Raw genomic sequence first — 56741 nt, 5'->3', positions numbered from 1 at the left:
ATCCCAGCGCCGACCTGAACCAGTCTAATGACGGCTGCGATGCCATCGCAGTGTATGCCGACCGCGTTAACGCGCAGCTGATCTGGGCTAACGCCCGAATGCACGCCTTTATGCTGGGAGCAGAGGATGAAGAGGTCAGCGTACTTGAGGCTGACAGAAAAGGCCTCGGCTATACCGATACGCCTGCCGACCAGCAGTGGCGTCGCTATCAGCGCCCGTTACAGGCGGGCGACCAGGTGATGGTGGTTACCGACGGCGTAACGGATCAGATTGGCGGCGAGCGCAGCATTATGTTTGGTAAGAAACGCATTCAGTCCCTGTTATTACAAAATCGTACTTTGCCGATGAGCGCTCTCTCTGGCGCGCTGCTGGAGGGCCTTCAGGCCTGGCAAGGTCAGGAAGCGTCGCGTGATGACATGACGTGGTTTGGTTTTCGCTGGTGAAAAAAAATATGAAATTAAGTGACCTGCAGGTCAAAGACGCGGTGCTGCTGCCGTTGATCACATTACAAAGGCAAAGCGCGGTAGAGCTGTTTTATACCGGCTATTTTTCGCAACAGCATATTGTGGCGATGGGTGACGTGGTGCGGGCATGGCTGGATAAGCACGAGTCTTCGCTACCGCTGCGCCGTCGGCTCTTCTCGGTCTTTATTGAGATGGGCCAGAATATTGTGCGCTACTCCAGCGACGAGCGCTACATCGGCACAGATAACGAGGAGCTGCGCTTTGGTTCACTCTGTCTGCACACCGATCACGCTAACTACTATCTCGAAACCGCTAATCTGGTGGGGTATGAGGCCTCCTCGCTGCTGCAAAACAACCTCGACGTGTTGCGCACGATGACCCAGGCCGAAATCAAGCAGGCCTGGAAACAGAACTTACGCAGTGAAGCACCCGCGACCAGTAAAGGGGCCAACATTGGCCTGTTGACCATGGCGCGAGATACCAGCGAACCGCTGGAGTACCGCATTCATCCTCTGGCGGCGAGTTCGCTGTCCGCATTCCACTTAAAGGCCACCTTTTGCCATGACTGATACCACACTGCCTACCGTGATTGTGCTTGCAGCAACCTCTGCCACACCGGAAGTGAATTTTGATTTTCCGGCGCATCGTCTGGTGCTAAAAGGTGAAGCCTACCCGGAAAATGCCGCCGCCTTCTTCCGCCCGCTGTTGCAGGCCGTTGAGAGCTGGCTAGAGGAGATCCCTGCTGAATCGGCTCCGCTACAGCTGCACGTTGCGCTGAGCTACTTTAACAGCTCCAGCACCAAGCTGCTCTTCGAGTTCTTTGAGTCCCTGAACGGTTTTGCAAAACGCGGCAAAGCCTGCGAGCTGCACTGGTATTACGATGCCGATGACGATATTTCCGAAGAGTTTGGCCAGGAAGTCAGTCTTGATTTCCCGGCGCTTGCCGTCTTTTTAACGCCGGACCTTAACGCATGTTAGATATCAACGAGCTATTCCAGGAAGAGTATGCCGTTCTGGAGGACGCCCGGGTCGCCGCCGCCGATGCGCAGTTGCCCGCCGAAGAGTGCCGCGAAAAGCTGTGGACGGTGGCAAAGCACTATCAGCGGCTCATCCGCCAGTCTTACCGTCTGATCTCCCGCAGCGATCGCGCCGAACGTGAACTTACGCGCATGAACGATGAGCTACAAAAGCTGGCGGCTCGTCTGGAATATGAAGCGACCCACGATCCCCTCACCGCCGTTTATAACCGCAGCGCGATCATTAACCATATCAATCACGCCCTGACGCAGGGCAACGTGGCGCTGATCCTGCTGGATATCGATCACTTCAAGCGCATTAACGACGAATATGGCCACCCGATGGGTGATAAAGTGATCTGCTCGCTGGTGTCGCGCATACGTCATGCCCTGCCCGCGCAGGCCTCCATTGGCCGCGTAGGTGGTGAAGAGTTTACTATTCTGTTACCCCATGCCCGGCTGGAAGAGGCGATAATTATTGCGCGTTATATTCACGCGTCGCTAAGTGCCTCCCCGCTGGACTGTCTGCCCCAGCAATATGTTACGGCCAGCTTTGGCGTAAGCCTTGGCGTGCGCCAAAGCGATTTTGAAGCCCTATATAGCGCAGCCGACGTCGCGCTCTATACCGCAAAAAAACGTGGCCGTAATCAGGTTGCGCTACATGAGTCACTATTTCGTCCGGAACGTAAACCGGCTGTTTTTGTATCAGTAAATGAAAGCCTGCGTGCGGGATAACCCCGCAGGCAAAATATATTATATTTTAAAAGCGTTGCGTGTGTTACTCAGCAGGTAATGTCCCGGCGATTACGATAAACTAATTTTATCGGGCGAATAATCGAATAATCACGCGCAATAAATTCATTGGTGGTGAGATAACGCTCCTCATCATTCTCGTCAACCAACCGCCAGAGCGCGGTAAGCGCGTCATAGCCAAGCACCTTCTCGCCGGCAGGGGTCTCTACCCGGTATTCACCAGACTGCAGATAGCCTGAAGAAAACTGTAGATGCTTTCCAGGCTCGCCTTTAATAACATGTTCAATTTTTCTGAACCCAACAGGTACTAAATGAAAGCTATAAAAGGGCAAGTTATTAATTTTCAAGTTAGAAAAAGTTGATATAACTTCGTTCTCTCTTGTTAATACTACCTCTTTAAGAGTAACTGTCGACGAGGGTAAAAGTTCCGGGAACAGGCATTCCACTTTGAAATAGATTATTTGCATACATGCCTCTGGCTATCATACTTTGTTATGAATACTTATATATCACATACCTTTTATAGCGTATCCGGCAGCAAAGAACATTACTTTCAGAATATATCGATCCCAAGCGAGTGATAATTACACAGATTTACGTTTGTAAAGCGTTAATTATTAAATATGCAGATAAATTTTGTGATTTTATTAGCAAAAACAACCTGACGTCGCCCCGGCATTTTTCAGTAGACGAAATATGTCATTACTAATATGTTAGCGCTGCTTAAATATATACCCAGTTTTTAATAAGCGGCCCTTTTTCACCGTATACCGGATCGCAATGTGGAAAAGGCGCATTGGCAATAGCCGCCAGCATTTCTGCAGTGGGTGCCCCGCGACACAGATCAAACTGTTGCTCGGGTGGATAGCCCCCTACTACGGTGAAATCGTCGCTGCTGTGAAGATTGCAGTGGCCCGTCCCGGCGGGCAGCAGCACAATATCGCCGCCGCGTACAACCACCTGCTCTCCTTCCGGGCCGCCAAGCATAAGCCGGGCCTCGCCGCGCGCAATGGCCAGCACCTCATGGGCATTGCTGTGGTAGTGGTGGTAAGGATAAATGCCATCAACCCACTGTGCGGGCCAGCCGTTTGTTTCAAACAGCGTCTGCGCCGTTGCAACGGCATTTTCGTCAGCTGTAAAAATTTGGCGGTAAATAAGCACAGGTAAACGCGGGTTATTTGGCACCCAGTCATTAGCAGCCAATAGCAGAACAGAGGTTGAGTCGTTTACATCCGGCATAGTCTCTCTTCCAGAAAAAGAGGAGGGTTATTTTAGCGTAGCCACTTCTGTTATCCCTTGCCAGAAATGCGCCATTAATGCCAGCGATGGACATAACGGCCTCTGTTGCAGAGCCGAAAATGGTAATCTGTCCAGTACCTTCTATATTTCGAGAAGTGCATCACATACCGGAGAAGTAGATATGAGATTTAAGGGATTAACTAAAGGCTTTTTCATCCTGATATTGCTGGTGGTTACGCTGGCGTTTTTTGACATTATCACCCCCTACTACTCGGCCATCTTATGGGCGGCCATACTGGCGGTCATCTTCCAACCGCTCAAAAACCGACTGCGGGACAGGATCGCCGGGCGCAACGGGATTGCCTCCCTGCTGACGGTACTGATTATCTGCCTTATTGTCTTTACGCCATTAGCGATCATCCTCTCCTCGCTGGCGTTTGAGGCCAATACGGTTTACACCAAGCTCCAGGACAACAATACCCAGTTCCCGGTCGTGGTTGCCGATCTCATCGCCCATCTTCCCGGCTGGGCCCAGCAGTTCCTGGCCGATCACGACCTGAATAACGCCACGCAGATCCAGCAGCAGCTGTCGCAGGTCGCGTTAAAAAGCGGACAGTACCTTGCCGGCAGCGCGTTTCTGATCGGTAAGAGCACCTTCAGCTTTACCATTAACTTTGGTGTTATGCTCTACCTGCTCTTTTTCCTGCTGAAAGATGGACCGTATATTGTCAACCAGGCGCTGGAGTCGCTGCCTCTGTCGCGTTATGTAAAGCATCACCTGTTTGCTAAGTTTGCCGCCGTCTCCCGCGCGACGGTAAAGGGTACGGTGGTGATTGGCGTGATACAGGGCATCCTTGGCGGTATCGGCTTCTGGATTGCCGGCATCGACGGCAGCGTACTGTGGGGCGCGCTCATGGCCTTCCTGTCGCTGGTTCCTGCGGTGGGCTCAGCGATTATTTGGGTGCCTGCGGCCATCTTCCTGTTTGCTACCAGCCAGATCTGGCAGGGCTTCTTCCTGGTTGGCTTCTTTGTGATTATCGTTGGGCTGGTAGATAACCTGCTGCGCCCGGTGCTGGTCGGTAAAGATACAAAAATGCCCGACTATCTGGTGCTTATCTCTACCCTGGGTGGCCTTGAGATCTACGGTATTAACGGTTTTGTGATCGGGCCGTTGATTGCAGCCCTGTTCCTGGCCTGCTGGAATTTGCTCTCCGGGAAAGATCATCAGGGCAACGCCGACGAGCTGGACGATGAGTTTATTGAGGAGGGGCGACAGCCGCCTGAATCTTAATCCTTTCCTGCGGCCAGACAGTGTCTGGCCGTAACAAAATTTGCCGCCTTTACGCATAAATTGACCTGGAACAAAAAACGTCCTATCTTGGAATTCCCTGCCTTTTGATGTGGTCTTATATTTATGAAAATAGCTCTAACTTTAGTTGCCTCTGCCCTTCTGGCCTGCACGCTTAACGCGCAGGCGTCGGATACCGCTACGCTCTCTATTTCAGGTATGGTTCTCCCGTCTGCCTTTACCATGAATACCGTTAAGCCTGACGGCCAGTCTGCCGTACAACGTGGCACCTCTACCCGGGTTGTCACGTTGCCCGGCGATGAACACCGAAAAGTGGTGATTACCGCCTGGGATTAACCTCTTCAGCAATATATTTCTCCTGACGGGCTGTTTTCCTCCAGCCCGACTTAATATATCCATCAGTTAATTACAGTTATTTATTATGTGAATGAATAAATCCACACTAATATAATCACGCCAAATATATTAAGTCTTATAAATTGTTTTGCATCAAAAAAAACCCTCATTTACGTTGCTGATGGTAATTATGTGTGTAACTGTAACGCCAGCAGAAACAACTGCCTTTTATCCAGGATTAATAAATTAAGGGAAATAAAATGAAAAGAACGCTTATTACCGCTGCCATTTTAGCTGCCTCGTGCGCTGCTCCCGCTGCATTTGCGGCAGATACCGATGCAGGTACACTAACTATTAATGGCGTTATCAAAGGCACCACCTGCCACTTTGAGTCAGGAGCGCAAACGGCGCACATTAATATGCAGCAGATAGGCACAGACTCGCTGGAAGCGTTGACTCAGGGTGGGGCTTATGATGGCTATCAAAATAAAACCGCCACCTCTTTCAAAGTTAAATGCGCTGCCGGCACTGAGGCACCCAAGCTTAAATTTCTTGCCGACCAGTTTGATGTTACCGGTGCAAATAGCGTAACGAAAAACCAGGGTGATGCAGCTGGCGTCGGCTATGCGCTGTTAATCAACGGTCAACGCATTGACAGCGACGGTAGCACTGCTATTGCCAACGCTAAAAATGATAACGGCGAATATACTTTTGATATCGCAGCCCAGTATGCTCGAGCGTCCGGCGAACAGGTGACGGCCGGTAGCGTCAACTCTACCGTTACCCTTACCGTCGTGGTGGACTAACGCTTTTCCCCGGCAGCCTCTGCCGGGTTTTTCGCTGCGGAGAGAGAATAATGAAAAGGATTTTTGCCGCCCTGCTGGCCGTGACGGCGCTGCCTGCATGGAGCGGGGTCTATATTTATGGGACACGGGTTATCTACCCGGCAGCGCAGAAGGAGGTCACCGTTCAGCTAATGAACCAGGGCGATCGCGGCGCGCTGGTACAGGCCTGGGTTGATGATGGCGATACGCAAACGCCGCCGGAGAAGCTGCAGGTCCCCTTCCTTGTGACGCCCCCTGTGGTTAAGGTTAACGCCAATACCGGGCAGCAGCTAAAGATTAAGCTGACAAAAGCTCACTTACCCCAGGATCGCGAGTCGCTATACTATCTCAACGTTCTTGATATTCCACCCAACGATGCCAACGGCGATCGGGCAAATACGTTAAAATTCGCTCTACAGAACCGAATAAAGCTTATCTACCGCCCAACGGGCCTGCCCGGCGTAAATAAAGAGACATTCTCCCGGATCCATATAAAAAAGGACGGGAACGGGCTGCGCATTGAAAACAACTCAGCCAACTGGTTAACGCTTGCCAATATTAGCGGCACGACCAAAATAAATAAAGAGACGTTGGTATTGGCACCCCATGCAAATTTAAATATACCCGCTGCGCCTGCCGCCGATAAGTATACTGTTACGCTAATTGATGATTACGGCAACTATCTTAGCGAAAATATTAAAAGCAATTAACAGCCCGGGAAGCCGCCATGCATAAACTTAACCTCATTACGCTGGGGATCGTCTCCTCATTGCTTTTGCATATCCTTTCTGCCCGGGCTGAAACCTTTGATACTCATTTTTTACATGGGGGATTAAAGGGTGAGAAAACCGCTGATTTACAGCTTGATGGCGATCGTCCCCTGCCCGGAACGTACGATCTGGATATATATCTTAATGATGAGTGGCGGGGTCGCTACAGCGTAGTGGTCGCAGACGATCCCGATCAAACCTGTTTATCCGTTGCCGAGCTGCAGCAGATAGGTATTAAAACAGAGGCCTTTAAACATCGTCACTCAGAAGAGTGCCTGACGCTTAATGAGGCCGTGCAGGGCGGCAGCGTCAATTACGATATCAGTCAGCTTGCGCTCAAGCTCACCGTTCCCCATGCCTGGGTTAGCTCTCACGAGCGTGGCTATATGCCGCCGGAAACCTGGGATCGTGGGATTAATGCCCTCTACACCTCCTACTACGCCAGCCAGTACTATAGCGACTACAAACAGAACGGCAGCAGTAAGAGCCGATATATTAATTTTAACAGCGGCCTGAACCTCGTGGGTTTCCAGCTGCACTCCAGCGCAAACTACACCAAAGCCGACGATGCGCAGGGCAAGTGGAAAAGCAATACGCTCTATCTGGAGCGCGCTATTCCCGGGATGCTCAGCACCGCCCGCGCAGGGGACATGTACACCGATGGCGAGCTGTTTGACTCAGTGCGTTTTAACGGCGTCAGGCTCTGGCGCGATATGCAGATGCTGCCCAACTCAAAGCAAAACTTCACGCCAGTGGTAAGAGGGATAGCCCAGAGTAACGCCCTTGTTACCGTCGAGCAGAACGGTTTTGTGGTCTACCAGAGCGACGTTCCTCCCGGCCCGTTTGCTATTGATGACTTACAGCTGGCGGGCGGTGGCGCTGATTTAGACGTTACCGTGAAAGAGGCAGATGGCAGCTCGACGCACTATCTTGTGCCCTACTCCAGCGTGCCCAAAATGCTCCAGCCAGGCGTGGTAAAATATGACGTTGCCGCCGGGCGTAGCCATATTGAGGGGGCCAGCGATCAGGCCGACTTTATGCAGGGAAGCTGGCAGTATGGCGTTAATAATTTGCTGACGCTCTACACCGGCACGATGTTATCGAACGATTACAACGCCTTTCTGCTGGGCACCGGCTGGAATACCCGTCTTGGCGCCGTCTCCCTGGACGTCACCCGCTCCCACAGCAGCCAGGATGACGGTGCAACCTATGACGGCCAGAGCTACCAGTTAACCTGGAGTAAATATCTCTCTCCCACCGGCACACAGCTATCGATGGCCGCCTGGCGGTTCTCCTCTAAGGACTACCGCACCTTTAACGATCACGTCTGGGCAAACAATAAAAATAGCTACCACCGTGACGATGACGATGTGTATGACATTGCCGACTACTACCAAAACGACTTTGGCCGTAAAAATAGCGTTTCGCTGGCCGTTAACCAGGCGCTGCCCGCGGGCTGGGGCTCGCTTTCCGGCAGCGCCTTGTGGCGTGACTACTGGCAGCGAGGAGGAACGCGAAATGACGTCCAGCTAAGCTATTCGAACAGCTGGTCACGTGTAACTTATACCCTCTCTGCTAGCCAGTCCTATGATGAGGATGACCGGGAGGATAAACGGTTTAATATCTACTTCTCGATTCCCTTCTCGTGGGGGGATGGTATCACCACGCCACGGCGTGACCTGTACGTCTCTAACAGCACCACCTTTGATAATGATGGCTACCAGTCGAACAACACCAATATTAACGGCATTGCGGGCGACAGGGATCAGTTTAACTACGGCGTGAACCTGAGCCACCAGCGGCAGGATAATGAAACCGCTGCCGGGGCGAACCTCACCTGGCACGCGCCGTTTGCCACTCTGGACGGTAGCTATAGTCACTCTAACCGTTACAGCCAGGCCAGCGGCAGCATTCAGGGCGGCGTAGTTGCCTGGGGCGGCGGGGTTGACCTGACCCACTCCCTTACCGAGACCTTCGCCATCATTGATGCGCCGGGACTGGAAGGGGCTGCCGTACAGGGAAATCGGCACCACACCACTAGCGGCCAGGGCAGAGCGATCTACAGCGGCTTAACCCCCTACCGTGAAAACACGCTGCAGCTTGATACCAGCCATTCCGGGAGTGACGTGGCGTTAAACGGCAACCGCAAAGGCGTGGTGCCTTACCGCGGCGCGGTGGTGCTGGCTAAGTTTGAGACCGACAGCCGTAAGCCGTGGTTTTTCCAGGCCAGACGCCCGGATGGTTCCCCGCTGACCTTTGGTTATGAAGTCGAGGATGAGTCCGGCCAGAACGTGGGCATGGTTGCCCAAGGGAGCCAGCTGTTCATTCGCACCGATAGCGTGCCGCGCTCTGTGCATGTGGCGACTAATAAGCAGCAGGGCCTCTCTTGCACCATCACATTCGATAAAACAATCGACGAAAGCAAAGTTTATACTTGCCGCTAGAAGGGATCACTATGCGTATTTTACTGGCACTTATTACGGTGTTTGCTGTTTTTCAGGCTCAGGCGTATTGTTATATAGAAGGAAATGAAAAGAAGCCGAGCGTTACTTCAGAAACCATCATTCTTGATCTGAATGCAGGCTCTGCTTCAAAAGAAAGCTATATAAATCTGGCTGGTAGCAGTCCGAATTTTAAATGCATGGCTGGCAGCTGGACATCAAATACTTTTAATTTATCCACAGCAAATAACACCGCCTATTTATACAGAATAAAAGATTCTATCCATAACATTGTAGTGAAAATAACATTAAAAGCTGGCACACCAATTAAATCCAATGAGTTTAAAGGTGAAACCTATCCTCACACTCCCTATAGTGCTACAGAGCTTAACGCCGTATTTAAATATATACTAACATACAGCATACTCAGTAATTACACAGGAGCCGTTACAGGTTCAATTGATATTAACACGCCATTTGAATTAATTGACTATATGATTGTAAAGCCAACACCTTGTGATTTAATATCCTGCCTGGGTGGAAATAACAATACTTCACATGAGTACCACAACCGAATTAAGGTGCTCGCTAAATTCACTCCTACCACCTGTAAATTAAAAAGCAAGGAGATCTCCGCGCCGAGTATTAGCTACCATGAAATTGCCAGCAATGTGTTTGTCCCCCCCACAACGCAGCAGCCGGAAATAGAGTGCAGCAATAAAACCACTGTGGCGACCAGTAATATTCACTATCACTTTGAAGCCATCAGCTCGCTCAGCGGGAAAACGTTGCAGAACGAGCTAGGAGCAGAACCTGGAAGCGCAGGAGAGATCGGTTTTGAGTTAAAGAATAATGGTCAGGATATTACTTTTCAGCCCACACAAAAATTCACTCTTGCGAGCCGGGGGAGCACGTTACGGAACAACTCAACTTTTCCACTCAATCTCCAACTCCGCTATGCGCGCTACGGTAACAAGGTATTCGCTGGCAAGGTGCAGAGCAAAGCCAAAGTCGTGGTGGATTACGATTAAGAGCAAGCGATAACAAACTCACCTGTGGTTCTTGAACCATAATGAGGTAAAAGACCACAGGAGAAAACGATGTCCGAACAAGCCTATACCATCCCTGACACCATGACCGCGATTGACATTACCCAGCCCGGCGGCCCGGAAGTTCTGCAGGCGACAACGCGCCCTGTGCCACGGCCGCAGGCAAACGAGGTGCTGATCCGCACCGTTGCCGCAGGGGTAAACGGTCCGGACGTGTTGCAGCGTAAGGGCCAGTATGCGCCACCGCCGGGGGCGTCTGATATCCCAGGCCTGGAGGTGTCGGGCGTAGTGGTTGCCGTTGGCGCTGAAGTGCAAAGTTTCACGCCAGGGGACCGCGTTGCGGCGCTGATTACCGGCGGCGGCTATGCCGAATATTGTACTGCCCATGAGAGTAACACCCTGCCGCTGCCGTCCGGGCTGAACTTTGTCGAAGCGGCAGCGCTGCCTGAGACCTTTATGACGGTCTGGCTGAATATGTTCCAGCGCGGCCAGTTTAAAGCCGGCGACATCATTCTGATCCACGGCGGTGCGTCCGGCATTGGCACCACGGCAACCATGCTGGCGAAGGCCTTTGGCGCCGCGAAAATCATCACTACCGTAGGCTCTGACGAGCACCGCCAGGCCAGCCTGAAGCTGGGCGCGGACGTCGCCGTACTCTACAAAGAGGAGGACTTTGTCGAGATTGTTAAAGAGGTGACTGACGGACATGGGGCAGACATTATCCTCGACATCATTGCGGGAGACTATGTCGCGCGAAACTATGAGGCAGCGGCGATGCACGGGCGCATCGTGCAGATTAGCGTGCTCGCGGGCCCGGCGAAAGAGCTAAACCTGTTCCCGATGCTGACCAAGCAGCTGATGCATATTGGCTCTACCCTGCGCTCACGTTCGCCTGCTGCAAAGGCGGAGATCATTGAAGCGCTTAACGACAACGTCTGGCCGCTGATCGAAGCCGGGAAGCTGAAACCGCAAATCTACAAAACCTTCCCGCTAGCGGAAGCAGCCGATGCCCATCGCCTCCTCGATGAGGGGACGCACATCGGCAAAGTGGTGTTAATTGCGGATGAGGATGAAGCAGCGGACCGTATATAATCAGCCGTAATATGACAAACGGGGATTATAGATGGATCAGCTGGTGGCGATACGGGCCTTTGCCCGGGTAGTAGAGGCAGGTAACTTTACCCGGGCAGCGGATTCGCTGGAGATGCCCAATGCTACGGTCAGCAAGCTGATTCAGGATCTGGAGGCGCACCTTGGCGTGCGCCTCCTACAGCGCACGACCCGCCGCGTGACGGTCACCCCCGAGGGGCGCGACTACTACGAAAAGAGCGCCCGCATTTTGCGCGATCTGGAAGATATCGACACCTCCTTTAGCGCCGCCCGTGGTAAGCCACATGGCCTGCTGCGTATCGACATCGGCGGGTCTACCGCCCGTGACGTGCTCATTCCTATCCTTCCTGAGTTTATGACCTGCTATCCGGATATTCGCATCGATCTGGGGGTATCCGATCGCTCGGTGGATCTGATCAGCGATAACGTGGACTGCGTGATCCGCGGTGGCCCGCTGGAGAGTTCATCCCTCGTTGCGCGGCATATTGGCTCAGCAACGCTGATTACCTGCGCGACGCCAGCGTATTTGAAGACCTTCGGCACGCCCGCCTACCCGGATGAACTCAAAAACGGCCACCGGCTGGTGAGCTATCTCTCCCCACAAAACGGCAGGGCCTTCCCTTTTCGCTTCGAGCATAACGGCGAGAAAACGGACATTAAGGTCGATTATCGTATCGGCGTTAACGAGAGTAACGCGCATCTGGCCGCAGGCCTGGCGGGACTGGGCGTTATCCAGACCTTTAGCTATTCAATAGCTAACGCGCTGGCCAACGGCACGCTGGTGGAGATCCTCCAGCCGTGGCGGCCTGCACCCTATCCTTTTCACGTGGTCTATCCGCAGAGCCGTCACGTCACGCATCGGCTACGGGTGTTTATCGACTGGCTGTTAGAGCGCTTTCCCCAGCGGGTAGCAGGAGCGTGATGCAGCCTCCAGCAGCGATTACAAAATAGACAATTCATTGCGCACGCAGCCAGTGCCCAGGTTATAAATAGGGAAAGTCTATTGCGGATGTGCGCCTATGATGCGGCTAACCCTGATCCTGCTTGGCATTGATTTTCTGCGCTCGCACTGGCGTGGACTGCGTCGTTTCGGCTGGGTGACGCTGATCGCGGGCGTAGTGCTGTTTATCGACGCGCTGGACGGCGCACTCTTCTTCCCTATTGAGCTTTTTGCCTCGCTGCTGCTGTTTGAAGGCGGCGCGACGCTGATGGTGGCTCACAGCGGCATGGGAGGCCAGCGGATCCTGCGCTACGTCAAGGGCGCGGCGTTCTCACTTGCTGCGGTACTGATCCTCGCCGGGAACCACGACGGCAATTTCCTGCTGTCGATAATCTTTGGCCTGCTCTTCCTGTTTGACGGTGCGCTGCAGATCGCCTCTGCGGTTGTCGTCCGCTACCAACGCTGGCGGCCTGCGCTGTGGGGTGGGATCGTCGAGATCGTGCTGGCCCTGTTTTTCTTCCAGCCCTGGCCCTCCAACTATGCCGGTACCGTTCCCTACTGTCTTGGCCTGGTGCTGGCCTTTGCTGGCTGGAACATGTTTATCCTCGCGAATCGCGTCAAGCGGGCCGCCGCTAACCCGGGTCTCAAGGGCGAAGAGTTTATGGCGGAGACGGATACGCCTCCCCCTGCCGTGGTGGAGTGGAGTGGCCCGCCGGACGACGATGAAAAAGCCTTGACCGTCCATGTCTGGACGCCGGTAGGCTCCGCCGCGAGCGAGGCCGTTCCGCGCCCGCTCATCAGCCGCTATATTGCCGCCGTGGATCGCAACGGCGTTATCTCTACCGGCCACGCCGCGTTGGAGTCTCCCGGTGGCATCTATATCAGCCTCTATCCGGCCGTACAGATTGACCGCTCGCCGGATGCCTTTGCCCGTACTCTGCGCGCCACGCCGGAGAACGACGTGCCGGGGCAGTTTCAGCCGGACTATGCCACGGAGTCTGTGCAATGGTGCCCCTCGACACGCAAGGTGCGCATTCGCAACTACAGCGAGGCGCGGTTGGCTGCGTTCTGGGCACACTATCGCAAGGATGAGTCCTACAATTTGACGCACCGAAACTGCTCCAGCACCGTGGCCCGGGCGCTGGAAGCGGCGCTGGAGGGTTCGGTCGGCAGGCTGTGGCAGGCGCGCGGATTCTGGATGGCGATGGGTAAGCTCATGTCCACCCCGGAGCTGTGGGTAGCGCTCCAGCTACGCAAGCGCGCAGAGACGATGGCATGGACGCCAGGGCTGGTGCTGGACTATGCCCGCGCCCTGAGCATGCTCGCCGACCCGCGCCCCACCGGCTGGTTCAATACGCTGGGCCGCGCCCTAAAAAGAATGTTCCATCGTCGGGTTGCCTGGGAGAAAGGCGAAAGCGGCGAAGGGATGGAGGGGGAGTAATCGTATCCTGTAAGCACGCTTAAATCTCAAATGAAACACCATCCAAGGAAAGCATTGCACTTGCACTACCAAAGCCGAGATGTACTGTGCCGTCTGGCTCAATATCAAGCATACATAGCTTCCAGACGTCAGATTCAATAGAGGCAGTAGAGACTATTTTTTGCGCTGATGGTCGATATTCCGCAGGGAGAGTAAACAGAACGCCGGAATTTTTGGAACATGACAAGCGCCCCACCAGCGACACTATATTTCCCTTTCTTGTCACTAAAACGGGTGACTGTGCTGCAACTCCAACGCTGAATCCATTTATCGGCGTTGAGATTTCGACACTTTTAGGCCGCCAATCAAAAGCTTCAACCACAGGCTCAACAATAAGGGCGAGTCCCTTTGAACTGTAATGGTTTATGCCATTTCCGCCTTCCGGTAGCTTAGTGTTGGCAGTGCCGTCATCATGCCCCCAGATATCGCTATCGCGTGCTGTATACACACATTGTAAAAAGTTTCCAGCACACACAATAATTGATGCAAAAGGCCCGCTATTAGGTACGTCTGTGTACTCTACCGAAATAGGCATTTCGCCCCCGGTGCGAATCAGATTAAATGATATAACCTTATTTTTCCCAGCGAAAAGAGTAAACACATTATCTTGAACACTAATGTCCATCATAGTTCCTGGCGCAATTAATGCTGATGTTTGAACGGTATAGTATGCATTGATATGATCGCCCTCACAGAAGGCGGTTATCTTGAGCTTCCCTTCACTATTAGTAAGATAGACGATATCCAGCTCCCCTATACCAACTTTCACAGCAAGTGTTTTATTGATAGGCCATGATGCAATGTCCCCTTTAAGGGAAAAATCCCGCACTATTGAAGAGGTATCTTTGATGTAAGATTGTTTATATATGTTTTTTTGCGCAAGGGGGATCCCAATGTAATCTCGCCCATCGCGTAGCAGACAGAATTGGCGGTTAATATCCAGGATTGAATAGCCATAAAATTTAGCATAGCTACGCGCATATCCGGCAGCCCAGTCACGGCCCTCCTGATAAATGGTCGCATAAAAACCACTTCCATTACACCATGTAGTAGAAATGGCCGGTACAGGATTAGTGATAAATAATAAGGAAGGGACTTTATCCCATTCATTTATTTTATTTACAACAGCATGTAATGCACCTGCATTAAAACCATTGGCATCATTCATACCGAACGCGAGAATGAGAAGATCAGGAGAGTCATTTCTTACATAGTCTAGCCAGTTTTTACTCGTATCTTCATACCATAGGGGAAAGCCAGTGGGTTTTGTATTAGCATTGAGCCAGGTTTGTCCGCCAATCGCTCTATTAGCAACAGTAATCTTTCTCCCATTGTTATCAGAAACAATCTTTCTGGTAATAATTGAAACCATACTATCCGCATTAGAGAGTGCATTAGGGCCATCGGTTGAAATACTGTCCCCCATAATAACGACGTTAGGCTCTTTAGCAAGATAAAACTGTGTCATGCCCGATTGGCATAGTCCATTACTGACTCTTACGTTCGTTGGAGCACCTAATGGAATAGATTCCCGACGATACAGTCCCTTTAACTGCCCGCCACCACAATAAAGAAACACCTCAGTTTTCTTCCGCACAGGAATATTTACATCATCAATTATAGCATCTTCATCTACAATGATAGCCCTGCCTTGCGCAATCGCATTATCGATAAGCTTATTCAGATTGATGGCATTATCGCGGGCAGAGCTTGAATAGTTGATATTATAAGAGGAAGTATATAATGGCATTATGCCGTTAGACTTACGCTTACTATAGCCTGCCTTTGCGCCTGTAGCAGTCACGGCGACCAAACCTATCAGTGATTTAAACAGTGCTCTTCTTTTCATGATTCTCTATCTATAAATTAACCCAAATTATTCACGTTGTGAATGATTAAGTAAACAGAAATAGAATGCGTTGATATCATTGCGTTTTGTAATAAAGTTATCGTTATATTATTAAGTAAATAGCTGGTCTGCCTTTGCCCATAGCAGAATCCCTGCGTATATTGCACAGGTTATTCTGTTTATTCTGGTGTTTATGTGCTATTACCCTAAATTTATATTTACGCGTTGCCTGGCATCATTGTCAGTTCATTTTGATAATACGTATTCATAGAGCCTGTCGCGGGCGAGGTTTTTCATCTTCACCTCACACATGATGTCGAAATCCGCAAACGACAGCGCCCAATCATTTAGCGTCGGGTTGAAGAAGAAATCTGAGTGCGCCCTGAGCTTGGTTTTTGGCACACCAAGGCTGCTCTGCTCCGGGAAGCCCTGCTCGGGGATAATCCCCTCCTGTGAGATGGAGTAGTGCATCACCGGCCTGACGTCCCGCCATGACGCCTTAACCAGCGCAATACGCGGGTCTTTGGGCTGGACAAACTCAGCCTCTTTCACCCAGTGATGATGAATATCCACCACGATGGGGCAGAGATCTTTCGCCTGTAGCACATCGTCCAGCGAGCAGGAGATCTCGTCGTTCTCAACGGTCAGCATCTGCCGGGCTTCTGGGCTGAGCCTGCCGAACGCGCTTTTGAAACCGGCAAATCCCGCTTTACCATTCATATGAATGTTGATTTTAAAATCCTGGAAGGTTTTGCCATAGCCCATCAGCGTGGCGCAAAGCGTATGGTACTCCACATCCTCCAGCGCGCGCTCCACGACCAGCACATTATCCGAGGCGAGAACCGAGTATTGCCCAGGGTGAAACGAGAGGCGGATGTCGTTAGCGCGGGCAAACTCCCCGCATTTGGTAAATAACGGATAGAGCTCTGGCAAGAACTCTTTATACAGCGCCGTGGCCTCGGGCACGGTATAGAGCGGCAGCAGATCGCTGCCGATGCGCATCATCCGCAGCGCGGGGGGCAGTTGCGCCAGCTCTTGAAAAAGCAGATAGAGGTTGGTCAGGTTGGTCGCTGAAAGCGTGTAGATCAGCGTTGAGCGCGCTTCGCTCTCCAGACTCAAAAATCGTGTACGGGTGGTGGCTTTAAAGGGAAAGCGCTGCTTTAAATCCGGGTCCAGAAACTTACAAGCGAAGCCTAATTTCATGTGTCCTCCACAAGATATCCTTATGCGAGTGTAGCAGGCATTACCGTAGTCCTTCTGTTTAAGCAAAGGCGCTATACTATCGACTCAATTTTTTACGGCTGCCGTTACTGATATGAAAAGAGTTAAACCCCGCACTGTTATCCTGCTGGTTGCCATGGTTGCGCTGCTGGCCTGGTGGCTGGTTCCGCACTATAGCGATGAGGATAAGGCCTACTACGCTTCCGTACTCTGTACGGTGAAAAGCAGCTCGCCTGAGGCGGGACTGACCGAGATGGAACAGATGATTGAGGGGGGCAATTCGGATTATGCGTTGAAGAAAACCCATTTCTCTTCATCGCTGGGCAAGGATATGCTTCACGCCTGGGAGCAGCTTAGTGCTGCCGAGAAGCAGCGCGCAATAGACGCGCCGGAGAGCTGTTCCAACCTGCTGCTGGCCAGGATGAACGGCTAGCCGAGGTACTGGCTGAAGCGCAGAAGATAGCCGTCAGGATCCTGCACCAGAAACTCCCGCTGGCACGCCTCCGTGTCGCCCGTGCTGTAGACGTTGTCGCGAAGGGGGCGATATAACGCAACGCCATTGGCCTGCAGGCGGGAGAGGATCGGATCGACATCATCCACTTCAATTTGAAAATTCACGCCGCGCCCCAGCGGCCGCACGAGTTCCGCCGTATTCCAGCCGCCGTCGTGGTACTGCTCAAGCATCAGCTGCGCCTCGCCCATACAAACGTAGGCAAACTCAGGATCGTGGCGGCTGATCATAACGGAAAAGCCGAGAACCTCGACGTAAAAATGCAGCGAGACAGGGAAATCCGTTACGGTCAGTTCAGGAACCATGCGGTTCCAGTAGGTTTGGTCGGTCATTGTTAGCGTCCGTACGTCTATTTAATGTCGTAAGTGATGAATAGAGGCAATAAAATCATTAACGAAGCCCCCACTATTGAACCTGATTCAAACAAGGTTTAGTCTTATCTTATAGTTCAAGGGGATACGACTTATAACAGGATAATTTAAAAACGATGCGATATGGAACCGCAATCTCAGCTGGCTTACTATTATTAGTAGCTGCCTATACTGCCTTCGTACTTTTTCTACCTACAAAGATTGTAGGCATTCATAGAGATGGTAGTTATATAGATGTCTTAGTTGAGAACTTTCCCTATACCGATCAAGGTAAAATAACATGGTGGCAGAATAACAGCTCAATGATGAGAGAGTATTTTAACACTCCTTCCGCCTCGGGGAATGGTCAATACCATATTAGCTTTTGGGATTTCAATGAGGGTTACAAACCCATCGGTAAATACGATAGATTATGCTTCGAAGATTTTAAGGTGAATGCAAATTGCATCGATAAGAATAAGCTAATGGAGGTAGTCAGTAATAAAGATGGGCAGGTTAGTATATTAACAGATGAGCGCTATGAATTAGAAAATGGTCAGTTCATAAAAACCACAAAATAAAAGCTGAAAACTTTAACGCATTATTAAATTACCGAGGAAAAAGAATATCTACATATAAAGAATTTAAAACACACACCGATTCAATGGCAATCCATATACGCAAATAAGCAATAACTTATCTTTTACGCATGTAACGGAATGCTTTATAGCCTAACTTAAGCGGGGTGAGAAAATAAAATATCGGAGCAACTATTAGCATTGTTATTGAATAAGCAATGATAGTAACATGATCTTTATACGCAACTGTATAGATCCAAACACCTGTCATGATTAAGACGAGTATCATAGCAGCAATAAATCTTATATTAAGCTCACTTAATAGCCCAGGATACGATGAACCCTCTTTTTCAATATAATGACGTAAAGTAGTAATATCTTTGCCCGTGAATCCGCTTTCATGCAGATTTTTTTCCATTTCGAAAGCATTCATATCGTCACCAAAACTGTGAGCTAAGCGCTATGACAAATCATTCAGTTTGAAGAAGGGTTAACGCATTGAAGCTAGATGGCACGCCCTACAGGATTCGAACCTGTGACCTACGGCTTAGAAGGCCGTTGCTCTATCCAGCTGAGCTAAGGGCGCATTGCGCGAGATGCCCCACCTAAACGGTGGAAACGCCTGGGATTATACGGTCAACGCCCGTTGAGTCAATGGCTTTGGCGTCAGATGCTGGTGAAATGAGCATCGAGCCGCACTTTACGTCCCCTCGCCGTGCGAATAATGCAAACGTTAACTGACAGCGCGGCGCGCTTCTGACACACTATACACAATCCCCTCTCCTTCAATTTACAGATGGAATCTTCTCTCTGATGGTAGCAAAGATTATTGATGGTAAAACGATTGCGCAGCAGGTGCGCGCTGAGGTTGCGGAAAAAGTGAAGGCCCGCGTTGCGGCAGGATTTCGCGCCCCTGGGCTGGCCGTTGTGCTGGTGGGCAGCAACCCTGCGTCGCAGATCTACGTTGGCAGCAAACGCAAAGCCTGTGAAGAGGTGGGCTTTATCTCCCGCTCTTACGATCTGCCGGAAACCACCAGCGAAGCTGAACTGCTGGCCCTGATCGACACGCTTAACGCCGACGGTGAGATTGACGGCATTCTGGTTCAGCTGCCGCTGCCAGCAGGCATCGATAACGTGAAGGTGCTGGAGCGTATCGCGCCGGATAAAGACGTTGATGGTTTCCATCCCTACAACGTAGGCCGTCTGTGCCAGCGTGCGCCGCGTCTGCGTCCCTGTACCCCGCGTGGTATCGTGACCCTGCTGGAACGCTACAACATCGATACCTACGGCCTGAACGCCGTGGTGATTGGCGCATCCAATATCGTGGGCCGCCCGATGAGCATGGAGCTGCTGCTGGCAGGCTGCACCACCACCGTCACCCACCGCTTCACCAAAAACCTGCGCCAGCACGTTGAGAATGCCGATCTGCTGATCGTCGCCGTGGGCAAGCCGGGCTTTATTCCTGGGGAGTGGATCAAAGAGGGTGCGATCGTCATTGACGTGGGCATCAACCGTCTTGAGAGCGGCAAAGTGGTCGGCGACGTAGTGTATGAAGACGCCGCTTCGCGTGCCGCCTATATCACCCCCGTTCCGGGCGGCGTAGGCCCGATGACCGTCGCAACGCTGATTCAGAATACGTTGCAGGCGTGCGAAGAGTATCACGACGTAAAGGAAGCATAAGATGACAACGTTCTCTTTAGGTAAACATCCGCATGTTGAGCTGTGCGATCTGCTGAAGCTGGAAGGCTGGAGCGAAAGCGGAGCACAGGCGAAAAACTTTATTGCCGATGGCCTGGTCAGCGTCGATGGCGTGGTAGAAACCCGCAAGCGCTGCAAGATCGTGGCAGGACAAACGGTCACGTTTGACGGCCAAAGTATCACTGTAACTGATTAATCCCGCCTTAATGGCCCTTAATTCATAAGGGCCATTGCTCGATCCACGTCAAAGAATAACAAATTCGTCTGACTTCCCAGCAGATTTCTGTTGCGGCCCGCCATGGCTTAAATCACGATAAGTAAAACGTTCTACTAAAACGTTCTACTTACAATTCTACTAACAACAATTACGCCATCACCAGGGTTTCTATAATTGGGGGAAAACCGCATGAGTCTGCTGTCGGGGTTCGTAAAATCGCTCTCGAAGTTATCAATGATTGGCCGCGCATTGATGCTGCCAATCTCACTGTTGCCTGCCGCAGGTTTGCTGCTGGCGTTTGGCGATAAGTTTCACCTGCCGCTGATGATGAACGCCGGTGGGGTTATCTTTGATAACCTGCCGCTGCTGTTTGCTATCGGCTCTGCGGTAGGCCTTGCGTCGGAGTCCGGCATTGCCGCGCTTTCGGCGGCGGTCTCGGTGTTTATCACTAACATGACCATCGGCACGGTGCTGTCGATTACCCCAGAGATGGCCTCCCAGGGCGGCAAGTATGCCATGGTGGTCGGCATCCCGACGTTGCAGATGGGCGTCTTTGGCGGCCTGATCTGCGGCATCCTGGCCGCATGGTGCTACAACCGCTTCCATACCATGCAGCTGCCGGAATTCCTCGGCTTCTTCTCTGGTAAACGCTTTGTGGCGATTGCTACCGCGTTCCTGTCGTTCCTGCTCGGCCTGCTGCTGCCCTACGTATGGCAGCATATCCAGGCGGGTATTGATGCCCTCTCGGTGGTGGTGAACGGCGATAACCAGGCCGCGTCGACCTTTATCTTCGGGCTGGTGGAACGTGCGCTGATCCCGCTCGGTCTGCACCATATCTGGTATCCGTCGTTCTGGTACTCGTTTGGCGACTACACCACCCAGGCGGGCCAGGTTATTCACGGCGACCAGACCATCTGGTTCAAAATGCTGGAAGAAGGCGCTAAATCGTTCAGCAGCGACACCTACCAAAACGCCGGTAAGTTCATGCAGGGCGAGTTCCCGCTGATGCTGTTTGCCCTGCCTGCCGCCTGTCTGGCGATGTACCATGAGGCGCATACCCGTAACAAAAAGATTGCGTCCGGTATTCTCTTCTCTGCCGCGCTGACCTGCTTCCTGACCGGGATCACCGAGCCAGTTGAGTTTACCTTTATCTTCGTTGCGCCGGTGCTCTACGTCTTTAACGCCATCATGGCCGGGCTGTCGTATATGTGCATGTACCTGCTTCATGCACACATCGCCAAATCCTTCTCGGCGGGCCTGATCGACTATATCTCGTTCGGTATTCTGCCGTCGTTTAACGGCTACCAGACCAACTTCCTGAACGCAATTATCGTCGGCATCCCGATGGGGCTGATCTACTACTTCACCTTCCGCTTTGTGATCCGCCGCTTCGACGTGAAAACGCCGGGCCGTACCGAAGTGACCGCTAACGTTAACGATAAAACCGATGACGAGCTGGCGACCGAGATCGTGGCCCTGCTGGGCGGCGCGCAGAATATTAGCTCAGTGGGCTCGTGCATTACCCGCCTGCGCCTTGAAGTCGCGAAGAGCGAGCTGGTGGACAAAGACGGCCTGAACGGCGTCGGTGCACGCGGCGTGGTATTCGTTGGCGATAACGGTATTCAGGTCATTTTCGGCGCGCGTGCGCAGTTTATCGCCCAGACCATGTCGGGCATGATAGGCAAGTAACCTGACGCTGTTAAGGTGATAAGGTCTCCTGTATCGTACAGGAGACTTTTTCATCGTTGACTGCATAGCCGTTAAGTTCAGGGAGTGGATTTGAAGAAGGTTAGCATTATTGATGTCGCGAAACTGGCGGGCGTCTCCGTCTCCACCGTTTCGCTGGTGCTTCGCCAAAAAGGAAAAATATCGACCGCCACAATTGAAAAGGTGCAGCAGGCGATCGACGAGCTCGGCTACGTCCACAACGTGGCGGCAGCCAATCTCCGCGCCAATACCTCGAACCTGATTGGCCTGATCCTGCGTGACTTTAGCGACAGCTTCTCGGTGAAGGTGATGGCCAGCACCGTGCTGGAGCTGGAGAAACAAGGCTACATGGTCTTTCTCAGCCAGCCCCTCAACGATAGCGACAGCCTTGAACGCTGCCTGCTCTCGTTTAAGCAGCAGGGTGTGGCTGGCGTGATCTACCTCGCCTCCGATGCCACCACCTCTCGCCTGCCTACGCCGATCCGTACCTGCCCTCTGCCGTTAGTTGTGGTATCGCAATCGCTACTGGAGGAGGAGTGCAACCTGGTGATGCGCGATAATCGCCAGGCCGCCAGCCTCGCGACCCGCTACCTGATCGAGCGCGGCCACCGCAGCATCGCCTATATCGGCGGCGCGGAAAACAGCCTGATCCGCCAGCAACGGCTGGCCGGGTTTCGTAGCGCGCTGACCCAGTACGGGCTGGTCACCCGGGAGGAGTCGACGCCGGCCTGCATGGAGGGAACCCACGCAGCGAGCCATGCGACCCGGCAGCTGCTGGAGAAGAACAATACCATCACCGCCCTGCTCTGCCACTCGCCTGATGCGATGATCGGCTCACTTTCCGGCATTCACCATGTTGGACGTACGGTAGGGAAAGATGTGTTTCTGACGCAGCAGGTGGCGCTGGTCGGTTTCGAAGATATGCTGCACGTGAACTTAACGTCGCCCTCGTTCACCTACGTATCGTCGGCAAGCGAAGAGACCGGACGCCAGGCGGCATCGCTGATGATCCGCAAAATCAAAGAGCCGGATCTGCTGACCCAGCGCATTACCCTCTCAGGACAGCTGGTGACGCGCGAGTCAGCTTAACAGGGCATTGCCGGGTGGCGCTTCGCTTACCCGGCCTACAAAACCCGTGCGTTTTACTTCCGGCGCCAGGTGGTTCCCTGCGGGCCATCTTCCAGCACGATCCCCATCTCGTTCAGACGATCGCGTGCCGCATCTGCCGCTGCCCAATCTTTTGCTTTACGGGCATCAAGACGCTGCTGGATCAGAGCTTCAATCTCGGCTACTTCACCGTCGTCCGCCTGCGCACCGCTCTGCAGGAAAGCTTCCGGCTCCTGCTCCAGCAGGCCGAGCACGGCAGCCAGCTTGCGCAGATGGGATGCCATAGCGTTCGCCGCCTGCATATCTTCCCCCTTCAGACGGTTAACGTCACGGGCCATGTCAAACAGCACCGAGTAGGCTTCCGGGGTGTTGAAGTCATCGTCCATCGCCTCAACAAAGCGCGCTTCAAAGGTGTCGCCGCCCGCCGCGGCAACGGATCTGTCGGTGCCGCGCAGCGCGGTGTAGAGACGCTCGAGCGCCGAACGCGCCTGCTTGAGGTTCTCTTCGCTGTAGTTGAGCTGGCTGCGGTAGTGACCGGACATCAGGAAGTAACGGATGGTCTCCGCATCGTAATACTTCAGCACGTCGCGCACGGTAAAGAAGTTGCCCAGCGACTTGGACATCTTCTCGCGGTCAACCATCACCATGCCGGAGTGCATCCAGTAGTTCACGTACTCGCCGTCGTGCGCGCAGGTGGACTGGGCAATTTCGTTTTCATGGTGGGGGAACATCAGATCCGATCCGCCGCCGTGAATATCGAAATGGTGGCCCAGCTGCTTGCAGTTCATCGCCGAGCACTCGATGTGCCAGCCTGGACGCCCCTCGCCCCACGGTGACGGCCAGCTCGGTTCGCCCGGCTTGGACATCTTCCACAGCACGAAATCCATCGGGTTGCGTTTGATCTCGGCAACTTCGACGCGTGCTCCGGCCTGCAGCTGCTCCAGATCCTGGCGCGACAGCTTGCCGTAGTTAGGATCGGTGGGCACGGAGAACATCACGTCGCCGTTGTCAGCCACGTAGGCATGGCCACGTTCGATCAGGCGCTCGGTAATCTCGATGATTTCGTGAATATGGTGGGTGGCGCGCGGCTCGCTGTCGGGACGCAGAATGTTCAGGGCGTCGAAATCAGCGTGCATCTCGCCGATCATGCGATCCACCAGCGCGACAAAGCTCTCGCCATTTTCGTTAGCGCGTTTGATGATCTTGTCGTCGATATCGGTGATGTTACGCACGTACTTCAGCTCATAGCCGAGGAAACGCAGGTAGCGCGCGACCACGTCAAAGGAGACGAAGGTCCGGCCGTGGCCGATATGACAGAGATCGTAAACGGTGATACCACACACGTACATGCCAACTTTCCCGGCATGAATAGGTTTAAATTCCTCTTTTTGGCGCGTCAGGGTGTTATAAATTTTTAGCATCAAAGATTCCGTTGAGACGTGTGTGGAGAATGAACTCAGTATGATACCCATAATTGATAACCGAAGCAGCACCCTTTGCAAGGTGATCGAACCTTGCGGTTATGCTATAACAGGCGACTATACGTGACCCACAGCTGGGTCGATGCTCTACACTACCGGAACAGGATGCAAAAATGGTTACTTTCCACACTAATCACGGCGATATCGTAATCAAAACTTTCGATGACAAAGCGCCTGAAACTGTTAAGAACTTCCTGGACTACTGCCGCGAAGGTTTCTACAACAACACCATTTTCCACCGTGTTATCAACGGCTTTATGATCCAGGGCGGCGGCTTTGAGCCGGGCATGAATCAGAAAGCAACCAAAGACGCGATCAAAAACGAAGCGAACAACGGCCTGAAAAACACCCGTGGCACGCTGGCGATGGCCCGTACCCAGGCACCGCACTCTGCTACCGCCCAGTTCTTTATCAACGTGGCAGACAACGACTTCCTGAACTTCAGCGGTGAAAACATGCAGGGCTGGGGCTACTGCGTATTCGCCGAAGTGGTTGAAGGTATGGACGTAGTCGACAAAATCAAAGCGGTCTCTACCGGTCGTAGCGGCATGCACCAGGACGTTCCTAAAGAAGACGTGCTCATCGAAAACGTGACCGTCAGCGAGTAATCGTGGCGACGCTTTTCATCGCAGATCTCCATCTGTGTACAGAAGAACCGGCGATCACCGCCGGTTTTCTGCGTTTTCTGGCCGGTACGGCGCGGGAAGCCGATGCACTCTATATTCTTGGCGATCTCTTTGAAGCCTGGATTGGCGACGACGATCCTAATCCCCTGCATCAGCAGATCGCGGCCGCTCTCAAGGCGCTAAGCGACAGCGGCGTCCCCTGCTACTTTATTCACGGCAATCGTGACTTCCTGCTGGGCAAGCGCTTCGCTCGCGAGAGCGGCATGACCCTGCTGTCGGAAGAGGTGGTGCTCGACCTCTACGGTCGCCGGGTGCTGATTATGCACGGCGATACCCTCTGCACCGACGACGCGGGCTATCAGGCGTTTCGCGCGAAGGTTCACCAGCCCTGGCTGCAAACGCTGTTTCTCGCCCTGCCGCTGTTTATCCGCCATAAGGTGGCCGCGAAGATGCGCGCCGACAGCAAAGCGGCCAACAGCAGCAAATCGCTCACCATTATGGATGTGAACCAGCAGGCAGTGAGCCATGCGCTGGAACGCCATAAGGTACAGTGGCTTATCCATGGCCATACTCACCGCCCGGCAGTGCACGAGCTGACCGCCAACGGCGAACCGGCTTTTCGCTGCGTATTAGGGGCCTGGCATAGCGAAGGCTCGATGATCAAAGTTACCCCTCATCAGGTCGAACTTATCGCTTTTTCCTTTTAATGGCTTAGCCATTTTGCCCGCAATGTTAGCTGCGCAACCGTTTTCCTTGCGTTATTTCCATGCTATTCTCTGTGCCCTGTTACGCGCTATGCCGCACATCCACAGGAGTTTTTAGACGCATGTCTTCGAGCAATAATCCGGTACGTATCGCCATCGTGATGGGGTCCAAAAGTGACTGGGCAACCATGCAGTTCGCCGCTGAAGTCCTCGATATCCTGCATGTTCCCTACCATGTTGAAGTCGTTTCTGCCCACCGCACCCCGGATAAACTGTTCAGCTTCGCCGAAGGCGCAGAGCAGAATGGCTATCAGGTGATTATTGCTGGTGCAGGCGGCGCGGCGCATCTGCCGGGCATGATCGCAGCCAAAACCCTGGTGCCGGTGCTGGGTGTTCCGGTGCAGAGCGCGGCGCTCAGCGGCGTCGATAGCCTCTACTCTATCGTTCAGATGCCGCGCGGTATTCCCGTCGGAACCCTGGCAATTGGTAAAGCCGGAGCCGCCAACGCGGCGCTGCTGGCAGCGCAGATCCTTGCTACCCACGACCGGGATCTGCATCAGCGTCTGGCGGAGTGGCGTACAGCCCAGACCGACGACGTGCTGGATAATCCGGATCCGCGAGGTGCGGCATGAAGCAGGTATGCGTTCTCGGTAACGGCCAGCTAGGCCGAATGCTGCGTCAGGCGGGTGAGCCGCTAGGCATCGCCGTCTGGCCAGTGGGGCTGGACGACGAGCCGGAAGCTGTACCCTTTGCGCAGAGCGTGATCACCGCTGAGATTGAGCGCTGGCCGGAAACGGCGTTGACCCGCGAGCTGGCACGTCATCCGGCGTTTGTTAATCGCGACGTCTTTCCGATTATTGCCGACCGCCTTACCCAAAAGCAGCTCTTTGACCGTCTCTCACTGGCGACCGCGCCGTGGCAGCTGCTGGCCAGCGCCGACGAGTGGCCAGCGGTGTTTGACTCCCTGGGTGAGCTGGCGATTGTTAAGCGCCGGGTCGGCGGCTATGACGGCCGCGGCCAGTGGCGTCTGCGCGCCGGTGAAACCGAGGCGCTGCCAGCGGAGTGTTACGGGGAGTGCATCGTCGAGCAGGGGATTAACTTTAGCGGCGAAGTGTCGCTGGTTGGCGCACGCGGCCACGACGGCAGCACCGTGTTCTATCCTCTGACCCATAACCTGCATCAGGACGGGATCCTGCGCACCAGCGTCGCTTTCCCGCTGGCCGACGCTGAGCAACAGGCACAGGCCGAAGCGATGCTGGGCGCGATCATGGCAGAGCTGGGCTACGTCGGTGTGATGGCGATGGAGTGCTTTGTGACCCCTGGCGGCCTGCTGATTAACGAGCTGGCTCCGCGCGTACACAACAGCGGCCACTGGACGCAAAATGGCGCGTCGATCAGCCAGTTTGAACTGCACCTGCGCGCGATTACCGACCTGCCGCTGCCGAAGCCGGTGGTCAATGCCCCGTCGGTGATGATCAACCTGATTGGCAGCGATCTCAACTACGACTGGTTGAAGCTGCCGCTGGTGCATCTGCACTGGTACGACAAAGAGGTGCGCGCTGGCCGTAAAGTGGGACACCTGAATCTCAACGACAGCGATACCGACCGCCTGAGCGCAACCCTGGAAGCGATCGTCCCGCTATTACCGCCGGAGTATGCCAGCGGTATCGCATGGGCGTGTGCGAAGCTCGGTTAAGCGTATCCGCATTTTTTGTCATGTACGCCGGGTAAGCGCAAGTGCAGCCCGGTCGTACCGCTCCTCGTACTTTTTTTTGCTTCCACCGCACAAATGGGCGCGTAAAATAGCGCGATCTGACGTACAACGTTGCTCTTTGATGTGCAGAAGGAAGTCTCATGAGCGAAGGCATGGATTATTGCGCGATCCTCACCGCTGATACCCCCCTGCTGGATGTGCGTGCCCCGGTTGAATTTGCCCAAGGCGCAATGCCGTCGGCGATCAATCTCCCATTGATGAACGACGAAGAGCGTGCGGCGGTCGGTACCTGCTATAAACGCCACGGCCCTGAGGCCGCGTTAAAGCTCGGGCATCAACTGGTGTCTGGCATCACGCGTGAACAGCGCATTCAATCATGGCGTAATGCCTGCCTGCATCATCCCGACGGCTATCTGTGTTGCGCCCGTGGTGGCCAACGTTCGCATATCACACAACAGTGGCTGCGCGAGGCAGGCATTGACTATCCGTTAATTCGCGGCGGCTATAAGACACTACGTCAGGCGGCAATAACCGCGACGGAGCAGCGCGTCCAGCGTCCGCTGATCCTGATCGGCGGCTGCACCGGCAGCGGTAAAACCGATCTGGTGCGCCAGCATCCTGACGGCATCGATCTGGAAAATCTGGCTCACCATCGTGGATCGTCATTTGGTCGCACGCTGCAGCCACAGCTTTCGCAGGCAAGCTTTGAAAACGCGCTGGCGGTAGAACTGCTTAAACGCGACGCGGCGCGCCTGGTGCTGGAAGATGAAGGCCGAACGATCGGCGGCAACCATTTGCCGGGATGCCTGTATGCTCGCATGGTGGAGTCGCCTGTCGCAGTGGTGGACGATCCGTTTGACCTGCGCGTGGCGCGTCTGCATCACGACTACTTTGTGCGTATGCAGCGCGATTTTACCGCAGCGCATGGCGAGGAGGCGGGCTGGCGGACCTATGCGGAATACCTGCACCACGGACTGTTCGCCATTCGTCGCCGTCTGGGATTGCAGCGTTTTGCCGAACTCAGCGCGCACCTTGATACCGCTCTGGCGATCCAGCAGCAGCGCGGCGATACCTGCGGCCATGATGCCTGGCTGGTGCCGTTACTGAAGGAGTATTACGATCCCATGTACCGCTATCAGTTAGAAAAGAGAGCCGCGAAGATTGTCTTTCGCGGCTCGTGGCAGGAGGTCAACGGCTGGTTGCAAAACGGTTAGTCAGCGGTGGCCTCGCTTGTCGGCGCGCTTCGCCAGCCAGTCCCCCAACACCTGGACAACCTGCACCAGAATGATCAGCGCCACGACGGTGACCACCATCACCTGCGTCTCATAGCGGTAGTAGCCGTAGCGGATCGCCAGATCCCCTACCCCGCCGCCGCCGACGATCCCCGCCATCGCGGAGTAGCCGATCAGGCTTACCAGAGTGATAGTCAAACCACGCAGCAGACCCGCGCTGGCCTCCGGCAGCAGCACGGTGCAGATGATACGCAGCGGGCTGGCACCAAAAGCTTCGGCGGCCTCAATGATCCCTTTATCCACCTCGCGCAACGCGCTGTCTACCAGCCGGGCATAGAAAGCGATGGCGGCAACCGAGAGCGGCACCGAGGCCGCAATCGGCCCGATGGTATTGCCAAGCAGGAACTGCGTGAGCGGCAGGAGCAGCACCAGCAGGATCACAAAAGGCACGGAGCGGATAATATTCACCAGCACGGAGCTAATGAGATACACCGTGCGGTTCTGCCAGAAGAGGTGCCGATCGGTGACGAAGATCAGAAAGCCAAGCGGCAGACCGCCGACGATAGCCAGCACCGTTGAGATGCTCAGCATCTGGAAAGTTTCGCCAAAGGCCAGGCTCAGATCGGCCAGTAAATCATCCACGAAGCACCTCCACCTGGGCTGTACGCTGACGGATATGGTCGACGGCGGCGTCGACTGCAGCCGGGTTATCGGCGGCGGTTAAGCGAACCACCAGGATCCCCAGCGCCCGCTCGCCAAGATACTCAATTTTGCCATGCAGAATATTCACCGCCACGCCATACATCACTGCCACCTCAGAGAGCACTGGCTGCTCGGCGGAATCGCCGATGAACAGAATTTTCACCAGCTGCCCCGGCAGATCCCGCTGCAGCCGCTCTGGCAGAGTCAGATTCAAGGTGTGTGAGACCAGCTGCTGGGTAAAGGGGTGCTGCGGGTGGGCGAAGATATCAAACACCTCGCCCAGCTCAACCACCTTGCCGGCGGACATCACTGCCACCCGGTCGCAGATCGATTTGATCACGTTCATCTCATGGGTGATCAGTACGATGGTGATCCCTAACCGGACGTTGATCTCTTTCAGCAGGGCGAGGATCGTCGCGGAGGTCTCCAGATCCAGCGCCGAGGTCGGCTCGTCGCAGAGCAGCACGTCAGGATGATTAGCAATCGCGCGGGCGATACCCACCCGCTGCTTCTGCCCACCGCTCAGCTGCGCCGGAAAGCGGCCTGCTTTATCGGCAAGGCCCACCAGCTCCAGGATCTCTTTAACCCGGGGCGCAATCTCACCGCTGGCCCAGCCCGCAGCCTTCAGGCTGAACGCCACGTTCTGCGCCACGGTGCGGGTGTGCATTAGATTAAAGTGCTGGAAGATCATGCCGATGCGCTGCCGTGCCTTGCGCAGCGTGATACCTTCCAGCGCCGAGATTGCCACGCCGTTGACCTTCACCTCGCCCTGACTCGGGCGCTGGAGGGCATTCAGGGTGCGCAGCAGGGTACTTTTCCCTGCGCCGCTGGTGCCAACGATGCCAAAAATCTCCCCTGCCGTAATGTGCAGGCTGACATCGTCCACCGCCCGGGTCGTGGGCCCCTTGCCTGCGGGAAAATCAACGCAGACGTTATTTAGCTCAATCATGCATCCACTCTGGTTTCTGGAAGGCGTTGAAGATGTTCTTCGGATCGTCAATCACCGCCCGGTAGGCCGGAGACTGCACCGCAGCCACAATGTCTTTGGCGAACGGCTTATCGGCATCTTCGGTGCGCACCGCGATAACGTTTTTCAGGTTCTCGTCCAGCTGCTCCTGCTTCAGGGCGGAAGAGAGCTTCAGGCCAGCGGCAATAGCAAAGTTACCGTTTACCAGCGCGGCGCTGGCGCTATCCAGCGTACGCGGCAGCTGCGCTGCTTCCAGCGGTTTAAACACCAGCCCCTTCGGGTTGCTGGCAATATCGCGCTCGGAGGCTTTGGTTGGATCGATATTCTCTTTGATGGTAATCAGCTGCATCGCCTGAAGGAAACGCAGGCCGCGCGCCAGGTTAGTGGGATCGTTGGACAGGGTAACGATATCGCCCTTCTTCAGCTGATCGACGCTGGTAACCTTGTGGGAGTAGAGGCCCATGCCCGCCGTGGGAACGACAATCAGCTTCGTGAGCTTCAGCCCTTTATCGGCAGCGAACTTGTCTAAATAGAGCGAGTGCTGGAACAGGTTGGCATCGATGCTGCCGTTAGAGAGCGCCATGTTCGGCTGAACGTAGTCGCTAAACTCGCGCACCACGACCTTATAGCCCTTCTCCTTCAGCGAAGGGGCAATAGCCTGTTTGACCATATCGCCGTAGGGACCCGGCGCGACGCCGAAGGTGATGGTGTGCGGATCGCTGGCGTGGGCAAACGGTAGACCACAGGCCAAGAGCAGTGCAGCAACGCTGGCACGAAAGCTGAGACGACGTCCCATAGATTCTCCCAAAGTGTATTGTGTTTGCTGTATGACGCGCCGGACTAAGCAGCGCGCTTTTTTGACAATTTATGCATAACGCAGATCGTTAAGATGGCATAAACCCGGCCCGGCGGTAATTGAAAAAATTTCATATAGATAGCCGTACCCCGGCAAACGCACGCGCCGCCGGGGACAAGACGCTTATTAGAAGTCGTAACGCAGACGCACCAGGTTCATATCACCCAGATCGTCAGTGCTAGAGGTAAAGACATGCTCGTAATCAACGCGGAAACCGTAATCCAGCTGGAAGGTAACCCCAACCCCGTTATCGGTGCGCAGGTAGTCGCGGCCATTCAGGTATTCAATACGATCGCCCATCACGTAGGGCTGGACAGATTTAAGCGCATACTGGCCCACCGGGATTTTGTAACCCGCGAAGTACTCAATCCCCCACGCATCACCGGCGAAGTAGTGGTCGATAGAGACTTTTTTAGTGGTCATAAAGTTCTGATACCAGCCGCCACCCACGGAGAGGGTCCAGCGATCCGGCGACCAGCTTAGCGCCGTACCGACGATGTTTTGATCCCAGGTTTTGCTGTCGCTGTTATGCGGATTGTAGATTTTTGCCCGCGTGTAGTTCCATGCCGTACCCCAGGTGAGTTCGGAGGTCAGACGATAGTCGAGACCCAGCGCGCCGCCGCCGGTGCGCTCATAGCGCAGGCCGTTCATCGGGTTATAGTTGTCGTTAAACAGATAAGAGGCGTAGATATCCGCATCGCCCACGGTCTTCTTATACTTCAGCATTTTGCGTGAACGGTAGGAGCCATCATAATCGCCGTTGATACCGTTGCCCGGCGCCTGGCCAATCATGTCGTAATCCCAGATATCGGTTTTGGCCCCGATCACGTCGTAGTAAACGCTGTTCTGCTGGCCAAAGGTCAGCACGCCCCAGGTTTTACTTTTAAAGCCGGTATAGAGCATTCGGCGGCTGGTATCATCTGCCCCTTTGGCATAGTGATTATCCCAGTCAAAAACGGCCGGAATATTAACGCCCACTTCGTAGTAGTTGATCCAGTTGATGTCATCAAACAGGTAGTAATCAGCCGCGAAACGGAAACGCGTACCGCCGTCAAAACCGTTACGTTTGTAAGAGCCTTTATCGCCATCGCCGGTCATGCTGTTGAACTGGGGACGAATGCTGCCGCCCACGGTAAAATTGAGGCGGCTCAGCGCATCACCTGCTGCCGGGTCCTGCTTTAAGAGTGTAATCTCTGCCTGAGTAGTAAAAGAGGTTACTGCCACTGCTGCGCCGATCGTGATTGCCAGCGCTTTTATTTTTATAGCCATGAGACTATTTCCTTGATGAATAGACAGCTAACTATTTAGCAAGCAAATAATATCGTTTATTAACGTAGGGGTGTTGTGGCTTTTTTGCGGTTTTGTGCTGCTAAAACATCAAGTTGATGAATAATTATAGGGGGAAAAAGTTGCGCACCGGAATAAATCACGGCGCGCATAAAAGAGTAAATTACCCGGCAAACTGGCGGAACAACGCTTTCCCTTTCAGTAACCGGGTGCCCAGCCAGCCGCCGCAGATCGAGAGCAGCAGCGCGCCGCAGAGCGGTAACGTCAGCCACAGCCGCCAGTCGGGCTGCCACGGGAAATCAAACACCCGCGTCTGCAATACCGCCAGCGCCGTCTCCGCGCCGATGGCCGCTACCAGCCCGGCGACAAAGCCCAGCAGCGCAAACTCGCACCACAGCGTCGTGCGTAGCAGACGTTTGCTCGCCCCCAGCGTACGGTAGACTACCAGCTCCTGATGCCGCTGGCGCATGCCAACCTGCACCTGAGCCAGCAGCAGCAGAATGCCGCAGAGCGTTACCAGTACCACCATCACCTCCAGCGCCCGGCTCACCTGCCCCAGTACCTGGCCGACCTGCTTTAAGATCGCCCCGATATCCAGCAGGCTCACCGTGGGAAACGCCCGGTTAAGCTGGGTCAGCATGCCGTTGCCGTTCTCCCAGCGGAAGCTGGTCAGCCAGCTCTGGGGCTGGTTATCCAGCGCGCCGGGCGGGAAGATGAAGAAGAAGTTCGGCCGCAGGCTCTCCCAGTCCACCTTACGCAGGCTGGTCACTTTGGCCGTGAAGTCCTGGGTATCGCCCATAAAGGTGACGCTATCTCCCAGGCGAATATTGAGTCGCTCCGCCAGCCCCTGCTCCATTGATACCTCTCCCGCCTTCGGCGGCCAGCTGCCTGCGGTGAGCGGATTGTGATCCGGCTGAGTCGCCTGCCAGGTGAGGTTCAGCTCCCGGTTCAGCGCCTCGTCCGTGTTCCCCTCGGTGGTCTGGCCGTTAATCTGGGTCAGGCGCGCCCGCACGATGGGATAGAACGACTCCGGAACGATCTGGTGCTCGGCAAGAAACCTCTTCAGCGGCGTCACCTGCTCGGGAGCGATATTGATCAGGAAGTAGTTGGGACTTTCGGCAGGCAGCTGCTGCTGCCAGCGATCGAGCAGATCGCCACGCAGCACCAGCAGCATCGCCAGCAGCATGAACGACAGAGAGAACGCTGAGAGCTGGCTTAGGGTCGACCAGGGCTGACGCAGCAGCCGGTTGACCGCCAGCCGCAGCGCCAGCGACTTTAGGGTCAGCCGCTTGAGGACGTTGAGCAGCATCCAGCCCACCAGCCCGCAGAGCAGAGCCAGCACCACCGCGCCCGCCAATACGGCCCACAGCAGCATACTGCCGCCCATCAGCCAGGCCAGCAGCGCAATCGCCACGGCGGCAACAATCGGCAGATAGAGCTTAAGGGGCCAGACGTTAGCCACCGCATCACGACGCAGGACGCGAATCGGCGCGGTCGCCAGCAGCAGACGATAGGGCCGCAGCCCCACCAGCAGGGAGATGACCAGCATCGCTCCCGTCGCCCATAGCCACGGCCAGAGGCTGGCAGGCGGCAGCGCAGCGGGCAGCACCGGCTTGAGAAGGATCATTAGCACCTGCTCAAACAGCAGGCCGATAGCTCCTCCGGTGACGGTGGCAAGGGCCAGCACCAGCAGCCACTGGCCGACAATCAGCCTTTGCAGCTGGGCGCGCCCTGCCCCCAGCGTTTTCAGGATCGCCACCAGATCGTAGCGGCTTCGGCAGTAGTGATTCATCGCCACCGCCACGGCGGCGATCGCCAGCAGCAGGGTCAGCAGGGCCGAAAGCAGCAGGAACTGCTGCGAGCGCTCAAGCGATTTCCCCAGTGCGCCCTCGTCCTGCTCCAGGCCATACCAGCGCTGCTCCGGCTTAAGCTGCGGCAGGAGCCATTTTTCATAATCTTCAAGCTGCTGCGGCGTGCCGCCAAACTTAATGCGCCACATCACGCGACTGCCGGGCTGGACCGCGTCGGTCGCCGCCACGTCGGCAATGTTCATCATCAGGCGGGGAGCCATCTGGAAGGGGTTAAACCCGGCGTCCGGCTCCTGCACCACCTCGCCCGCAATCCGCAGCCGGGCATCGCCCACGTCAATATAGTCGCCGGTTTTTAGCTCCAGCAGTGCCATCAGGCGCGGGGCGAGCAGCACCGTTCCCTGTTGCGGCTTGAGGCCCGGCGGATTGGTTTGCAGCTCGCCGTACATGGGATAAACAGCGTCCACCGCCTTGACGTTAGCCAGCTGCGGCGTATCGCCAGCAAAGGTCATGGTTGCGAAGGTAAGCTGCTCTCCCACCTTCAGACCTCGCTTGCGCGCCTCCTCCAGCCACGCCGGGGGAATTTCGCGCGAGCTGCGCAACGCCCGATCGCCCGCCATAAAGTCGCGGCTCTGCTGACTCAGGCCCTTCTCCATGCGATCGCTGATGTTGCCCAGCGCCAGCACACAGGCCACGGCCAGGCTGAGGGCGAGCCAGACGATCAGCAGCGACGGCGAACGCCATTCGCGCCAGAACCAGCGGGCAATCATGCTTCCTCCCGCAGTTCGCCGTTGACCAGCCGCAGACGACGGTCGCAGCGGGCCGCCAGCTGCGGATCGTGCGTGACCAGAATCAGCGTGGTGCCATACTGCTGGTTCATCGAGAAGAGCAGATCGGCGATCTTATCTCCGGTCTGGCGATCGAGGTTGCCGGTGGGCTCATCGGCAAACAGCACGCCGGGGCGACCGTTGAAGGCGCGGGCCAGCGCCACGCGCTGCTGCTCGCCGCCGGAGAGCTGGGCGGGAAGATGATCCAGTCGCTTACCAAGACCAAGCTCGGTCAGCAGCGTTTTGGCGTTCTCACGGCTCTGGCGACCGTTCTCACCGCGCAGCAGCGCCGGTAGCTCGACGTTCTCCAGCGCGTTTAGGGTGGGGATCAGCATAAAAGACTGGAAGACAAAGCCGACGTTTTGCGCCCGCAGCGCCGCCCGCGCCTCTTCATCCATGTTGTGCAGAGGCTGACCCAGCAGGTTGACCTCGCCGCTGCTGCCGTCGTCCAGCCCGGCGAGGATCGCCAGCAGAGTGGACTTGCCGGAACCCGACTCGCCGATCAGGGCAATCGTCTGCGCCGGTTTGACAACCAGCTCAACTCCGGTGAGGATGGAAAGCTCATGTTCCCCCTGACCGACGGACTTCTTAAGATAATGAACTTCAACAATGTTTTCCGCTGGCATTTGCCCTTCCTGTTTATGCTTCTGTTTACCTTCCGTGCCGCAGCCGCTGACACGCTGTTGGTTCTCGGTGACAGCCTGAGCGCCGGGTACCGTATGGCGGCCAATTCGGCATGGCCTGCGCTGCTTAACGCTAAGTGGCAGCAGACGCCGTCGGTGGTTAATGCCAGTATAAGCGGCGATACTTCGCAGCAGGGGCTTTCTCGCCTGCCCGCGCTGCTGAAACAGCATCAGCCGCGCTGGGTGCTGGTGGAACTCGGGGGCAACGACGGCCTGCGGGGCTTTGCACCCCAGCAGACTGAGCAGACCCTGCGTAAAATATTACAGAACATTAAGGACGCCAACGTGCAGCCGCTGCTGATGCAGATCCGCCTGCCGCCCAACTTTGGCCGTCGCTATACCGAGACTTTCAGTGCCATCTACCCTGCGCTGGCGAAAGAGTTTAACGTGCCGCTGCTCCCCTTCTTTATGGAGGAGGTCTACCTCAAGCCACAGTGGATGCAGGACGATGGCATTCACCCTAATCTGGATGCCCAGCCGTTTATCGCCGACTGGATGGCCACGCGCCTCGCGCCTTTAGTTAACCACGACAGTTAACCATGACTCATAAATAATTGGGGACGCCTACGGGTAAAGTTATGCAAAAATCGGTCTTAATAACAGGATGTTCCAGCGGAATCGGTCTGGAAGCAGCGGTAGAGCTAAAGCGCCAGGGTTTTCATATCCTCGCCGCCTGCCGCAAGCCTGATGACGTCTCACGCATGAACGGGATGGGCTTTACCGGCATCCTGCTGGATCTCGACTCACCGGAGAGCGTCGATCGCGCCGCCGATGAGATTATCGCGCGGACCGACAACCGCCTCTACGGCATCTTTAATAACGCGGGCTACGGGGTCTACGGCCCGCTGGCCACCATCAGCCGCCAACAGATGGAGCAGCAGTTCTCCACCAACTTCTTTGGCGCACATCAGCTGACCGTCCGCCTGCTGCCGGCGATGATCCCCCACGGCGAGGGGCGAATTGTCATGACCTCCTCGGTGATGGGGCTGATCTCAACGGCGGGCCGCGGAGCCTATGCGGCGAGTAAATATGCCCTTGAGGCATGGTCGGATGCTCTGCGCATGGAGCTGCGCCACAGCGGCATTCAGGTGAGCCTGATCGAACCGGGCCCCATCCGCACGCGCTTTACCAAAAACGTCAATCAAACCCAGCAGGATCACCCGGTAGAAAATCCTGGCATTGCCGCACGGTTTACCCTCGGCCCGGAGGCGGTGGTGGCAAAAGTGCGCCATGCTTTTGAGAGCAAGCGTCCAAGGCTGCGCTATCCGGTGACGCTGGTCACCCATGCCGTCTGCTGGTTGAAGCGTCTGCTGCCGGGGCGGGCGATGGATAAAATTTTGCGCGGATGAGTTGAAGGCCCCGCCTCTCAACCCCATGTAAAGATAAACGTGAAAACAGAGAATTAGCCATGTCCGTACAGAATATTGTCACTATTACCGAAGCGAACCTCCAACAGACGCTAGAGCAGTCGGTCAAGATTCCGGTGCTCTTCTACTTCTGGTCCGAACGCAGCCAGCACTGCCTGCAACTGACCCCGGTGCTGGAGTCGCTGGCCGCGCAGTATAGCGGGCAGTTTATTCTGGCGAAGGTAGACTGCGACGCCGAGCAGATGGTGGCTTCGCAGTTTGGCCTGCGGGCGATCCCGACCGTCTATCTGTTCCAGAACGGCCAGCCGGTGGACGGCTTCCAGGGCCCGCAGCCGGAAGAGGCGATCCGCGCCCTGCTGGAGAAGGTTCTGCCCCGCCCCGAGGAGCTGAAAGCCCAGCAGGCGATGACGCTGATTCAGGAAGGCAACTATGCCGAGGCGCTGCCGCTGGCGAAAGAGGCCTGGCAACTGTCGAATCAGAACGGAGAGTTTGGTCTGCTGCTGGCCGAGACGCTGATCGTCCTTAACCGCGCCGACGAAGCGGAAGCGGTGCTGAAAACCATTCCGCTGCAGGATCAGGATACCCGCTATCAGGGCCTCGTGGCGCAGATCGAGCTGCTGAAAAAAGCCGCTGACACCCCGGAGATCCAGCTCCTGCAACAGCAGGTCGAACTCTCCCCGGAGAATGCCGAGCTGGCGACGCAGCTGGCGCTGCAGCTGCATCAGGTTGGACGTAACGAAGAGGCGCTGGAGCTGCTGTTTAGCCACCTGCGTAAAGATCTCTCCGCTGCCAACGGCGAAGCGCGTAAGATGCTGCAGGAGATCCTTGCCGCGCTGGGTACTGGGGACGCGCTGGCCACGTCCTATCGCCGCAAGCTCTATTCACTGCTTTATTGATTAACCGCTATGGCGGCAGGGAGGGTGTAAATGCTTATCGTGATCCCGGTACTTATTTTCGTCGCGCTGGTGATTGTCGGCGCAGGCGTGAAGATTGTGCCGCAGGGCTATCAATGGACCGTGGAACGCTTCGGGCGTTATACCAAATCGTTACAGCCAGGCCTGAGCCTGGTTGTGCCGTTTATGGATCGGATTGGCCGCAAAATCAATATGATGGAACAGGTGTTGGATATCCCTTCACAGGAGGTGATCTCCAAGGATAACGCCAACGTCACCATCGATGCGGTGTGCTTTATCCAGGTAATCGACGCCCCGAAAGCGGCCTACGAGGTGAGCAATCTCGAGCTGGCCATCATCAACCTGACGATGACCAACATCCGTACCGTTTTAGGGTCGATGGAGCTGGACGAGATGCTCTCCCAGCGCGATAACATCAACACTCGTCTGCTGCACATCGTTGATGAGGCGACCAACCCCTGGGGTATCAAGGTGACGCGCATTGAGATCCGCGACGTGCGCCCGCCTGCCGAGCTTATCTCCTCCATGAACGCCCAGATGAAGGCCGAGCGAACCAAGCGCGCCTACATTCTGGAAGCGGAAGGGATCCGCCAGGCGCAGATTGTTAAAGCCGAAGGGGAGAAGCAGTCGAAGATCCTCAAGGCTGAAGGTGAGCGGCAGTCGGCGTTTTTGCAGGCCGAAGCGCGTGAGCGTTCGGCAGAGGCGGAAGCCCGTGCGACCCAGATGGTTTCCGAGGCGATTGCCGCCGGGGATATTCAGGCGGTGAACTATTTTATCGCGCAAAAATACACCGAGGCGCTACAGCACATTGGCTCATCGACCAACAGCAAAGTGGTACTGATGCCGCTGGAGGCCAGCAGTCTGATGGGTTCTATCGCTGGGATCGCCGAGCTGGTGAAAGAGAGCGCCAGCGAACGGAAAAGCGTATGATCGACAGCCTGCTTCAGCACCCTCACCTCCTCTGGCTAAGCCTCGGCGGCCTGTTGCTGGCAGCCGAGATGCTGGGCGGCAACGGCTATCTGCTGTGGAGCGGCGTGGCGGCGGTGGTAACAGGTTTGCTGGTCTGGCTGCTGCCGTTCGGCTGGGAGTGGCAAGGGGCGCTGTTTGCCCTGCTCACCCTGCTGGCAGCATGGCTGTGGTGGCGCTGGCTGGCCCGCCGGGTGCGCGAGCAGAAGCCCGCCGACGCGGCGCTTAACCAGCGCGGTGTTCAGCTGGTGGGCAAACACTTTACCCTCGACGCGGCTCTGGTCAACGGCCGCGGTCATATGCGCGTCGGCGACAGCACCTGGCCGGTGAGCGCCGACGACGATCTGCCCGCCGGGACGCCGGTGGAAGTGGTAGCGGTTGAGGGCATCACCCTGCGCATCAAAGCGCGCTAGCTCTCCTTAGCCGAATGCCGATGGCAGCAGCCGGAGAGGTTATCGATAATCGGGCAGTCGGCACTGTCGTCGCCCGGACAGGCGTTCGCTAAATCCAGCAGCTGGTCGCGCATCGCCTGTAGCTCGACGATGTGGCGCTCAATCTCCGCCACCTTTTGTAAGGTATAGGCTTTCACGTCGGCGCTGTGTCGGGCCGGATCGTTAAACAGGGTGACCAGCTCGCCGCACTCCTCCAGATTAAACCCCACCAGCCGCGCCTGGCGTAGCAGGGTCAGCTCATCCAGATGCTGCTGCGTGTAGCTGCGATAGCCGTTTTCGCTGCGCAGCGGCGGCGTCACCAGCCCCTTCTCTTCATAAAAGCGGATCGCCTTGCTGGTTAAACCTGTCTTTTTTGCTACATCGCTGATGTTCATGGTTGCCCCCTGACCTTCCCCTTAATGGAAGGTTTACGTTCCTCCACGCTATTCACTCTCTGCTTAAAGGTCAACCTCTTTTAGGTGTCCGAAAAATGCGTGCAGGCTAATAGTTCGGAGGCTTATTTGACTTAAGTCAAATTAACCTATCAAACAGAGGCATAGCCTGTTTATTGCCGCTCTCCAAAATAAGCATTGTTTTCTCGCTAACCAGTATCTATCGGCAGACGGCGTTATTAAACGAAGCTGTAAAAGCTAAGGAATATTTCACGAATTACTATGTGGAAAGCTTAAGGGATAATATAATGATTTACCATTCTCCTCGAATTTTCAGGCCTAAGGGCTCAATTGGCACTTTTGGCGTTAACACGCCGGAAGAAGTGAAAACGCTACAGAAAATGATGATTAATGCAGGTTACAATCACATTTATGGAAATCATCTTCGCGCTACTGGAAACTGCGATCCAGAAACCAATTCGGCGATTATCTGGTATCAGCGCTTGCTGAACATGTCACCGTCCGGTTTGGTTCATCCGCAACAAACCTGGTTTTTTTCAATGTTCAGCAAGGCGATGGCCCCACACTGGCGACCCCGCGATATCGGGCCACTGCATGTCCGTATGGGGCAGATTACGTTTGATGCTGAAGGCGTAGATTACCTCACTGCCGTTGAACCATTCAGACAGCCGGAAAATATGCCGCATTTCTCAAGAATATTATACTGGCCGGGTAAAAATTCAGGTGTCACTCTTGGGCGTGGGTATGATATGAAAAAACGTAGCCCAGGGCAGATCCTTACCGAACTTAGGCAGGGCGGCATAGAGGAATATAAAGCGGTAATTTGTTCAAAAGCAAGTGGCTTGGTGGGGCTTAAAGCAGTAATGAATTTTATTAAAGGCTATGGCCCATTAGTGGGAGAAATTTCGCATTTACAACAGGTAAGACTATTTGAAATTGCGTATAGAGAAAAGTGTGAATTTGCAAAAGGTGTCTACTCTCGTCAATCAAAAAGTATTGCCAACCCAATAAGTTGGAGTGCACTAGACTCAAGAATAAAAGAGGTTTTTGTGGATACTATTTATCAAGGAAATAAAAGCGCTCCTAAAATGGTTCAGATAATGGCTAAAGGCGGAAGCAGGTCTGATATTATAGAATACCTCAACAACGACCCTTATCATGGTGAAAACGAAAGAGATAACACAAGGAGATTATACCTGCGATGAGAAAACATAAAATCATAATATTATCCATGCTGGTTGTTGCCATATCGTCAGCACGCTGGGAGGCACTGGCTAAAGACATCCCTCATGACGACCTATTATCCAATCAGGACGTGGAGAAGTGCGCCGCCAAACCAGATGAGGAAAGCTATGATTGTTCTGATAAATTGATACAAAACTCAGATAACACCTTACAGGATAGCTTTAGAAACAAGCTTAAAGAAATAGAATCAGCTAATTATTCGCAATGGTGGATGGGGAGTGAGGATCAGCGGAAAACCATGAGCGTAAACTTTGCTAACAGCCAGAAAGCATGGGAGCAGTACAAACTCACCTACTGTAAATCAGCAGCAGCACCCTATGAAAACACGCATGGATACGGTGATACGTTATCAAGCTGTTTTATAAACATGAACCGTAAAAGGGTCGCTGAGATAAATATGTTCTCTGTTGATTCGGCCAGGTAAAAACGGGGCGCATAATGAAAAAATATAAGAGACTATTTATATCGTTACTTCTTACACCCCAGGTTTCCTTTTCCCAAAGCATAATAAACAACCATGAGGTAGACCTCTGTATCCAAAAATATAAGGATGAAAACAGCGAGTGTCTGGAAGACATATCTGACAAATCAGAGGAAAAGCTGAGGGAGGCATATAGTGCCAAGCTTAAAGAGCTAGAGAACTTCGACTATAATCAGTGGTGGATGGGCACCAGAGAGCAAAAAGATAACATGCTTACTCTCTTCAAGAAAAACCAGAAAAACTGGCTCACCTGGCGATATGATTATTGCGGATTAGCCACCACTGCAACCCAAAACACCCATGGTTTTGCGAACGCCATTACCGCTTGCACCATAAATCTCAATAGCCAAAGAGTGAATCAAATCAAGATGATCGTTCCGAGTCCTGCTGAGACATAGCCGTTTACCCGCAGCCAGAATGCACTATCACTCCCTTTTACTTGACCTTCCCCTTAATGGAAGGTTTAAGCTTATAGACAGTTAGCCAACACACCGGCTCAGACAATCCTACTATATGCACAGGAGTATGATGATGTCCCACACAATTGAACTGGCGCTGGAGGGTCTCTCCTGCGGCCACTGCGTCAAACGGGTGAAAGAGAGTCTTGAACAGCGGCCCGACGTGGAGCGCGCCGAGGTGACCATTGAGCGCGCGGAAGTCATCGGTAGCGCCGATGCGGATGCGCTGATCGATACCATTAAACAGGCCGGATACGGGGCGACGCTTAGCCACCCAAAGGCTGATCCGCTGGCAGAGTCATCACCTCCGTCGGAAGCACTGACAGCGGCCGAAACTGAGCTTCCGGCAGCGGATGACACCGACGACAGCCAGCAGCTGTTGTTGAGTGGCATGAGCTGCGCCAGCTGCGTTACCCGAGTGCAGAAAGCCTTGCAGGCGGTACCCGGCGTAACCCAGGCACGGGTCAATCTGGCGGAGCGCTCTGCGCTGGTGATGGGCAGTGCCTCCGCCGCTGAATTAGTTAACGCGGTGGAGAAAGCGGGCTACGGTGCGGAGGCGATTGACGACGACGCCACCCGCCGCGAACGCCAGCAGGAGACCGCCGTTGCTACCATGAAACGCTTCCGCTGGCAGGCGATTGTTGCTCTGCTGGTGGGTATCCCGGTGATGGTCTGGGGTATGGCGGGTGACAATATGATGGTCACCGATGCCAACCGCAGCCTGTGGCTGGCTATCGGCCTAATCACCCTTGCGGTGATGGTCTTTGCCGGGGGCCACTTCTACCGCAGCGCGTGGAAAAGCCTGCTCAACCGTACCGCGACCATGGACACGCTGGTCGCACTGGGTACCGGGGCGGCATGGCTCTACTCGATGAGCGTCAACCTCTGGCCGGCGTGGTTCCCGATGGAGGCGCGCCATCTCTACTATGAAGCCAGCGCGATGATCATCGGCCTGATCAACCTCGGCCATATGCTGGAGGCGCGCGCCCGCCAGCGTTCATCGAAAGCGCTGGAGCGCCTGCTCGATCTCACCCCACCCACCGCCAGAGTAGTGACCGATGCCGGGGAAGAGATTGTTCCCCTTGCCGAGGTTCATCCGGGCATGACCCTGCGCCTGACCACCGGTGATCGGGTTCCGGTTGATGGCGAGATTGTCCAGGGCGAAGCCTGGCTTGATGAGGCGATGCTGACCGGCGAACCCGTTCCGCAGCAGAAGCAGCGGGACGATACGATCCACGCCGGGACGGTGGTCTCTGACGGCAGCGTGCTGTTTCGTGCCAGCCGCACCGGTAGCCACACTACCCTCTCGCGCATCGTCCGTCTGGTGCGTCAGGCCCAGAGCAGCAAGCCGGAAATCGGTCAGCTGGCGGACAGGATCTCCGCGGTCTTCGTGCCGGTTGTGGTCGCCATCGCGTTGATTAGCGGCGCGATCTGGTACGTTTTCGGCCCTGCACCGCAGATTGTCTATACCCTGGTGATCGCCACCACGGTGCTGATTATCGCCTGCCCCTGTGCGCTCGGCCTGGCAACGCCAATGTCGATTATTTCTGGCGTCGGTCGCGCCGCCGAGTTCGGCGTGCTGGTGCGCGATGCCGATGCGCTACAGCGTGCCAGCCAGCTCGATACGCTGGTGTTTGATAAGACCGGCACCCTTACCGAGGGCCGCCCGCAGGTTACCGCCGTGCTGACCTACAGCGAACTCTCCAGCCAGCAGGCGCTGAGCCTGGCTGCCGCGCTGGAGCAGGGTTCGAGCCATCCGCTAGCCCACGCCATTATCGACAAGGCCGGAACGGAGTCTTTGCCTGAGGTGAACAACTTTCGTACCCTGCGCGGGCTGGGCCTGAGCGGAGAGAGCGACGGTCGCCGCCTGCTGTTGGGCAACCAGGCCTTACTGAATGAACAGGGTATTGATACCGCCGCGCTGGAAAGCGATATCGCCACCCAGGCGGCCACGGGCGCAACGCCGGTGCTGCTGGCGGTGGACGGCAAGGCGGCAGCGCTGTTTGCCATTCGCGATCCGCTGCGTGAGGATAGCGTGGCGGCACTGCAGCGCCTGCATCAGGCTGGCTATCGTCTGGTGATGCTCACCGGTGACAACGCCGTTACCGCCAACGCTATTGCTAAAGAGGCCGGGATTGACGAGGTGATCGCCGGAGTGCTGCCGGATGGCAAAGCCGCCGCGATTCAGACGCTGCAACGCCAGGGGCGTCAGGTCGCGATGGTGGGCGATGGTATCAACGACGCCCCGGCGTTGGCCCAGGCCGAGGTGGGGATCGCCATGGGCGGCGGCAGCGACGTGGCAATTGAGACCGCCGCCATCACCCTGATGCGCCACAGCCTGATGGGCGTGGCCGATGCGCTGGCTATCTCCCGCGCTACGCTGCGCAACATGAAGCAGAACCTGGTGGGGGCGTTTATCTACAATTCGCTGGGCATTCCGATTGCCGCCGGGATCCTCTGGCCGCTGACCGGAACGCTGCTAAACCCGGTGGTCGCCGGGGCGGCAATGGCACTCTCCTCCATTACGGTGGTGAGCAACGCCAACCGCCTGCTGCGCTTTACCCCAAAAGAGTAGCCATTTGCACCTTCTCCCGGCTCGCGCTAGCATGCACTTTTCAGCCGGGAGAGCCTATGGGCCTGTTTAGCCGTTTAAAAATGCTGTTGGGCGCGCTGTATACTCGCACCTATTCGTGGCCCGCGCTGGACGTCACTCTGCCGGGCGGGCGCTATCTGCACCTGGTTGGCAGCATCCATATGGGCACCCGCGACATGTCTCCCCTGCCGGAGGGGCTGCTGCGCAAGCTCAAACAGGCCGACGCCCTGATCGTCGAGGCCGACGTCTCCGTCAGCGGTTCCCCGTTCTCTGAACTTCCCCCGCGCCCGCCGCTGGCCGAGCGGCTTGATCCCGCCCAGCTGGCCGATCTATCCCGTGTGCTAAACGAGCTTTCTCTGCCGCTGGAGACCTTTGATCAGCAGCCGGCCTGGAAAATCGCTTTGGTATTGCAGGCGACCCAGGCCCAGCGCCTCGGCCTGCGCCCCGACTACGGTATCGACTACCAGATGCTACAGGCCGCCCATGACAGGCAGATGCAGGTGATCGAGCTGGAGGGTACGGCGGATCAGGTAAACCTGCTCTGTCAGCTGCCGGAGGATGGCAAAGCGCTGCTGCTGGATACCCTCACCCACTGGCATACCAACGCCAGGCTGCTGCAGGTGATGCTGAGCTGGTGGCTCAATAGTCCCCCTGCCGAGGCGTCACAGTCGCTCCCCTCTACATTTAGCCAGCCGCTCTACGACGTGCTGATGCACCAGCGTAACCAGGCCTGGTGTAAACGGCTGCTGGCGCTGCCGCCGGGCCACTATGTCGTCGCAGCCGGTGCGCTGCACCTCTATGGCGAAGGAAATTTGCCCTCCCTGCTGCGGCAGAAAATTAGCGCCTAAACGGCAAGATGGTACTATTTTTGCGAACGTCGTCAGGCGTATGCTGATAGTTCGATCATCCGTGGTAAGAAGGATTTTTATGACCCCCGCCGTAAAGTTACTCGAAAAGAATAAGATCCCTTTTCAGCTGCACAGCTACGATCACGATCCCAATGAAACTAACTTTGGTGATGAGGTAGTGCGTAAGCTTGGCCTGAACGCCGACCAGGTCTACAAGACGCTGCTGGTAGCGGTAAACGGCGATATGAAGCAGCTGGCGGTCGCGGTGACGCCGGTAGCAGGCCAGCTGGATCTGAAAAAGGTGGCGAAGGCGCTGGGCGCGAAGAAGGTTGATATGGCCGATCCCGCCGTTGCCCAGCGCACCACCGGCTATCTGGTGGGCGGCATCAGCCCGCTGGGGCAAAAAAAGCGCCTGCCGACGCTCATCGACGCTCCCGCTCAGGAGTACGCGACGATCTACATCTCAGGCGGCAGACGCGGGCTGGATATTGAGCTGGCGGCAGGCGATCTGGCGAAGATGCTGGACGCAAAATTCGCCGATATCGCCCGCCGGGATTAACGTTACTGCCAGTTCACCTCGCCCTGCGGCTCAAGGGTTGCTGCATCCAGCGGTGAATTCTGCTGGATGTACTGCTTCAGCACTTCGGCGTCGATAAAGCCGGTATTAACGTAGCCGGGCTTATCGTCCAGACGCGGATAGCCGTCGCCGCCAGTGGCGTTGAAGCTGAGGGTCGCCATACGGTAGGTTTTAGCGGGATCGACCGGCTCACCGTTGATCTTCAGATCGTTAAGCGTGCCGTTCGCCATCGTAAAGCTGACGTGGCTAAACTGCGGATAGGCTCCGGAGTTAGGCTTCATCTGCGCGACGGCGGTGAGGTAGTCCACCACCTCTTTTCCGGTCATATCAACATAGACCACGACGTTGCCAAACGGCTGCACCTTCAGCACGTCTTTATAGGTGATATCCCCTGCCGCAATGCTGTCGCGGATCCCGCCTCCGCTCATCACCGCAAAGCTAGCTCCGGTACGCGCCATCTGGGCGGCGAGGATGAGGTGGCCAAGATTGGTTTGTACAAAGCGCACTTTGCTGCGATCGCCCTCAAGAGGTGCATTGACCGAACCAATTTTCACCGCCAGCTGCGCCTTGCCTTTGTTCTGGAACGGCGTCAGCAGCGAGAGCATCTGGGCGTTTTCAGGAATTTCTGGCGCATAGAGCACGCGCTCGCTGTCACCGTTGTCGTAAACAATCTTTTTCTTCAGGTTGATAGGGATCAGCTGATAGTGCACCAGCTTCATCTCACCGTTGCGGAACTCAAAGTCGGCACGGCCAACGTATTTACCCCACTCGTGAGCCTGCACGATCCAGATCCCGTTCTGGCGGTCCGGTGCGCAGGGCGTGCCCGGCACGTAGTCCACCTGCTTTTTATTCTCTGCTGCCATACAGACCGGATTTTGTGAGTGACCACCGACTATCATCGCCAGTGACCCCGCAGGCAGGCTGCGTGCCATTTCAACATCGCCCGGCGCGTTGGAGCCGTGCTCGCCGTTGTCGTAATGTCCCATATGGGTCGTGGCGATCAGGACGTCCGGGCGCTCTTTTTCATCCAGACCATTCAGCTCCTGAATTACTAGCTTCGCCTCGTCGGCGGGCTTGCGGAACTCGATGTCGGTGAAGAACTCCGGATTGCCAATTTTGGCGGTGTCGTCGGTGGTCAGGCCGATAACGCCGATTTTCAGATCCTGACGCTTGAAGATAGCCCACGGCTTAAAGAGGCGTTCGCCAGTGCTCTTCTGGTAGATATTGGCCGACAGGAAGGGAAACTTAGCCCACTTCTCCTGCTGGCGCAGCACCTCTAGCGGATTATCAAACTCGTGGTTGCCTACCGCCATTGCATCGTAGCCGATGAGGTTCATGCCGCGGAAGTCCGGCTCGGCGTCCAGCAGATCGGACTCCGGCACGCCGGTGTTGATGTCGCCACCGGAGAGCACCAGCACACTGCCCCCTTCGGCAGCCACCTCTTTACGGACGCTGTCCACCAGCGTCTTCTGCGCCGCCAGACCATACTCCCGGTCGTCGCTGCGCCAGAAGTGGCCATGGTGATCGTTGGTATGCAGAATAGTAATTTTATAGGTTTTATCTTTTTCGTAGGCTTGGGCAGGCAGACTGGTCAGCCCCCACGCGGCGAGAAGCGCCAGCGCAACGCCCTGCTTTAACATATTCATTTCTCTCTCCCTGATGACATAACAGACGCAAAAGTAGCGCGGGGACAGAGAATAAACAAATAGGATTTTATGTCTGCGACTTCCCTCAAAGAGTCGTCACGAGTATCTTAGGCTGCTAATAATCAGGAAGCATTAAGAACTCCTGCACTCCAATTAAAGACAAAAAGTGACATTTTATGGCAACGAACCAACCCGCCGACGCGCTTCCGGGCGCTAACGCGTCGCCAGCGCAGGGGCGCACGGCATTTGGCATTCTCGGGGCGATCAGCCTCTCGCATCTTCTCAACGATATGCTGCAGTCGCTGATCCTCGCCCTCTACCCACTGCTACAAGCTGACTTCTCGCTGAGCTTTGTGCAGATCGGCATGATCACCCTCACCTTCCAGCTGGCTTCATCAGTGTTTCAGCCCGTGGTGGGCTACTACACGGATAAGCATCCGATGCCGTGGTCGCTGCCTATCGGCATGTGCTTTACCCTCTGCGGCCTGGTGCTGCTGGCGCTGGCGGGCAGCTTTGAGATGGTGCTGCTGGCGGCAGCGCTGGTGGGCACCGGATCCTCTGTATTTCACCCGGAGTCCTCCCGCGTGGCGCGTATGGCTTCCGGCGGACGGCATGGTCTGGCTCAGTCCATCTTCCAGGTGGGCGGCAACTTTGGCAGTGCGCTCGGGCCGCTGCTGGCGGCGCTGATCATCGCCCCCTACGGCAAGGGAAACGTGGGCTGGTTTGTGCTGGCCGCGCTGCTGGCTATCGTGGTGCTGTCTCAGGTCAGCCGCTGGTACGCAGCCCAGCATCGGATCAACAAGGGACGAACAGCGGTTATTGAGCGCAGCCCGCTGCCGCGCAATAAGGTGATCCTGGCGGTAAGCATCCTGCTGATGCTGATTTTCTCGAAATACTTCTATATGGCAAGCATCAGCAGCTATTACACTTTTTATCTGATGCAAAAATTCGGCTTATCGGTACAAAACGCCCAGTTTCACCTGTTTGCGTTTCTGCTGGCCGTTGCGGCAGGCACCGTGATTGGCGGCCCTGTTGGCGATAAGATTGGGCGTAAATATGTTATTTGGGGCTCTATCCTCGGCGTTGCCCCCTTTACGCTGATTTTACCCTACGCATCCCTCTACTGGACGGGCGTTTTAACCGCGATCATTGGTTTTATCCTCGCCTCCGCCTTCTCCGCCATTTTAGTCTACGCCCAGGAGCTGCTGCCGGGACGTATCGGCATGGTTTCTGGACTGTTTTTCGGCTTCGCGTTTGGCATGGGCGGACTGGGTGCAGCCGTGTTGGGGCTGGTCGCCGACCACACCAGTATTTTTGTAGTCTACAAAATCTGTGCTTTCCTGCCGCTTTTAGGGATGTTAACCATATTCCTGCCTGATAACCGTCATAAAGCCTGATTCCAGGGCGGCCAAAGACAACCGTTGGCCGCCTGCACTGCCCATACCATAACACCTGCAAGGCCATCACTGCGTTAATCCCCTCTCAACCGCTTTTTTCGTGTCAGAGCGTGCTTTTCTTCAATATTCAACAATTATTCATCAACATAATGATTAAAATTGTCATAGACTGTAACTCGGGCTTCTGGTTTTTTAACCAGAAATGGATCCACTACCGCGAAAGGAGACGGAATGCATCACGCCACACCGCTTATCACCACCATTGTGGGCGGCCTTGTGCTCGCCTTTATCCTCGGCATGATTGCCAACAAGCTGCGTATTTCTCCGCTAGTGGGTTACCTGTTAGCGGGCGTGCTCGCCGGCCCTTTTACACCTGGCTTCGTGGCTGATACCAAGCTGGCACCTGAGCTGGCCGAGCTGGGGGTGATCCTGCTGATGTTTGGCGTCGGCCTCCATTTCTCACTGAAGGATTTGATGGCGGTAAAGTCCATCGCCATTCCCGGCGCTATCGCACAGATTGCTGTGGCGACGCTGCTGGGTATGGCGCTCTCCGCCATGATGGACTGGCCATTAATGACCGGTATCGTCTTTGGACTCTGTCTCTCCACCGCCAGTACCGTGGTGCTGCTGCGCGCCCTTGAAGAACGGCAGCTTATCGATAGCCAGCGCGGGCAGATCGCCATTGGCTGGCTGATCGTAGAAGATCTGGTCATGGTGTTAACCCTGGTGCTGCTGCCCGCCGTCGCCGGGATGCTTGAAAAAGGCAACATGGGGCTGGCGACACTGTCGCTGGATATGGGCATCACCATCGGTAAGGTCGTGGCCTTTATCGCCATCATGATGCTGGTCGGCCGCCGCCTTGTGCCGTGGATCATGGCCCGCAGCGCGGCCACCGGCTCCCGGGAGCTGTTTACCCTCTCAGTGCTGGCCCTCGCGCTGGGTATCGCCTTTGGTGCGGTCGAACTCTTCGACGTCTCCTTTGCCCTCGGCGCTTTCTTTGCCGGCATGGTGCTGAACGAATCCGAATTAAGCCACCGCGCCGCGCACGATACCCTGCCCCTGCGCGACGCCTTTGCGGTTCTCTTCTTTGTCTCCGTTGGGATGCTGTTCGATCCGAAAATCTTGATCGATGAGCCGCTGGCCGTTGCCGGTACCCTGGCGATTATCATCTTTGGTAAGTCCATTGCTGCTTTCTTGCTGGTGCGCATGTTTGGTCACTCACCGCGCACCGCGCTTACCATCGCCGCCAGCCTGGCGCAGATTGGTGAGTTCGCCTTTATTCTGGCGGGTCTGGGCATGGCTCTGGATCTTCTGCCGCAGACCGGGCAGAACCTGGTGCTGGCTGGGGCGATCCTCTCAATTATGCTCAACCCAATCCTCTTCACCCTGCTGGAGAAATACCTCGATAAGACCGAAACCCTTGATGAGCAGACGCTGGAAGAGGCTACCGAAGAGGAGAAGCAGATCCCGGTGGATATCTGCAACCATGCCCTGCTGGTGGGCTTTGGCCGCGTAGGCAGCCTGCTGGGTGAGAAGCTGATGGCGCAGGGTGTCCCGCTGGTGGTGATCGAAACCTCGCGTACCCGCGTGGATGAGCTGCGCGAGCGCGGTATTCGTGCGGTGTTGGGCAATGCTGCCAACGAAGAGATCATGAACCTGGCACACCTCGACTGCGCTCGCTGGCTGCTGCTGACCATTCCTAACGGTTACGAAGCCGGAGAAGTGGTGGCCACCGCCCGGCAGAAGTGTCCGAACATTGAGATTATCGCCCGCGCCCACTATGACGACGAGGTGGACTACATCACCGAGCGCGGCGCGAATCAGGTGGTCATGGGTGAACGTGAAATTGCCAACACCATGCTGACGCTGATTGAGAAGCGCCCGGTTGAAGAGGCAGTCACCGGATAAATTGCCGCCCCGGCAGATCTTCTCCTGCCGCTGGCATTTTATTAACAATCAGGGTATAAAGCCCCTTCAAACGGACATTTAGACATCTATACGTTTAGAAGGTGATATGCACACGCAGCAAGAGAATGGGCAGCTTAAGCGCACCATGAAAACCCGCCATTTGATTATGCTTTCATTGGGTGGCGTGATTGGCACAGGATTATTTTTCAATACGGGATACATCATCTCTACGACCGGCGCAGCGGGAACGTTGCTGGCTTATCTGATTGGGGCGCTGGTCGTCTGGCTGGTCATGCAGTGCCTTGGCGAACTTTCCGTGGCGATGCCGGTAACCGGTGCTTTTCATGTCTACGCGACGCGCTATATTGGCCCGGCAACGGGATATACCGTGGCGTGGCTCTACTGGCTCACCTGGACGGTTGCGTTGGGATCCAGCTTTACCGCCGCCGGGTTCTGTATGCAGTACTGGTTCCCACATATTCCCGTCTGGATATGGAGCGCCCTGTTTTGCGTAGTGATTTTTTCTCTTAACGCGATTTCAACGCGCTTTTTTGCCGAAGGTGAGTTCTGGTTTTCACTCATTAAAGTCGCGACCATTATTGTTTTCATTATCTTAGGCTGCGGGGCGATTTTTGGTTTTATCGCTATGAAGGATGGCTCGCCTTCGCCGGGGCTGACCAACCTCACCAGCGGGGGCTGGTTTCCCCATGGCGGCTTGCCCATTCTGATGACGATGGTCGCGGTCAATTTTGCCTTCTCTGGCACTGAGCTTATCGGTATCGCGGCAGGCGAAACGGAAAATCCACACCATGCTATTCCGGTAGCGATCCGCGCGACTATCGCCCGACTGATCATCTTTTTTATCGGTACCGTTTTTGTCCTGGCGGCGCTTATTCCGATGCAGGTGGCAGGGGTCGAGAAGAGCCCGTTTGTGCTGGTCTTTGAAAAAATTGGCATTCCCTATGCGGCGGATATTTTTAACTTCGTCATCCTTACCGCTATTCTCTCAGCGGCGAATTCCGGACTCTATGCATCGGGCCGCATGCTGTGGTCGCTGTCTAATGAAAAAACGTTGCCGGGCTGTTTTGCCCGCGTCAATAAGAACGGCGTGCCGCTGGTCGCGCTGACCGTCTCTATGCTGGGTGGCCTGCTGGCGCTGCTTTCCAGCGTTATCGCGCCTGACACCGTATTCGTTGCCCTCAGCGCCATCTCTGGTTTTGCCGTTGTGGCCGTATGGCTCAGTATCTGCGCGGCACACTTTATCTTTCGTCGCCGGCATTTACAGTCGGGCAAGCCGCTGCACGATCTAAAATACAGGGCACCCTGGTATCCGCTGGTGCCCGTGCTGGGATTCGTGCTGTGTCTGCTGGCCTGCGTCGGCCTGGCGTTCGATCCAGACCAGCGCATTGCGCTTTACTGTGGTCTGCCTTTTGTTGCTCTTTGCTACGGCACCTATTTTCTCACTCATAAAACAAATTCGACGGAGGCTGACTATGCCGCAGATTAATCCTCTTACCGCGCTGCTTAAAAGCCACCCCTTTATTGTCCTCGATGGCGCGCTGGCCACCGAGCTGGAAGCGCGCGGATGCAACCTTGCCGATAGCCTCTGGTCCGCCAAAGTATTAATGGAAAATCCACAGCTCATCCGGGATGTGCATCTGGATTACTTCCGCGCGGGCGCACAGGTAGCCATTACTGCCAGTTACCAGGCCACGCCTGCTGGCTTTGCGGCGCGCGGGCTGACCGAGTCGCAATCGAGATCGCTTATTGAGCACAGCGTGGCACTGGCGCGAGAGACGCGGGAAATTTACCAGGCGGAAAACGCCAGCGCGGGTCCGCTGCTGGTGGCGGGCTCTGTCGGGCCATACGGTGCCTATCTGGCCGATGGCTCTGAGTATCACGGTGACTACGTGCGTAGCACCGAAGAATTTCAGGCGTTTCATCGTCCGCGGATTGAAGCCTTGCTCAATGCCGGCGCAGATCTGCTGGCCTGTGAAACCTTACCCGCGTTTGCAGAGGTAGAGGCCCTGGCAGACCTGCTGTTGGATTACCCGCAGGCGCAGGCGTGGTTCTCATTTACCCTACGTGACGAGAACCACTTGAGTGACGGCACGCCTCTTACCCGGGTCGTGGACACGCTGGCAAACTGTTCGCAAATCGTTGCGCTGGGGATTAACTGTATTGCGCTGGAGAAAACGACCGCAGCACTAAAACATCTGCACAGCCTGACTGCGCTACCGCTGGTTGTCTATCCTAACTCCGGTGAAACCTACGATGCGACCACGAAAGAGTGGCATGCTCACGGCGATTCATGCGCATCTTTAGTGGGGTATCTGCCGCAGTGGTTAGAGGCAGGCGCGAGACTCATTGGCGGATGCTGCCGGACTAGCCCAAAGGATATCGCAGCGCTGAGTAAGCGCCGCTGACGGGCCTAATGCTCTCACATGGATGTGGAAGCCTTTAAAAACCCCATAATAATCATGCCATTATAGAAACATTTTTTAACAATACCTGTTTACATTGTAACGATAATTCATATCATTCTGATAATCACTATCACCTGCAAAGGTGGTGTTCTTGCGGTATGGGGCATCAACGCCCCCGACATCGTGAAAAATCAGGACGATCATAATAATGAAATCGCGTTGCTCCTGGGCACTCAGCCCTTGTTTATTGATGATGCTAGCCACTGATGCTTCGGCTGAGGGACAAAAAGAGGAGTCGATGGTGGTCGCCGCCAGCCGTACGAATCACAGCATTTCCGACATGGCACAGACTACCTGGGTTGTTGAACAGGCTGAAATTGAACAGCAGGTTCAGGGCGGTAAAGAGCTCAAAGAGGTGCTGGCGCAGTTGATTCCCGGTATGGATGTCAGTAGCCAGGGACGTACCAACTACGGTATGAATATGCGCGGTCGTTCAATGATGGTGATGGTCGACGGCGTGCGTCTAAACTCCTCCCGCAGCGACAGCCGCCAGCTGGATTCTATCGATCCGTTTAATATCACCCGCATTGAAGTGATCTCCGGCGCAACCTCCCTCTACGGCGGCGGCAGTACCGGCGGCTTAATCAATATCGTCACTAAAAAGGGCCAACCGGAAACGGAAGTCGAGTTCCAGACTGGCGCAAAAACGGGCTTCAATAGCAATAACGACAATGACGAGAACATTGCGGCGGCGGTGAGCGGCGGCAACGACAACGCCTCAGGACGCCTGTCAGTCGCTTATCAGCGCTTTGGCGGCTGGTACGATGGCAAAGGCAACGAGGTGAATATTGATAACACCCAGACCGGTTTGCAATACTCTGACCGTCTGGACGTCATGGGCACCGGCACGCTGAATATCGACGCTCATCAGCAGTTGCAGCTCACCACCCAGTATTACAAAAGTGAATCCGACGGTAAGCACGGCCTCTATCTGGGGGAGAACTTCTCGGCGGTAACCGGTGCTGGCAGCGCATACAACAAGAACAATCTCGACTCAGACCGCATTCCCGGTACCGAGCGCCATCTGATCAACCTGCAATATTCCAATACTGATTTCCTGGGTCAGGATCTGCTGGCACAAATTTACTACCGCGATGAAAGCCTGACGTTCTACCCCTTCCCCACCCTTTCAGGCGGCCGGGTAACCAGCATTGGCGCATCACAGCAAAAAACCGATTTTTACGGCGGCAAACTCACTCTCAACAGCAAACCGCTGGATGATTTATCGCTGACGTGGGGTGTCGATGCCGAGCATGAAGTCTTCGACGCCAATCAGCAATTTTTTGACCTCAGCAAAGCAGCTGCCAGCGGTGGTATGAAGCTGGATGACGCGTATAACGTTGGCCGCTATCCGGGCTATAGCATTACCAACCTCGCCCCCTTCCTGCAAACCAGCTACGACATCTCCGCTATCACCCTGAGCGGCGGCGTGCGCTATCAGTACACGGAAAACCGGGTCGACGACTTTGTTGGTTACGCTCAACAGCAGGGTATTGCCACAGGCAGAGCCACCTCGGCAGACGCTGTGCCGGGCGGGAAAACTGACTACAACAACCTGCTCTTTAACGCTGGCATTCTGGGGCATCTGACCGAGCGCCAGCAGCTCTGGTTTAACTTCTCCCAGGGCTTTGAGATCCCGGATCTGGCGAAATATTACGGCTCCGGCACCTATCAGCTGGTGAACGGCCATTACCGCCTGGTCAACAGCGTTAACGTTAACGACTCAAAACTCGACGGTATTAAAGTTGATGCCTACGAGCTGGGCTGGCGCTACACCGGGGATAACCTGCGCACGCAGATTGCCGGTTACTATTCGCTCTCCGATAAAACCATCAACATCAACAAAAGCGACATGACCATCAACGTTGAAGATGACAAGCGTCGCATCTACGGTGTTGAAGGCCAGGTGGACTACTTCTTTACCGACAGCGAGTGGAGCACGGGTACCAACTTTAACGTCATCAAATCGCAAACCCGCGTCGACGGAAAGTGGGAAAAGCTGACGGTAGACAGTGCCAGCCCGTCCAAAATGAGCGCATGGGTCACCTGGGCACCGGGCGACTGGACGCTGCGCCTGCAAAGTACCCAGACGTTTGATTTGTCTGATGACGCCGGAAAGCACATCGACGGGTATAACACCGTTGACCTGTTAGGCAGTTACCTTCTGCCGGTGGGCAAGCTGAGCTTTAGCGTAGAAAACCTGCTGGATGAAGATTACACCACCGCATGGGGACAGCGCGCACCGGGTCTGTACAGCCCAACCTACGGTGCTGAGAACCTGTATACTTATAAAGGCCGTGGCCGTACTTTTGGCCTGAACTACTCGGTCTTATTCTGATAGTTACTGCCGCCTGCCATCACACGCTGACGATGGCAGTCGGTTGGCTCCAGTTTTCTCCCTTCGGATGAACACACCTCCAGCGGCTGTATGGGCTGGCCATTGGCGTTGTCCAGCAAGACAGAGTGCGCTTCACCTTCATCAAACATATAGCGCTCCCCCCACTGCCGCATCGCTACCACAACAGGAAAAATAGCACGTCCCTTTTCGGTAAGAACATACTCTTTGTATGCGCTGCCGTCTGAGGCCGGGCAGATCTCAAACACGCCGATATCAACCAGCTGTTTCAGGCGGGACGCGAGAATATTTTTAGCAAGTCCCAGATTCTTTTGAAACTCGCTGAATCTGCGCACGTCGTCAAATGCTTCCCTGATGATCATCAGACACCAGCGTTCACCAATCGACTCCAGCGTTCTGGCAACCGGACATTCACTGGTTCGAAGGGATTCCTGTTTTGCCATCTGCTTTCTCTCATCTTACCGGTTAACAGACGCCAGTATAGGGGCCTCTTAAATCGGTTGCAAAAAAAAACCTCCAGTGCTATTTCTACCCGCATGTAGTTTTAAAAAGAAACCAGAATGCGAGAGCGAAATGGAGTGTAAAGCAGAGTTGAATGCTGATGTGGCGCTGGCCGCGCCTGATGTCGCGAGCCCGGTACTCAAACCCTGGATAACGTTTTTATTCTCCCTAACCTGTGCGCTGGCGGTGGCGAATGTCTATTCTGCTCAGCCTTTGCTTGAATCCATCTCCCTCAGTCTGCAGGTTCCTGCTGGGATGATCGGCAGCGTGGTGACCGTGACCCAGGTGGGCTATGCCG

General features: G+C 55.3%; 57 protein-coding genes and 1 tRNA gene (2 of these 58 running past the window's edge). 41 read left to right on the top strand and 17 right to left on the bottom strand.

The annotated features are described in order from the left end of the window. The 4 genes in view from WFN61_RS00835 to WFN61_RS00820 are tightly spaced (at most 8 nt apart) and all read left to right on the top strand, a layout consistent with a single transcriptional unit that may run on beyond the window. Positions 1-443 carry the 3' end of a SpoIIE family protein phosphatase gene (locus WFN61_RS00835; protein ID WP_257756789.1) on the top strand. It extends 766 nt beyond the left edge of the window, so only the last 443 of its 1209 coding nucleotides appear in the window; the start codon falls outside the window, past its left edge; it ends in the stop codon at positions 441-443. 8 nt (positions 444-451) lie between these two features. After that, the gene (locus WFN61_RS00830) at positions 452-1033 is read left to right on the top strand and encodes a SiaB family protein kinase (protein WP_222126322.1); all 582 of its coding nucleotides are present in this window, start codon (positions 452-454) and stop codon (positions 1031-1033) included. Beyond that, the gene (locus tag WFN61_RS00825; protein ID WP_144813986.1) at positions 1026-1442 is read left to right on the top strand and encodes a DUF1987 domain-containing protein; all 417 of its coding nucleotides are present in this window, start codon (positions 1026-1028) and stop codon (positions 1440-1442) included. Before WFN61_RS00830 ends, WFN61_RS00825 begins: the two co-directional genes overlap by 8 nt. After that, positions 1436-2215 (top strand): GGDEF domain-containing protein, encoded by a 780-nt coding sequence (locus WFN61_RS00820; protein WP_313448198.1) that lies wholly within the window; start codon positions 1436-1438, stop codon positions 2213-2215. Before WFN61_RS00825 ends, WFN61_RS00820 begins: the two co-directional genes overlap by 7 nt. A gap of 47 nt (positions 2216-2262) precedes the next feature. Here the strand turns inward: WFN61_RS00820 and WFN61_RS00815 are convergent, their stop codons facing one another. Both WFN61_RS00815 and WFN61_RS00810 read right to left on the bottom strand, forming a co-directional pair. Further along, positions 2263-2700 carry a hypothetical protein gene (locus WFN61_RS00815; RefSeq protein WP_257756788.1) on the bottom strand — a complete coding sequence of 146 codons (438 nt, stop codon included), beginning with the start codon at positions 2698-2700 and terminating at the stop codon, positions 2263-2265. 256 nt (positions 2701-2956) lie between these two features. Continuing rightward, positions 2957-3472, bottom strand: coding sequence for a cupin domain-containing protein (locus tag WFN61_RS00810; protein ID WP_337037192.1), 516 nt, complete (start codon positions 3470-3472; stop codon positions 2957-2959). A gap of 181 nt (positions 3473-3653) precedes the next feature. Here WFN61_RS00810 and WFN61_RS00805 point away from each other — a divergent pair, with 181 nt between their 5' ends. From WFN61_RS00805 to WFN61_RS00765, 9 genes are all read left to right on the top strand, one after another. Further along, on the top strand, positions 3654-4763 hold the full coding sequence (locus tag WFN61_RS00805; RefSeq protein WP_257756786.1) for an AI-2E family transporter: 1110 nt from the start codon (positions 3654-3656) through the stop codon (positions 4761-4763). 123 nt (positions 4764-4886) lie between these two features. Next, positions 4887-5117 (top strand): hypothetical protein, encoded by a 231-nt coding sequence (locus WFN61_RS00800; RefSeq protein WP_337037189.1) that lies wholly within the window; start codon positions 4887-4889, stop codon positions 5115-5117. 260 nt (positions 5118-5377) lie between these two features. Further along, positions 5378-5923 carry a fimbrial protein YehD gene (yehD, locus tag WFN61_RS00795; RefSeq protein ID WP_312282781.1) on the top strand — a complete coding sequence of 182 codons (546 nt, stop codon included), beginning with the start codon at positions 5378-5380 and terminating at the stop codon, positions 5921-5923. 50 nt (positions 5924-5973) lie between these two features. Further along, positions 5974-6651: a fimbria/pilus periplasmic chaperone gene (locus tag WFN61_RS00790; protein WP_257756784.1), complete on the top strand. Its 678-nt coding sequence runs from the start codon at positions 5974-5976 to the stop codon at positions 6649-6651. A 17-nt stretch (positions 6652-6668) separates the two neighbouring features. Further along, entirely contained in the window at positions 6669-9155 is a 2487-nt protein-coding gene (locus WFN61_RS00785) for a fimbrial biogenesis outer membrane usher protein (RefSeq protein WP_337037183.1), read from the top strand. Between the two features lie 11 nt (positions 9156-9166). After that, positions 9167-10183: a hypothetical protein gene (locus WFN61_RS00780; RefSeq protein ID WP_337037181.1), complete on the top strand. Its 1017-nt coding sequence runs from the start codon at positions 9167-9169 to the stop codon at positions 10181-10183. 69 nt (positions 10184-10252) lie between these two features. Further along, a complete protein-coding gene (locus tag WFN61_RS00775; protein ID WP_312632836.1) occupies positions 10253-11293 on the top strand; it encodes an NAD(P)H-quinone oxidoreductase in 1041 nt (346 codons plus the stop codon). A gap of 31 nt (positions 11294-11324) precedes the next feature. Beyond that, positions 11325-12233 carry a LysR family transcriptional regulator gene (locus WFN61_RS00770; protein WP_337037178.1) on the top strand — a complete coding sequence of 303 codons (909 nt, stop codon included), beginning with the start codon at positions 11325-11327 and terminating at the stop codon, positions 12231-12233. Between the two features lie 97 nt (positions 12234-12330). Then, positions 12331-13692, top strand: a complete 1362-nt coding sequence (locus tag WFN61_RS00765) for an HdeD family acid-resistance protein (protein ID WP_312175660.1) — start codon at positions 12331-12333, stop codon at positions 13690-13692. A 19-nt stretch (positions 13693-13711) separates the two neighbouring features. Here the strand turns inward: WFN61_RS00765 and WFN61_RS00760 are convergent, their stop codons facing one another. Both WFN61_RS00760 and WFN61_RS00755 read right to left on the bottom strand, forming a co-directional pair. Then, the gene (locus WFN61_RS00760) at positions 13712-15580 is read right to left on the bottom strand and encodes an SGNH/GDSL hydrolase family protein (protein ID WP_337037173.1); all 1869 of its coding nucleotides are present in this window, start codon (positions 15578-15580) and stop codon (positions 13712-13714) included. Between the two features lie 246 nt (positions 15581-15826). Beyond that, a complete protein-coding gene (locus tag WFN61_RS00755; RefSeq protein ID WP_337037171.1) occupies positions 15827-16783 on the bottom strand; it encodes a UV damage endonuclease UvsE in 957 nt (318 codons plus the stop codon). A 112-nt stretch (positions 16784-16895) separates the two neighbouring features. Between WFN61_RS00755 and WFN61_RS00750 the strand changes: the two genes are divergently transcribed. Then, complete coding sequence (locus WFN61_RS00750) at positions 16896-17234, top strand: hypothetical protein (RefSeq protein WP_312632834.1); 339 nt, start codon at positions 16896-16898, stop codon at positions 17232-17234. Here WFN61_RS00750 and WFN61_RS00745 read toward each other — a convergent pair. Next, a complete protein-coding gene (locus WFN61_RS00745) occupies positions 17231-17644 on the bottom strand; it encodes a bleomycin resistance protein (RefSeq protein WP_257756776.1) in 414 nt (137 codons plus the stop codon). The genes WFN61_RS00750 and WFN61_RS00745 overlap by 4 nt on opposite strands. Before the next feature lie 155 nt (positions 17645-17799). Between WFN61_RS00745 and WFN61_RS00740 the strand changes: the two genes are divergently transcribed. Beyond that, on the top strand, positions 17800-18243 hold the full coding sequence (locus WFN61_RS00740; RefSeq protein WP_312235562.1) for a DUF943 family protein: 444 nt from the start codon (positions 17800-17802) through the stop codon (positions 18241-18243). Between the two features lie 115 nt (positions 18244-18358). Here the strand turns inward: WFN61_RS00740 and WFN61_RS00735 are convergent, their stop codons facing one another. After that, on the bottom strand, positions 18359-18673 hold the full coding sequence (locus WFN61_RS00735) for a hypothetical protein (RefSeq protein ID WP_144814023.1): 315 nt from the start codon (positions 18671-18673) through the stop codon (positions 18359-18361). Positions 18674-18749: 76 nt separating this feature from the next. After that, positions 18750-18826 (bottom strand) — tRNA-Arg (locus tag WFN61_RS00730). Positions 18827-19053: 227 nt separating this feature from the next. Here WFN61_RS00730 and folD point away from each other — a divergent pair. From folD to malI, 4 genes are all read left to right on the top strand, one after another. Then, complete coding sequence (gene folD / locus WFN61_RS00725; protein WP_144814165.1) at positions 19054-19920, top strand: bifunctional methylenetetrahydrofolate dehydrogenase/methenyltetrahydrofolate cyclohydrolase FolD; 867 nt, start codon at positions 19054-19056, stop codon at positions 19918-19920. A gap of 1 nt (position 19921) precedes the next feature. Beyond that, on the top strand, positions 19922-20134 hold the full coding sequence (gene ybcJ / locus WFN61_RS00720) for a ribosome-associated protein YbcJ (RefSeq protein WP_337037164.1): 213 nt from the start codon (positions 19922-19924) through the stop codon (positions 20132-20134). 210 nt (positions 20135-20344) lie between these two features. Then, a complete protein-coding gene (locus WFN61_RS00715) occupies positions 20345-21844 on the top strand; it encodes a PTS transporter subunit EIIC (RefSeq protein WP_042391739.1) in 1500 nt (499 codons plus the stop codon). 90 nt (positions 21845-21934) lie between these two features. After that, positions 21935-22951 carry a Mal regulon transcriptional regulator MalI gene (gene malI, locus WFN61_RS00710; protein WP_337037161.1) on the top strand — a complete coding sequence of 339 codons (1017 nt, stop codon included), beginning with the start codon at positions 21935-21937 and terminating at the stop codon, positions 22949-22951. Positions 22952-23004: 53 nt separating this feature from the next. Here the strand turns inward: malI and cysS are convergent, their stop codons facing one another. After that, complete coding sequence (gene cysS / locus WFN61_RS00705; RefSeq protein WP_337037159.1) at positions 23005-24390, bottom strand: cysteine--tRNA ligase; 1386 nt, start codon at positions 24388-24390, stop codon at positions 23005-23007. 173 nt (positions 24391-24563) lie between these two features. On the opposite strand from cysS, the gene ppiB reads away from it, so the two are divergent. The 5 genes from ppiB to mnmH all read left to right on the top strand — a co-directional run bounded on the left by ppiB (position 24564) and on the right by mnmH (position 28708). Continuing rightward, a complete protein-coding gene (ppiB, locus tag WFN61_RS00700; RefSeq protein WP_144814173.1) occupies positions 24564-25058 on the top strand; it encodes a peptidylprolyl isomerase B in 495 nt (164 codons plus the stop codon). A 2-nt stretch (positions 25059-25060) separates the two neighbouring features. After that, on the top strand, positions 25061-25783 hold the full coding sequence (lpxH, locus tag WFN61_RS00695) for a UDP-2,3-diacylglucosamine diphosphatase (RefSeq protein ID WP_144814176.1): 723 nt from the start codon (positions 25061-25063) through the stop codon (positions 25781-25783). 119 nt (positions 25784-25902) lie between these two features. Continuing rightward, on the top strand, positions 25903-26412 hold the full coding sequence (gene purE / locus WFN61_RS00690; protein ID WP_144814179.1) for a 5-(carboxyamino)imidazole ribonucleotide mutase: 510 nt from the start codon (positions 25903-25905) through the stop codon (positions 26410-26412). Then, complete coding sequence (gene purK, locus WFN61_RS00685; protein WP_312175623.1) at positions 26409-27476, top strand: 5-(carboxyamino)imidazole ribonucleotide synthase; 1068 nt, start codon at positions 26409-26411, stop codon at positions 27474-27476. The genes purE and purK overlap by 4 nt, the downstream gene beginning before the upstream one ends. A gap of 158 nt (positions 27477-27634) precedes the next feature. Next, complete coding sequence (gene mnmH, locus WFN61_RS00680) at positions 27635-28708, top strand: tRNA 2-selenouridine(34) synthase MnmH (protein ID WP_337037154.1); 1074 nt, start codon at positions 27635-27637, stop codon at positions 28706-28708. Here the strand turns inward: mnmH and WFN61_RS00675 are convergent, their stop codons facing one another. The 6 genes from WFN61_RS00675 to ybbA form a co-directional block, all read right to left on the bottom strand. Next, complete coding sequence (locus WFN61_RS00675; RefSeq protein WP_312175618.1) at positions 28709-29368, bottom strand: methionine ABC transporter permease; 660 nt, start codon at positions 29366-29368, stop codon at positions 28709-28711. Beyond that, entirely contained in the window at positions 29361-30377 is a 1017-nt protein-coding gene (sfbB, locus tag WFN61_RS00670; protein ID WP_222889758.1) for a virulence-associated ABC transporter ATP-binding protein SfbB, read from the bottom strand. Before sfbB ends, WFN61_RS00675 begins: the two co-directional genes overlap by 8 nt. Next, entirely contained in the window at positions 30370-31191 is an 822-nt protein-coding gene (locus tag WFN61_RS00665; protein WP_222889757.1) for a MetQ/NlpA family ABC transporter substrate-binding protein, read from the bottom strand. Before WFN61_RS00665 ends, sfbB begins: the two co-directional genes overlap by 8 nt. A 186-nt stretch (positions 31192-31377) precedes the next feature. Continuing rightward, positions 31378-32520 carry a porin gene (locus WFN61_RS00660; protein WP_337037149.1) on the bottom strand — a complete coding sequence of 381 codons (1143 nt, stop codon included), beginning with the start codon at positions 32518-32520 and terminating at the stop codon, positions 31378-31380. Positions 32521-32701: 181 nt separating this feature from the next. Beyond that, a complete protein-coding gene (gene ybbP / locus WFN61_RS00655; protein WP_337037147.1) occupies positions 32702-35116 on the bottom strand; it encodes a putative ABC transporter permease subunit YbbP in 2415 nt (804 codons plus the stop codon). Then, complete coding sequence (ybbA, locus tag WFN61_RS00650; protein WP_144814204.1) at positions 35113-35799, bottom strand: putative ABC transporter ATP-binding protein YbbA; 687 nt, start codon at positions 35797-35799, stop codon at positions 35113-35115. The genes ybbP and ybbA overlap by 4 nt, the downstream gene beginning before the upstream one ends. Here ybbA and tesA point away from each other — a divergent pair. Genes tesA through WFN61_RS00625 form a run of 5 tightly spaced genes read left to right on the top strand, consistent with a single transcriptional unit; the run spans position 35770 to position 39516 of the window. Continuing rightward, positions 35770-36393, top strand: a complete 624-nt coding sequence (gene tesA / locus WFN61_RS00645) for a multifunctional acyl-CoA thioesterase I/protease I/lysophospholipase L1 (RefSeq protein ID WP_337037146.1) — start codon at positions 35770-35772, stop codon at positions 36391-36393. The genes ybbA and tesA overlap by 30 nt on opposite strands. A 41-nt stretch (positions 36394-36434) precedes the next feature. Next, positions 36435-37205 carry an SDR family oxidoreductase gene (locus WFN61_RS00640; protein WP_312175608.1) on the top strand — a complete coding sequence of 257 codons (771 nt, stop codon included), beginning with the start codon at positions 36435-36437 and terminating at the stop codon, positions 37203-37205. 59 nt (positions 37206-37264) lie between these two features. After that, on the top strand, positions 37265-38119 hold the full coding sequence (locus tag WFN61_RS00635) for a co-chaperone YbbN (RefSeq protein ID WP_144814214.1): 855 nt from the start codon (positions 37265-37267) through the stop codon (positions 38117-38119). Between the two features lie 30 nt (positions 38120-38149). Next, positions 38150-39067 (top strand): SPFH domain-containing protein, encoded by a 918-nt coding sequence (locus WFN61_RS00630; RefSeq protein WP_144814218.1) that lies wholly within the window; start codon positions 38150-38152, stop codon positions 39065-39067. Beyond that, positions 39064-39516 carry an NfeD family protein gene (locus WFN61_RS00625; protein WP_337037138.1) on the top strand — a complete coding sequence of 151 codons (453 nt, stop codon included), beginning with the start codon at positions 39064-39066 and terminating at the stop codon, positions 39514-39516. Before WFN61_RS00630 ends, WFN61_RS00625 begins: the two co-directional genes overlap by 4 nt. On the opposite strand, the gene cueR is transcribed toward WFN61_RS00625, so the two are convergent. Further along, the gene (gene cueR, locus WFN61_RS00620) at positions 39513-39929 is read right to left on the bottom strand and encodes a Cu(I)-responsive transcriptional regulator (RefSeq protein WP_144814224.1); all 417 of its coding nucleotides are present in this window, start codon (positions 39927-39929) and stop codon (positions 39513-39515) included. The two genes, WFN61_RS00625 and cueR, sit on opposite strands and share 4 nt — an antisense overlap. 305 nt (positions 39930-40234) lie before the next feature. Here cueR and WFN61_RS00615 point away from each other — a divergent pair, with 305 nt between their 5' ends. The 6 genes from WFN61_RS00615 to ybaK all read left to right on the top strand — a co-directional run bounded on the left by WFN61_RS00615 (position 40235) and on the right by ybaK (position 46131). After that, positions 40235-41152, top strand: coding sequence for a peptidoglycan-binding protein (locus WFN61_RS00615; protein WP_337037135.1), 918 nt, complete (start codon positions 40235-40237; stop codon positions 41150-41152). Then, positions 41149-41616, top strand: coding sequence for a lysozyme inhibitor LprI family protein (locus tag WFN61_RS00610; RefSeq protein ID WP_337037133.1), 468 nt, complete (start codon positions 41149-41151; stop codon positions 41614-41616). The genes WFN61_RS00615 and WFN61_RS00610 overlap by 4 nt, the downstream gene beginning before the upstream one ends. Before the next feature lie 14 nt (positions 41617-41630). Then, positions 41631-42071: a lysozyme inhibitor LprI family protein gene (locus tag WFN61_RS00605; RefSeq protein ID WP_337037130.1), complete on the top strand. Its 441-nt coding sequence runs from the start codon at positions 41631-41633 to the stop codon at positions 42069-42071. 133 nt (positions 42072-42204) lie between these two features. Beyond that, positions 42205-44706, top strand: coding sequence for a copper-exporting P-type ATPase CopA (copA, locus tag WFN61_RS00600; protein ID WP_337037128.1), 2502 nt, complete (start codon positions 42205-42207; stop codon positions 44704-44706). Between the two features lie 56 nt (positions 44707-44762). Continuing rightward, positions 44763-45572 carry a TraB/GumN family protein gene (locus WFN61_RS00595; RefSeq protein WP_312282764.1) on the top strand — a complete coding sequence of 270 codons (810 nt, stop codon included), beginning with the start codon at positions 44763-44765 and terminating at the stop codon, positions 45570-45572. Positions 45573-45651: 79 nt separating this feature from the next. Further along, positions 45652-46131 (top strand): Cys-tRNA(Pro)/Cys-tRNA(Cys) deacylase YbaK, encoded by a 480-nt coding sequence (ybaK, locus tag WFN61_RS00590; RefSeq protein ID WP_042391687.1) that lies wholly within the window; start codon positions 45652-45654, stop codon positions 46129-46131. Positions 46132-46133: 2 nt separating this feature from the next. Here ybaK and ushA read toward each other — a convergent pair whose 3' ends face one another. Further along, complete coding sequence (gene ushA / locus WFN61_RS00585; protein ID WP_144814258.1) at positions 46134-47795, bottom strand: bifunctional UDP-sugar hydrolase/5'-nucleotidase UshA; 1662 nt, start codon at positions 47793-47795, stop codon at positions 46134-46136. Positions 47796-47971: 176 nt separating this feature from the next. Between ushA and WFN61_RS00580 the strand changes: the two genes are divergently transcribed. The 5 genes from WFN61_RS00580 (at position 47972) to WFN61_RS00560 (ending at position 55924) form a co-directional block, all read left to right on the top strand. After that, a complete protein-coding gene (locus WFN61_RS00580) occupies positions 47972-49192 on the top strand; it encodes an MFS transporter (protein ID WP_257756755.1) in 1221 nt (406 codons plus the stop codon). Positions 49193-49423: 231 nt separating this feature from the next. After that, entirely contained in the window at positions 49424-51100 is a 1677-nt protein-coding gene (ybaL, locus tag WFN61_RS00575) for a YbaL family putative K(+) efflux transporter (protein WP_257756754.1), read from the top strand. Between the two features lie 106 nt (positions 51101-51206). Continuing rightward, complete coding sequence (mmuP, locus tag WFN61_RS00570; protein WP_312282763.1) at positions 51207-52607, top strand: S-methylmethionine permease; 1401 nt, start codon at positions 51207-51209, stop codon at positions 52605-52607. Then, on the top strand, positions 52594-53526 hold the full coding sequence (mmuM, locus tag WFN61_RS00565) for a homocysteine S-methyltransferase (protein ID WP_312282762.1): 933 nt from the start codon (positions 52594-52596) through the stop codon (positions 53524-53526). Before mmuP ends, mmuM begins: the two co-directional genes overlap by 14 nt. Positions 53527-53734: 208 nt before the next feature. Beyond that, a complete protein-coding gene (locus tag WFN61_RS00560; protein ID WP_312282761.1) occupies positions 53735-55924 on the top strand; it encodes a TonB-dependent siderophore receptor in 2190 nt (729 codons plus the stop codon). On the opposite strand, the gene WFN61_RS00555 is transcribed toward WFN61_RS00560, so the two are convergent. Then, positions 55906-56385 carry a winged helix-turn-helix transcriptional regulator gene (locus WFN61_RS00555; protein ID WP_257756751.1) on the bottom strand — a complete coding sequence of 160 codons (480 nt, stop codon included), beginning with the start codon at positions 56383-56385 and terminating at the stop codon, positions 55906-55908. The two genes, WFN61_RS00560 and WFN61_RS00555, sit on opposite strands and share 19 nt — an antisense overlap. Positions 56386-56515: 130 nt before the next feature. Between WFN61_RS00555 and WFN61_RS00550 the strand changes: the two genes are divergently transcribed. Next, on the top strand, positions 56516-56741 hold the start of the coding sequence (locus tag WFN61_RS00550; protein WP_312282760.1) for an MFS transporter. It continues 986 nt past the right edge of the window; the window shows 226 of its 1212 coding nt (coding positions 1-226); its start codon is at positions 56516-56518; the stop codon falls past the right edge of the window.

This window comes from Pseudescherichia sp. AS216, from assembly GCF_037152055.1.
Taxonomy (GTDB): Bacteria; Pseudomonadota; Gammaproteobacteria; order Enterobacterales; family Enterobacteriaceae; genus Pseudescherichia.
Note: the sequence above shows the minus strand (reverse complement) of the source record. Positions and strands in the feature narration are given on the sequence as shown.

What these genes read in the sequence shown, in the direction of transcription:
- WFN61_RS00830 (WP_222126322.1), top strand. Translation starts at nt 452, where the DNA reads ATGAAATTAAGTGACCTGCAGGTCAAAGACGCGGTGCTGCTGCCGTTG.
- WFN61_RS00825 (WP_144813986.1), top strand. Translation starts at nt 1,026, where the DNA reads ATGACTGATACCACACTGCCTACCGTGATTGTGCTTGCAGCAACCTCT.
- WFN61_RS00820 (WP_313448198.1), top strand. Translation starts at nt 1,436, where the DNA reads ATGTTAGATATCAACGAGCTATTCCAGGAAGAGTATGCCGTTCTGGAG.
- WFN61_RS00815 (WP_257756788.1), bottom strand. Translation starts at nt 2,700, where the DNA reads ATGCAAATAATCTATTTCAAAGTGGAATGCCTGTTCCCGGAACTTTTA.
- WFN61_RS00810 (WP_337037192.1), bottom strand. Translation starts at nt 3,472, where the DNA reads ATGCCGGATGTAAACGACTCAACCTCTGTTCTGCTATTGGCTGCTAAT.
- WFN61_RS00805 (WP_257756786.1), top strand. Translation starts at nt 3,654, where the DNA reads ATGAGATTTAAGGGATTAACTAAAGGCTTTTTCATCCTGATATTGCTG.
- WFN61_RS00800 (WP_337037189.1), top strand. Translation starts at nt 4,887, where the DNA reads ATGAAAATAGCTCTAACTTTAGTTGCCTCTGCCCTTCTGGCCTGCACG.
- yehD (WP_312282781.1), top strand. Translation starts at nt 5,378, where the DNA reads ATGAAAAGAACGCTTATTACCGCTGCCATTTTAGCTGCCTCGTGCGCT.
- WFN61_RS00790 (WP_257756784.1), top strand. Translation starts at nt 5,974, where the DNA reads ATGAAAAGGATTTTTGCCGCCCTGCTGGCCGTGACGGCGCTGCCTGCA.
- WFN61_RS00785 (WP_337037183.1), top strand. Translation starts at nt 6,669, where the DNA reads ATGCATAAACTTAACCTCATTACGCTGGGGATCGTCTCCTCATTGCTT.
- WFN61_RS00780 (WP_337037181.1), top strand. Translation starts at nt 9,167, where the DNA reads ATGCGTATTTTACTGGCACTTATTACGGTGTTTGCTGTTTTTCAGGCT.
- WFN61_RS00775 (WP_312632836.1), top strand. Translation starts at nt 10,253, where the DNA reads ATGTCCGAACAAGCCTATACCATCCCTGACACCATGACCGCGATTGAC.
- WFN61_RS00770 (WP_337037178.1), top strand. Translation starts at nt 11,325, where the DNA reads ATGGATCAGCTGGTGGCGATACGGGCCTTTGCCCGGGTAGTAGAGGCA.
- WFN61_RS00765 (WP_312175660.1), top strand. Translation starts at nt 12,331, where the DNA reads ATGATGCGGCTAACCCTGATCCTGCTTGGCATTGATTTTCTGCGCTCG.
- WFN61_RS00760 (WP_337037173.1), bottom strand. Translation starts at nt 15,580, where the DNA reads ATGAAAAGAAGAGCACTGTTTAAATCACTGATAGGTTTGGTCGCCGTG.
- WFN61_RS00755 (WP_337037171.1), bottom strand. Translation starts at nt 16,783, where the DNA reads ATGAAATTAGGCTTCGCTTGTAAGTTTCTGGACCCGGATTTAAAGCAG.
- WFN61_RS00750 (WP_312632834.1), top strand. Translation starts at nt 16,896, where the DNA reads ATGAAAAGAGTTAAACCCCGCACTGTTATCCTGCTGGTTGCCATGGTT.
- WFN61_RS00745 (WP_257756776.1), bottom strand. Translation starts at nt 17,644, where the DNA reads ATGACCGACCAAACCTACTGGAACCGCATGGTTCCTGAACTGACCGTA.
- WFN61_RS00740 (WP_312235562.1), top strand. Translation starts at nt 17,800, where the DNA reads ATGCGATATGGAACCGCAATCTCAGCTGGCTTACTATTATTAGTAGCT.
- WFN61_RS00735 (WP_144814023.1), bottom strand. Translation starts at nt 18,673, where the DNA reads ATGAATGCTTTCGAAATGGAAAAAAATCTGCATGAAAGCGGATTCACG.
- folD (WP_144814165.1), top strand. Translation starts at nt 19,054, where the DNA reads ATGGTAGCAAAGATTATTGATGGTAAAACGATTGCGCAGCAGGTGCGC.
- ybcJ (WP_337037164.1), top strand. Translation starts at nt 19,922, where the DNA reads ATGACAACGTTCTCTTTAGGTAAACATCCGCATGTTGAGCTGTGCGAT.
- WFN61_RS00715 (WP_042391739.1), top strand. Translation starts at nt 20,345, where the DNA reads ATGAGTCTGCTGTCGGGGTTCGTAAAATCGCTCTCGAAGTTATCAATG.
- cysS (WP_337037159.1), bottom strand. Translation starts at nt 24,390, where the DNA reads ATGCTAAAAATTTATAACACCCTGACGCGCCAAAAAGAGGAATTTAAA.
- ppiB (WP_144814173.1), top strand. Translation starts at nt 24,564, where the DNA reads ATGGTTACTTTCCACACTAATCACGGCGATATCGTAATCAAAACTTTC.
- purE (WP_144814179.1), top strand. Translation starts at nt 25,903, where the DNA reads ATGTCTTCGAGCAATAATCCGGTACGTATCGCCATCGTGATGGGGTCC.
- purK (WP_312175623.1), top strand. Translation starts at nt 26,409, where the DNA reads ATGAAGCAGGTATGCGTTCTCGGTAACGGCCAGCTAGGCCGAATGCTG.
- mnmH (WP_337037154.1), top strand. Translation starts at nt 27,635, where the DNA reads ATGAGCGAAGGCATGGATTATTGCGCGATCCTCACCGCTGATACCCCC.
- sfbB (WP_222889758.1), bottom strand. Translation starts at nt 30,377, where the DNA reads ATGATTGAGCTAAATAACGTCTGCGTTGATTTTCCCGCAGGCAAGGGG.
- WFN61_RS00665 (WP_222889757.1), bottom strand. Translation starts at nt 31,191, where the DNA reads ATGGGACGTCGTCTCAGCTTTCGTGCCAGCGTTGCTGCACTGCTCTTG.
- WFN61_RS00660 (WP_337037149.1), bottom strand. Translation starts at nt 32,520, where the DNA reads ATGGCTATAAAAATAAAAGCGCTGGCAATCACGATCGGCGCAGCAGTG.
- ybbP (WP_337037147.1), bottom strand. Translation starts at nt 35,116, where the DNA reads ATGATTGCCCGCTGGTTCTGGCGCGAATGGCGTTCGCCGTCGCTGCTG.
- tesA (WP_337037146.1), top strand. Translation starts at nt 35,770, where the DNA reads ATGAACTTCAACAATGTTTTCCGCTGGCATTTGCCCTTCCTGTTTATG.
- ybbA (WP_144814204.1), bottom strand. Translation starts at nt 35,799, where the DNA reads ATGCCAGCGGAAAACATTGTTGAAGTTCATTATCTTAAGAAGTCCGTC.
- WFN61_RS00640 (WP_312175608.1), top strand. Translation starts at nt 36,435, where the DNA reads ATGCAAAAATCGGTCTTAATAACAGGATGTTCCAGCGGAATCGGTCTG.
- WFN61_RS00635 (WP_144814214.1), top strand. Translation starts at nt 37,265, where the DNA reads ATGTCCGTACAGAATATTGTCACTATTACCGAAGCGAACCTCCAACAG.
- WFN61_RS00630 (WP_144814218.1), top strand. Translation starts at nt 38,150, where the DNA reads ATGCTTATCGTGATCCCGGTACTTATTTTCGTCGCGCTGGTGATTGTC.
- WFN61_RS00625 (WP_337037138.1), top strand. Translation starts at nt 39,064, where the DNA reads ATGATCGACAGCCTGCTTCAGCACCCTCACCTCCTCTGGCTAAGCCTC.
- cueR (WP_144814224.1), bottom strand. Translation starts at nt 39,929, where the DNA reads ATGAACATCAGCGATGTAGCAAAAAAGACAGGTTTAACCAGCAAGGCG.
- WFN61_RS00615 (WP_337037135.1), top strand. Translation starts at nt 40,235, where the DNA reads ATGATTTACCATTCTCCTCGAATTTTCAGGCCTAAGGGCTCAATTGGC.
- WFN61_RS00610 (WP_337037133.1), top strand. Translation starts at nt 41,149, where the DNA reads ATGAGAAAACATAAAATCATAATATTATCCATGCTGGTTGTTGCCATA.
- WFN61_RS00605 (WP_337037130.1), top strand. Translation starts at nt 41,631, where the DNA reads ATGAAAAAATATAAGAGACTATTTATATCGTTACTTCTTACACCCCAG.
- copA (WP_337037128.1), top strand. Translation starts at nt 42,205, where the DNA reads ATGTCCCACACAATTGAACTGGCGCTGGAGGGTCTCTCCTGCGGCCAC.
- WFN61_RS00595 (WP_312282764.1), top strand. Translation starts at nt 44,763, where the DNA reads ATGGGCCTGTTTAGCCGTTTAAAAATGCTGTTGGGCGCGCTGTATACT.
- ybaK (WP_042391687.1), top strand. Translation starts at nt 45,652, where the DNA reads ATGACCCCCGCCGTAAAGTTACTCGAAAAGAATAAGATCCCTTTTCAG.
- ushA (WP_144814258.1), bottom strand. Translation starts at nt 47,795, where the DNA reads ATGAATATGTTAAAGCAGGGCGTTGCGCTGGCGCTTCTCGCCGCGTGG.
- WFN61_RS00580 (WP_257756755.1), top strand. Translation starts at nt 47,972, where the DNA reads ATGGCAACGAACCAACCCGCCGACGCGCTTCCGGGCGCTAACGCGTCG.
- ybaL (WP_257756754.1), top strand. Translation starts at nt 49,424, where the DNA reads ATGCATCACGCCACACCGCTTATCACCACCATTGTGGGCGGCCTTGTG.
- mmuP (WP_312282763.1), top strand. Translation starts at nt 51,207, where the DNA reads ATGCACACGCAGCAAGAGAATGGGCAGCTTAAGCGCACCATGAAAACC.
- mmuM (WP_312282762.1), top strand. Translation starts at nt 52,594, where the DNA reads ATGCCGCAGATTAATCCTCTTACCGCGCTGCTTAAAAGCCACCCCTTT.
- WFN61_RS00560 (WP_312282761.1), top strand. Translation starts at nt 53,735, where the DNA reads ATGAAATCGCGTTGCTCCTGGGCACTCAGCCCTTGTTTATTGATGATG.
- WFN61_RS00555 (WP_257756751.1), bottom strand. Translation starts at nt 56,385, where the DNA reads ATGGCAAAACAGGAATCCCTTCGAACCAGTGAATGTCCGGTTGCCAGA.